This is a genomic window from Enterococcus sp. DIV0755b (assembly GCF_051713765.1).
GTDB lineage: Bacteria > Bacillota > Bacilli > Lactobacillales > Enterococcaceae > Enterococcus_C > Enterococcus_C canintestini.
Genome location: NZ_JBIOQN010000001.1, coordinates 1,025,515 through 1,083,185, shown reverse-complemented (window position 1 = coordinate 1,083,185; position 57,671 = coordinate 1,025,515). Strand labels below are relative to the sequence as shown.

The window sequence follows — 57,671 nt, the reverse complement described above, 5'->3', positions numbered from 1 at the left end:
TAAATATTGACCATAGGCTTGGACTGCTTGTTCTTCTAGTGTTTGCACATGACTAGGCAACATACCAACTAAACCTAATTTTTCTCTTTCATCTTTGGTAAAAGCAGTTCCTTTGTTTAAAAATGGATTGTTTAAAACTTCAATGCCTTTCATACTATCTTCCTCCTATTTTTCATATCCTTTACAACGATTAGAATAGTTCCTGCCACTTGTTATAGTCAAAAAGAAACGTTATGATAAATATTGTTTATATGAAAAGGATACAGGTATTTATTTACATACGTCAAATAGGAGGTCTTAGATGAATATTCGTGATTTAGAATACTTTCAACGTCTTGCCTTAGAAAAAAGCTACTCAAAGGTTGCCGCATTTTATCATGTGAGCCAACCAACTATTACTTATGCAATAAAACGATTAGAAACGGAATTAAATATTCCCTTAGTCAACCGTAGTCAAGCACATAAAAATGTCGCATTGACCAGTGCTGGCCGCCAATTTCTACAGCACGTCAATACAATTTTACGGGAGTTACGGATTGCCAAAGAAGAAATCAGCCATTTAACAATCAAAAAACTACCATTAGGGCTACCTCCTATTATTGGTAATTATTATTTTCCCAAGTTATCCCCTCAATTGCTAAAAACAGATATTTTGCCCCATTTAATCATTCGGCGGGAAGGTTCAGAGAATTTGCTACGCCAAGTCAAACTTGGTAGATTGGATGTTGGTCTCATCGGCTCATTAGATCCGATTCAAGTTGAATCTTTATCCGCTGAAATTTTAACGAAAAAGAAATTCAAAATTGTAGTGGCTAAAAATCATCCCCTGGCACAACAAAAAGAAGTGGCCTTTGGAAAGCTGGCGACAGAGAAATTTTTATTGTTAAGTGAGCAATATGTCCATCACCATGCTTTTTTACGTCTCAGTCAGCAAAATAATTTGGATCCACAAGTCATTTATCAAAGTGATGATTTAGATATTTTAAAAGGCATGATTAAGTCTGGCATGGGAGTCGGCTTCTTAGCGGAATTGGCCATTAATTCAGATGATAATTTAGTTACGTTGGATTTGACCGATAACAATCAACCTCAATTTCTCATTTCCCTTGTCTATCGCAATAGCAGTATTTTACCGCCGATAATGGAAAAGCTACTCGAATTAATTCGTCAAATCGTCACCAAAGATGAAATAAAAAAAGTTCAAAAAGACTAGCCTGGGTGAAACACCTTCCAAAAATTGGCTGAAAAGCTAACTTTTGGAAGAGATTACACTGGTCTTTTTGAACTTTTTATTTTTTATGATTTTCTTTTTCGAAAAGCCACCACATTATCAGGTATTGGCTTTTCGTGATGCAGTTTTTCTTGTTTTGTAGTCGGCGCTTGAAAATTGCCTTTAATCACTCTACCTTGTGACAGTGAGCGAGTAAGCTTCCGCAGATTTTCTTCGGATTCTTTTTTCTCTTCTTCCATTTGCACTTTCATAGCCGCTAAATCTTCTTTTGAAATGGTCAAATGCTGAAATTTTCCCTTAACATGATGGTATGCCATGGCTTCAGCAAAACTTCTAGGGCCACCGCCTCGAACTAAAAAGCGCAAATAAAGTGCATAGTCACCGGTAAATCTTTTTTTCATCTTATTTCCCCCTATCTTTCCTTTTGGCAGGATGGAGCACCTTGTCATGGATGTCATGGACAGGTTGCTGAAGCGTCATAGAGCCTGTTCTCTTAGCTTCTCTTGATAGCTTATTTTTAGTATAGCATAGACTTACTAAATTTTTCTTAAACTAGCTACTACTATTGGCGTATTGGCGAGTTGCCGCAAAATTCAGTAGCTTTATAGGACATGTTCTGGCTACTTAAAATACTTTTTTATTAAACAAAAAAACGGCTCATACTTTGAAATAACTTTCAAAGTATGAGCCGCAACTAGTATTAATTTTTAGCCTGCTAACTCTTCAAATTGAGAATTATAAAGTTGCGCATAGTAGCCACCTTTGGCTAATAATTCTTCATGGGTACCTTGTTCTTTAATATCCCCATCTTGCATATAAAGAATCTTGTCGGCATCTTTAATCGTTGACAAGCGGTGAGCAATAACAAAAGAAGTTCTGCCTGCCATTAAGTTGTTCATAGCATTTTGAATTAAGACTTCCGTCCGTGTATCAACAGAAGATGTCGCTTCATCCAAAATCAAAATCGGTTTATCTGCTAAAATTGCCCGCGCAATTGTTAGTAATTGTTTTTGACCTTGAGAGATGTTGGAAGACTCTTCATTAAGTTCCATATTGTAACCACCAGGTAATGTTTCAATGAAGTGATGCACATGGGCAGCTTTGGCTGCGGCATAAACTTCTTCATCAGTTGCATCTAAATTACCATAGCGTAAGTTGTCCATAATGGTTCCTTTGAACAACCAAGTATCTTGTAAAACCATCCCGATGTTTTGACGTAAATCAGCTCGGTTAAAGTCACGAATATCATGACCGTCAATTTTAATAGCACCAGAATTCACGTCATAAAAACGCATTAACAATTTAACCATTGTCGTTTTACCAGCACCAGTCGGCCCAACGATTGCCACCATCTGACCTGGATCAACATGGCTGCTAAAATCGTTAATGATAATTTTATCTGGTGTATAGCCAAAGTGTACGTGTTCAAAATCCACTTCACCTTTAACTTTTCCGATTTTAACTGGATTTTCAACAGTTTGTGCCTCTTCATCTTCACCTAAGAATTCAAAAACACGTTCAGCAGCTGCTGCCATTGATTGCAACATATTTGAAACTTGCGCTAATTGCGCAATTGGTTGAGTTAAATTGCGGACATATTGAATGAAGGCTTGAATATCCCCAACGGTAATTGTGCCGTTGTAAGCTAAAATCCCACCAATAATCGCCACTGCAACATAACCTAAGTTACCAACAAAGTTCATAATTGGTTGCATCAAACCTGAAAGAAATTGTGATTTCCAAGCAGATTTGAATAAGATATCATTTTGTTCTTTAAATTCTTTCATGGCATTTTCTTCATCGTTAAACAAATGAACAATGTTATAGCCACCGACAGTTTCTTCTACTTGACCGTTAATTTTACCTAAATATTTTTGTTGGGTAGCAAAATATTTTTGTGAATATTTCACGACAAACATAATTAACAACAAGGAAATTGGCACAATCAAAACGGAAATTCCCGTCATTTGAACAGAAATAGATAACATCATGATAATTACACCGACAATAGTAAATGTAGAAGTAATTAACTGGGTAACAGATTGGTTTAATGATTGACCTAAAGTATCCACGTCATTAGTGATACGGGATAAAACTTCACCAGTTGTCCGGCTTTCAAAGTAGTTCATTGGCATCCGATTAATTTTTTCAGTAATTTCTTTACGCATCCGGTAAGTAATCTTTTGAGTAACAGTCGACATGATCCAGCCTTGCATCACACCAAAGAGTGCTGCGACTAAATACAAACCCAACATAAAGAGTAGAATTTGACCGATTTTATCGAAGTTAATGCCACCAGTACCTTGATATTTTTTGATTAAGCCATTGAATAATTCCGTAATGGCTTTTGATAAGATTTTTGGTCCCCAGATATTAAAAACAGTTGACGCTGCTGCGAATATCATGACAAACAAGACTGCAATCTTGTATTCTGCCATATAGGAGACTAATTTTTTTATGGTGCCTTTAAAGTCTTTGGCTTTTTCGCCACCGGCCATGCCGCCACCCATTGGGCCACGACCGCCACGGGGAGTTTGTTGTTTATTTTCTGCCATTTTCTTCGCCTCCTATTCTGCTTCTAAGCCCAATTCAGCGTTACTCAATTGTGAAGAAGCAATTTCTTGATAAACAGCAGATGTTTCCATCAATTCTTCGTGAGTACCTTGTGCAACAATCCGACCTTCATTTAAAACAATAATGTTATCGGCATGTAAAATCGTCGAAATTTTTTGCGCTACGATAATTTGCGTAATACCTTTAACATTTTCGGCTAATGCTCGTCGTAAAGCGACATCTGTCTTATTATCTAACGCAGAAAGTGAATCATCAAAAATTAAGATTTTGGGATCTTTGGCTAACGCACGCGCAATCGCCAAACGTTGTTTTTGCCCACCAGAAACATTGGTCCCGCCTTGAGAAATAGCACGATCATAACCCGCATCATTTGAATTAATGAATTCTTCTGCTTGAGCAATCATGGCCGCTTTTTTCATTTGTTCATCTGAAATACCATCGACGTTCCCAAATTTAATATTTGATTTAATATCACCAGAGAATAAAACCCCTTTTTGTGGTACAAAACCAATTAAATCATGGAGTTTGTGTAAACTCATCTGACGAATATCAACACCGTCAATCGTAATACGACCAGTTGAAACATCAAACAAACGTGGAATTAAGTTTACAACAGTCGATTTACCAGAACCGGTTGAACCAATTAAGGCTGTTGTTTGACCTGGTTTAGCTGTGAAATTCAAGTGATGCAATACATCTTCATCTGCATCAGGATAATGGAAAGTAACTCCTTCAAATTTCACTTCACCGGTAAAGTCGTGATCATCTTGTGGTTGATCGGGATCAGTAATAGTTGGTTTTGTTTCTAAGATTTCATCTACCCGTCCAGCAGAAACGTTAGCACGAGGTAAAATAATTGAAACCATTGAAAGCATCATAAAGGCCATGACAATTTGCATTGTATATGTGATAAATGCCATCATATCCCCAACTTGTAATTGACCAGCATCCATATTGTGACCGCCGACCCAAACGATTAAGACGGAAATCCCATTCATAAGTAACATCATAATTGGCATCATAATGGACATTGAACGGTTAACAAACATTTGTGTTTTCATTAAATCAGTATTGGCACCGTCAAAACGTTTTTCTTCATATTTTTCACGGGAGAAAGCACGAATAACAGGTAAACCAGTGATAATTTCACGAGAAACCAAGTTCACGCGGTCGACTAATTTTTGTAGGCTCTTGAATTTTGGCATAGTAAAACCAAGTAATGTCAAAACTAAAAACAAAACTAATCCAACGGCAACGCCGATGATCCAGCCCATGCCAGTTCCTGTTTTATAAACTTCATAAATCCCACCAAGTCCTAAGATTGGAGCATATAAAACCATACGAATGGTCATAACTAACCCCATTTGGATTTGTTGAATATCATTAGTACTACGGGTGATTAATGAAGCTGGTGAGAATTTTTCCATCTCGGCATTGGAGAATTTTAAAATTTGATTGAATTGTCCAACCCGTAAATTTTTACCAACAGAAGATGAAACTAAAGAAGCAATCAAACCAACTAAAATAGCAGCCGCTGCTGAAATTAAAGTTAAGATAATCATCTGTGTTCCTTTTTTCACCATATAATCTGTTTGAATTTGTTTTGTGTCTTTATTTAATGCTTTATATTCGGCTAATGTTAATTGGACACCGACTGTTTTCATGGAATCTTCACCCATGTCGCCCAGTTCAGCTTTCGTTTCTTTTCTCGCTGCTGCTACTTTTTCAGGCATCGCATCATTGGTCTTTTGCAATTCATCGCCAATTTTTTGCGCTTGTGCACCTTTTTCTTTTGCTTCATCAGCGAGTTGTTGCGCTTGTGCGCCTTTTGTTTGCGCTGTTGCCATGTCGCCAGCTGCCGCTGCTGTTTGGGCCTCTGTTGCTGCAGTTTGGGCTTGTTCACCTAACGATTTAGCTTGTGCACCTAATTCTTGTGCTTTTTTACCATCTGTACCTAGTTTTTGATAAGTATCTAAAATTTCTTTGGCGGCATTGCCGTCTTTTGAATCTTTGGCCTGAGAAGAAGCGAGCATCATCATTGGTAATTCAAAAATTTTCGCTAACTTTTCTTTGGTCATCCCTTTTTGTAAATTGAGGTTATATACTTCAACTTTTTTGCCATCCACTGTTTTAGTGCCGGCTTTATAGTTTTCTTTAATCGTATCTTTTTCAGCATCAGTCATAAAAAGTTCAACTGCTGAAAGCGTAGATTTTCGAATTGTTTCTGGGGTTGGATTTTCCAAACCGCCTTGTTGAATCCCTACGTCGACGATGTCTGACGTAATGCTTGGTAATGTCAAATCACTATTAGCTTGAATTCCTAAGAGTACCAGTGCCGCTAGGATTGCATACCAGTATTTGCCTAGATATTTAAATAATTTCACGTCTGCAACCTTCCTTACATATTAGATTTTTCTTCTTCAGATTTAGTAGCACCGCTTTTTAGCCAGTTAAGCTTTAATGAAAAATCGTATAAAGCTTCTTCCATATCAAAATCATCTTGTCCTACCAGATGACGATAGCCTTCTGCAACCGTAGAAAAAACGACGTGCATCAACATTTTGACTAAAATTTTCAACTCTTTTTGATTTTGAACTTTTAAAGTCGTTAGATCAATCATGTTATAAAACGCCTGCATACTCTTCCGATGTTCTTGTCTGGCATCAGTAGCATGAAGTGGGGGTGCCTGTTGCTTACCTAGGTGTGGCGCAACTTTATGAAAAGAACGATAGTCCATATTCATAAATAAATTTTTGTAAAACGCTGCGTTTTCTCCATGTAACACTTCTTTGACCATTTTAGTAAAGTAAATTTCAAAACCATCAAAAAGTTGCCCTTGTGCTTCTTCCATTGCATTATTGAGTTCTTGCTGGCTATCTCTTCGCATACTTTGAAAATAGTAATAATAAAGATCTTCTTTATCTTCAAAATACTGATAAAAACTGCCACGAGGAATACCGGCATCCTTAATAATTTGAGCAATAGACGCGTCCCCTAAAGGTACTCTGGAAAACTCTTTTTTCGCAGCTTTCATAATCCGTTGCTGCTTTTCTTTAGTCAGATGAAAAAAGGTTTCCTTTGGCATGATCTCTCCTCCTTACTTTAAAAATTTTCACTTTAAATAAATGACGCCATGTCATGTGACAATGTGTCATTATACACCCATTTTTGGTAATTGCAAGCATTTTGCATAATAATTTTCATAGAATTTTTTATAAGAAAAACGTTATTCTAACAGGTAAAAAAACTTATACAGCAGCGTTTATCTTATAATGAAAATTATTTTTTGATTTTTTGGCACCTCCACCTAATTTTCAAACGTAAAAAATTCATCATTTCTTCATAACTTTATTTGAAATAACGTTTTCAATTTAAAGTAAAAGAAAAGAATAATGTTTAATTTTTAAACATTCCAGTAAAACGATACTATCAGATTGTTTTATGAGTTCTTTAGTTGCTAAATTGCAAGCAGCTTTTACAACTTGATTTTCTTTAACCAATTAATGATAGCCTCACTCAGCTCTTTTTGTTGTTGTGAATTAGAAATTGTGGCTTTGCCATCGCCTTTTTGCGCACCATAACTGCCAAAACCAGCATGATTACCACCTTTAATTTCTAAAAAAGTAGTATTATCTGGCAAATAAGCTTTTGATTTTTGATATTGGGTTTTATTTAAAACCTGATCCTGACTTGCAGTAATAGATAAGACGGGAATATTCACTTTTTTAAGCGAACCTTTTTCATCAGGATAACTAGCTAAAAAAATCATACCGGCAATTTCCTTTTGATGATTTTGCCCATATCGACTAGCCATTACCCCACCTAATGAGTGGCCTATCAAAATATTTTTTGCTTTGGCATTTTTCGCTTTGGCATTTTTCCCTAGGACAACATCCGCCTTGTTTGGCGCAAGTACTGCTAAATTTAACGGCAACTTCAATACATAAACCGAATAACCTGCATCTGCTACTGCTTGTGCCCAAATACGATAACTAGCAGGTGCCACTAAAGCGCCGGGATAAAAGATAAGATTGGTTTGCTCTTCATTTTTATTTGGCTGTGAACTGACAAAAAGCTCATAATCTTTTGTCGCTTTTGTAGGTTTAATTACCGTAGCAGCTTTACTTGGCTCATACGTATTCTCTTTTAGATATAAGCTACCACCTGCAGTCACAAACAGAAAAACAACCAAAATTCCCAGCAACATTTTTTGCCACCAACGCCATTTTTTCACATTTATACCTTCTTTATTCCATTTTTTTGCGATAATGAAGTTCTACCATTTCCCCCATCGTTGTGCTATCAACAAAAGTCAAACGCTGTTGGTAATCCCCTTTTGGAAATAATCGTTTGCCACTACCCAATAACACTGGAGCAATTTGAATCCAGTATTCATCTAGTAAGTTAGCTTCCATTAAATGTGTCAAAAGTTTTCCACCACCTACAATCCAAATGTAGCCATGAACTTGCTTTTTTAAATCCCCAATGACTTTAATAGGATCTTGAGCGGTAAAATAGCCTTCCTGAATTTCATCAGTTCGTGTGCGGGAAAAAATAATTTTTTGTTTCTTAGGATATAGGGGTTCTCCTTTTAGTAGTCCGATTACCTCATCATAAGTCACTCGTCCCATTACTACTGCTGCAACTTTTTCCTCAAAATCTTTATAAGTCGATATTCCAGCTAAATCCGTATCAAATAACCACTGCAAATTGTCATTATCATCTGCCAAATAGCCGTCCAAACTTATTGCTCCGTAAAAAACGACTTTTCCCATCAAAAATCTCCTTTTAACGTATTACACTAATTTTCAAAACAAAATAAGTTCTACTTCAGTATACCAACAAGGGGCAATCTTATAAAAAGATTGCCCTTTTTCTTTACAGGAAAGTTTAATGGTGTTGTTTTTGGTCTTAGGCGATAGGCTAGACTATAAGAAAAGCGGAATACCTTTATTCCTTGTGTACCATTTATAATCTGTTTGCAAAAAAACCGCAACACCTTTTTAAGATGTTGCGGTTTATCAAAAAAATTAAATTAAAACTGCTAATTAATACTAGCAATCCCTTATTTTATATTTCGACAAACAAAAACGAAGCGATGTTGCAAATTAAAAATACTTCCTCGTCTTAGCAATTCTTGCTGTAAATCAAGTAATTCAGCAAAATTATTTGCGACAGAAAAATCAGGAAACTCCCATGGAATTGTCCGCAAGTAGTAAATTAGACCATCCATATCATAAAATTCTTGTTTCAAATAGGCTTCATCTTGATACAAAATATCAAAATCGTAATTTTTTAAAGCTTTCGTCACCAATGCAAGATGAAAGTCAAAAGTCACTTTCTTGTAGCCGGGAATAACCCGCGATGCTAGGTTAACACCATTAAAATCACCAACTTGTTGGGAAATAAAGATGCCTCCAGGTTTTAATACGCGTTTCACTTCAGAAATATCAAATGATTCATGGGAATTAATGACAATATCAAAAGTATTTTCAGAAAAATTTAGTTCATCTTGTTCATTAACAAATTGAACATTAACGCCTCTTGGTTGTAATTTTTCTAAAAGTAAATGGTAATTTTTTTCATATCCTTCTGTCACAGCTGTTTTTTCATAAGGATGACCAAATGTTGCTAATAATTCGCCTCCACCTGTTCCCATGTCTAATAACTGCATATCTTTTTTCAAATATTTCAAGACAATTTTTTGATAATCCCAATCAGGAACTTCACAAAAATACTTATTTTTTAAATAAGAAAAATCCCAACCAATAAATTTCTTTTGGTTCACTTCACTTTGTAACCATTGCTTTTTTAACATTGCTATATTCATACTTTCATCTCCTAATAATTATCAGTGAGAGCGATATAGCTTAGATTGACAGGAAATTTTTACTCGATATAGCGCCTATCAAATAAAACTATATCGAGTAGCTACCTCGTTTAAACATCATAATCTCCTCCTTATTATATTTAACATAACACTTTTAAAGTAAGATTGCTAGCGCTTTCTAAAAAATATTTATTTTGAAATAACTTAAAATTTAGAAAGTAATTTAAACTTGACCGAAAAATTGAAGATAGATTTATAAATTTGAATGCTCAATCTCTATTTAAAAAATTCCATTACCCATTGTTTATCTCAGAATAATCTAGAAAAGTATAAAATATTCTATCTAGGTACTTACTGGAATGGTAAATTGAAACAAATATAACGTACAAGGAGGAACAGTGTTTGAGTAAAGATAAAGAATTTTTTTTAATTGTAACAATCACTCAATATATAATTTATGGAATTTCGTTAGTATGGGCATTTTTAGCTAGAGGAATTACACCAAACTGGCCATTTTATCTCTTGTTGGTTGGGATATTAATAGGAAATTTTATCCCACATAAGTATCGTAGTAATTTCTTTTCAACTGAACCTGGTTTCGTTTTTAAAACAAAGACACGAAAATTTGAAAATATTATTTACTTGATAACTACTTGTCTAGTTATTTTGCTAGTTATACTTCTTAATATCTCATGATGTATCAATGCAGAAGATGATGAGAAAATAGAAACTAACTTCACCTATCTCTTTATTTGCATAGCCAATCTAAAAATCACCACAAAAAAAGAGTACCAAAACATTGAATTAATAATGTTTTGGTACTCTTTAAATGTATTACCCCACGCTGCCTTCCATTTCATAACTAATCAAACGATTTAACTCAACCGCATATTCCATTGGAAGTTCTTTGGTGAATGGTTCGACAAAGCCCATGACAATCATTTCAGTCGCTTCTGATTCTGATAAACCACGGCTCATCAGGTAGTAAAGTTGTTCTTCAGAAATTTTGGAAACTTTAGCTTCGTGTTCAAGAGACACTTGGCTATTGTGAATTTCGTTAAAAGGAATCGTATCTGATTTTGATAGTTCATCCATAATAATCGTATCACACTCGATATGAGAAGCCGATCCCGCACTTTTCTTACCAAAAGTTACTTGACCGCGATAGTTTACTTCACCGCCGTCTTTTGAAATAGATTTTGAGACAATAGAGCTTGATGTGTTGGGTGCATTATGAATCATTTTAGCACCTGTATCTTGGATTTGGTTAGCACCAGCAAAAGCGATTGAAAGCATTGTCCCGCGCGCACCTTCACCATCCAAGTATACACTTGGATATTTCATTGTTGTTTTTGCACCCAAGTTTCCGTCAATCCATTCAACAGTTGCACCTTCATAGGCTTTAGCCCGTTTTGTGACTAAATTGTAGACATTATCTGACCAGTTTTGAATCGTAGTATAGCGGCAGTAAGCATCTTTTCTGGTGAAAATTTCAACGATTGCCGCATGCAAACTATTGCTGGAATAAGTTGGTGCAGTACATCCTTCTACGTAATGTACGCTTGCACCTTCATCGACGATAATCAATGTCCGCTCAAATTGGCCGGTATTTTCAGCGTTGATTCGGAAATACGTTTGTAATGGTGTATCAACTCGCACGCCTTTTGGTACATAAATAAAGGTTCCCCCAGACCAAACAGCGGAATTTAATGCCGCTAATTTATTATCTGTTGGTGGTACCAATTGCGCAAAATACTCTTTGAAAAGTTCAGGATACTCTTTTAGAGCAGAATCGGTATCGGTAAAAATAATCCCCAACTTTTCAAATTCTTCTTTCATGTTATGGTAAACCACTTCTGATTCATATTGAGCAGAAGCACCAGCTAAGTAAGCTCGTTCTGCTTCTGGAATCCCAATTTTCTCAAAAGTATCTTTAATTTTATCAGGAACATCATCCCAATCACGAACTGGTTTGTCACTGGCTTTTTGATAATATTTAATTTTATTAAAGTCGATGTCAGAAAGGTCTGGTCCCCATTTTTGCATCGGCATTTTATTAAATGCTGCTAGTGATTTCAAACGAAAATCTAGCATCCATTCTGGTTCGCCTTTTACAGCAGAAATTTCCCGGACCACTTCTTCAGTTAAACCTTCACCAGTACTAAAAACAGGTTTGACATCATCATGGAAACCAAATTTGTATTCTTCTAATTCAGGAACACCCATGGGATCACTACTCCTTACTTTATTTCGTCTTACTTTTATAGCTTCAATTTGATAGGTAAATGTTATTTAATTGTTTTTACCTAAGCTATCTTCTTCATGTGGATGAATAGAACTTGTTTCTGCAATGCCAGTATTAGAATCTAAAACCGCTTTTTCTAACGCTTTCCAAGCTAATGTCGCACATTTGATACGAGTAGGAAATTTAGCCACGCCACTTAACATCGCTGCATCTCCTAGTTTATCCGCTTCAGGTACATCTTTTCCTTGGACTAAGTCAGAAAACATTTGTTCTAAATTTTCAACTTCTGATAATGGTTTTCCAATCACAGCATCTGTCATCATCGAAGCACTCGCTGTACTAATGGAGCAGCCACTACCGTCAAAAGCAATATCTGAGATAATACCATCGTTTACTTCTACTTCCAAATGAATCACATCGCCACAAGTTGGATTGTTCATTTCAATGGTCACATTTGATTTTCCCAACGTTCCGCGATGGTGCGGATGGCTGGAATGATCTAGAATGACTTGGCGATATAAATTGTCTAATTTAGATAGAGCCATGTTGGAAAAACTCCTTTGTTTTGTGAATCGCATCAATTAAACGATCCGCATCTTTTTTAGTGTTATAAAAATAAAAACTTGCTCGTGCTGTTGCTGGTACATTTAAATACTTCAATAACGGCTGCGCACAGTGATGTCCGGCTCTAACCGCAACGCCTTCCATGTCTAAGGCCGTGGCGACATCATGGGGATGTAATCCTTCAATATTAAAGGCGATGACACCAGTGTGATCTTTTGGATTTTGCGGACCATAAACCGTTACCCCTTCAATCGCTTTTAATTTTGGCATCACATAATCAACTAAGCTTTGTTCATAAGCATGAATTTCATCCATGCCAATTTCAGTTAAGTAATCTACTGCAGCACCCAAACCAATTCCACCAGCAATATTAGGTGTACCCGCCTCGAATTTCCACGGTAATTCTTTCCAAGTGCTGTCATACAAATTCACAAAATCAATCATTTCACCGCCAAATTCCACCGGCTCCATTTGTTCCAACCACTTACGTTTACCATATAAGACCCCAATTCCTGTCGGGCCACACATTTTATGCCCACTAAAAGCATAAAAATCAGCATCTAATTGTTGGACGTCTACTTTCATATGAGGAACCGCTTGAGCACCATCAACCACCATAATCGCATCGTTTTCGTGAGCCAACGTAACTAGTTCTTGAATAGGATTAATGCCACCTAAAACGTTTGATACTTGAGCGATGGAGACAATTTTCGTTTTTGCCCCTATCTTACGCTTAGCGTCAGCTAAATCTAGATATCCTTCTGGCGTAATGTTGATATAAATTAATTTTGCGCCTTTTTTTTGGGCCAATTGTTGCCAAGGAATGATATTGGAATGATGTTCCATATAAGAAATCACGATTTCATCGCCGGCTTCAACAAATTGATCTCCAAAACTATTCGCTACCCAGTTTAAACCAGTAGTTGTTCCTCGGGTAAACAACACTTCTGCAGTTTCTTTGGCATTAATAAACGCACGAACTTTCTCACGAGCAGCTTCATAGGATTTGGTTGCTCGTTCCGCTAAAGTATGAACCCCGCGGTGAACATTTGCGTTGTCTTGATGATAATAAGCTGCTACTTTAGCTAAAACTGCTTCTGGTTTTTGGGTAGTCGCAGCGTTATCTAAGTAAACCAATGGTTCATCGTTTACTAATTGATGCAATATCGGGAAATCTTGTCGTAATTTTAGCGCATCAATCATTGATTCAACTTCCCTTCAATCACGTCAATAAATTCTTTTTGAGCTTCTTTAACCGGAATTGCTGTAATCACTGATCCTAAGAAACCACGAATAACCAAACGTTCCGCTTCTGTTTTTGGCAAGCCACGACTCATTAAGTAATACATTTCTTCTGGATCTACTCGCCCAACACTGGCAGCATGGCCAGCAGTTACTTCATTTTCATCAATTAAAAGAATTGGATTAGCATCCCCGCGAGCTTTATCAGAAAGCATTAGAACACGACTTTCTTGTTGGGCATCTGCACCTTTTGCACCTTTTAAAATATGTCCGATGCCGTTAAAAGTTAAAGTTCCTTTTTCACGAATGACACCGTGTTGCAAAATATGACCGATAGAATGAGGCGCTTTATTAGTAACTCGAGTATCAATTCCTTGAATTTGTTTGCCAGCTGAAATAGCTACAACTTTAATTTCAGAATGGGCTCCATCGCCAACTAAATCCGTATCAAAGTCTGCTACTACGTCACCGTCATTCATAACCCCAATGGCCCAATCTACCATTGCATCTCGCATAACATAGCCACGACGATTCAAATAAGTAGTTAAATTAACACCTAATCGGTCAATCGCAGAATATTTTACTTTAGCGCCAGCTTTAGCAATTACTTCCACCACGATATTGGCAGCTTGTTTTTTAGCATCTTCAGCAGTTGAGCTAAAACGTTCTAAATAAGTAAACTCACTATGCTCATCAGCGACAATTAAAATGTGTTTAAAGAAATGTTCTGCACCAGTTTGATTTAAAATTGCTTCAATTGGTTCTTTTATAACAACATTTTTAGGAACATATAAAAACAATCCGCTATTCATAAAAGCGGCATGTGCTGCAGTTAGTTTATCTTCAAAAGGTGTTACAGCTTTGGTCATATAATATTCTTTGACCAATTCAGGATAATCTTTTGCTGCGGTGAAAATGTCCGTGAAAATAACTCCTTGTTTCACTAGCTCTTGTGGTAACTGTTCAAAGACCGTGGTATCGTCTGTTTGGACTAACATCGGATTATCTGCCATCACATCAAAAGCTGCGACCCCTGCTTCTTTTGGTTCAACACTTAGATGTTCACTTGTCACATTTAATAATGGCCAGCGATGGAAACGTACGCGATCAATTTTAGGTAAAGACATTTCATCAACTTTTTCTAATGCCGCTAAACGTAATTCCAACATCCAAGTTGGTTCTTCTTTGTAAGCAGAAAAGGTGGTCACATCAGCCAGTAACTTTTTCAATTCTGTCATCAACTTGACCTCCTCTTAAACTTCTTCCTTGTAATCAATACCTAATTCTTTACTGATTCCAGCGTAACCTTCTGCTTCCAAGCGTTTAGCAAGATCAGCATTACCAGTTAATACCACACGGCCATCCATCATAATGTGCACCACATCTGGTGTAATGTAGTTCAATAAGCGTTGGTAGTGGGTAATAATTAACGCACCAAAATCAGCGCCACGCATTTCATTTACACCTTTTGCAACAACTTTTAGCGCATCAATATCAAGTCCTGAGTCAATTTCATCTAAAATAGCGAAAGTGGGTTCCAACATTAGTAATTGTAAAATTTCATTTCGTTTTTTCTCGCCACCAGAAAACCCTTCGTTTAAATAACGCTCTGCCATTTCTTCTGGCATATTTAGTAATTCCATTTTCTTATCTAATTTTTTCAAAAAGTCCATTACAGAAATTTTGTCATCTTCTTCTCGCTTTGCATTGATTGCAGCCCGCATAAATTCAGCATTGGTAATACCTGGAATTTCACTTGGATATTGCATTGCCAAAAACAAACCTGCTCGTGCTCGTTCATCAACTTCCATTTCCAATAAATTTTCACCGTCAAGTAAAATTTCACCTTGCGTTACTTCATAATTTGGATTGCCCATAATCGCAGCTGATAAAGTTGATTTCCCTGTTCCATTTGGTCCCATAATGGCATGAATCTCGCCTGTATTTAGCGTTAAGTTCACGCCTTTTAAGATTTCTTTATCTTCGATTGCTACATGTAAATTTTTAATTTCTAACGTTGCCATCGTCTCGCCTCCATCATTTTTCATTCTCACTCATTTTACGCTAATTGAGAATGATAAGCAAACTCAGACAAACAAATTTGCTTATTCTTTTACTATTATAGAATTAATTATTTTTAATTTAGAATAATTATAAATTAAAAAAACAAAAAGCAAAAATTTTACGTCTCCAAATTTGTTATTTCTCAGAAAAGCTAAATGAACTTGGTCAACTCTCAAGCAATAAGATGGAATTTTAATAAATTGCTTTTCAAATTTCTCCAAATTTCAGCTTATTGCCGTAGAGAGTTAGTTCATGTGCTAGATCATGGAAAAGCTAAATGAACTCGCTCAGCTCTCAAGCAATAAGACGAAATCTTGTTAAATTGTTTCTCAAATTTCGCAAGATTTCAGCTTATTGCCGTAGAGAGTTAGTCCATATGCTAGATCATGGAAAAGCTAAATGAACTTGCCCAGCTCTTAAGCGATAAGATGGAATTTTAAAATATATCCTTATAAAAAAATTATGTCATTCATTCTATTATAAAAAAAACGAGTAACCGCTATTTGCGGCTACTCGCTTATCACTTTATTAGTTTGCGTCCACGATTTTAACGGAACCTTTCCATTTATCGTCTACAAATTTTTTCACTTCATCACTATGCAAGGCTGCAATCAATTTTTTAATCGCAGGTTTGTCTTCATCGCCTTTACGTACGGCAATAATATTTGCATAAGGAGAGTTATCATCATCTTTTAGTAACGCGTCTTTTTCAGGATTTAAACCAGCTGTTAAAGCAAAGTTGGCATTGATAGCTACTAAAGCATCTTTTTCATTTTCATAAGTTGGGACTAATAAACCAGGATCAATGTCGTGTTTGAATTTTAAGTCTTTTTTATTTTCAGCAATATCATCAAAAGTAGCAGTTGTTTTCTCAACGCCATCTTTCAATTTGATTAACCCAGCATTTTCCAAGATAGTTAAAATTCGGCCCCAGTCAGTATTTGAATTAGATGTAATAACCGTTGTACCGTCTTTAATATCATCTACACTTTTAATATCTTTTGAATAAATACCCATTGGTTCAATGTGAATTGCACCGGCATCCACAAAATCATAACCATTTTCTTTTACTTGATCTTCAAAATATGGTTTGTGTTGGAAGTAGTTGGCATCAATTTCTTTTTCAGCGAGTAATTTGTTCAATAAAGTGTAGTCTGTAAATGATTTAACTTCTAAATCTACGCCCTCTTTTTTCAATAATGGTTTGGCTTCATTTAAAATTTCAGCATGGGGACTAGTGGTAGCTCCTACGACTAGTTTTGTTTGTTCACCTGATGAATTATTTGTTGCATCATCTTTTGAGTCGCCATTGCCACATGCGGCTAGTGTGATTGTTGCTAGTAATACTGTTGCTAGACCAAATAATTTTTTCATTTTCATTTCTCCTTTAAATTTAAATTTTAATTTTTAAACTTCGACACTTTTAGCGCTTATCTAATTTTTGTGTGAAGTAATCTCCTAGACCTTGGACGATAAAAACGATCAGTAACATGATGACTGTGGCAACCAAAGTAACCGTTTGATTCCCCAATTGGAAACCTTCAGACCACGCCAATGATCCCAAACCACCAGCCCCAATCGCGCCAGCCATCGCTGTAAAACCAATCATGGAAACAGAAGTAACGGTAAAACCAGAAACTAACGCTGGCATGCTTTCAGGGATTAAAATTTTATAAATAACTTGCCAATAATTAGCACCCATGGCGTTAGCCGCTTCTAGTACACCAGGAGATACTTCCCGAAAAGCAATTTCAACTAAACGAGCGTAAAAAGGAACCGCTGATAAAATCAAAGCAGGTAAAGCCGCACTGGCTCCAATCATACTTCCCACCAATGTTTTCGTAAAAGGAATAATTAAAACCATCAAAATCATAAACGGAGTTGAACGAAAAATATTACTAATAATCGAGACGATATTGTATAAGATTTGATAACTAGCGCTTTTTTTGCGTCCTAAGCTATACAATAATAAACCTAATAAAATGCCTAAAACAAAAACTACAATCATAGAAACAACCGTCATATACAGTGTATCAATGGTGGATGTCAGCATCTTAGCCCAGTCCACTTTATCGAAATTTAGATACGTTTCAGAAAAGCTTTTATCCACGATGCAACACCTCCACTCCTACTTGTTGGGCAGAAAAGAATGCCATTGTTTTATCAATCGCATCTTCTGCGCCGGTAATTAAGACAGTTAAAGAGCCAAATGAATCTTCTTTTGATTGACGAATATTACCATACACTACGTTAATGTCGACATCAAACTGACGAATTGCTTGTGAAATCACTGGTTCATTGGCATTGTCTGCTTTAAAAACAAGTGTAGCGAGCAAGCCATTAGGATTTTCTGCAATAAATTCTTGTAAGACTTCTTTTGGTTCTTCACTTGGTTGTAAGTCTTGTTGGACAAAGCGTTTTGTTACAGCTTGTTGAGGATTACGAAAGACTTTTGATACTTCTCCTTCTTCAACAATTTTACCTAATTCCATCACCGCCACTTTATTACAAATTTTGCGGATAACATTCATTTCGTGGGTAATTAAAACAATCGTCAAGTTCAACTTTTGGTTGATTGCTAATAATAAATCCAGTACTTCATCAGTTGTTTGAGGATCAAGCGCACTTGTTGCTTCATCACAAAGTAAAATTTTAGGATCATTGGCTAAAGCTCTGGCAATACCTACTCTTTGTTTTTGACCTCCAGATAATTGGGCTGGATAGGCATCACCACGACCTTCTAAATTAACCAAAGCTAAAAGTTCTTGTGCTTTTTGTTGGCGTTTTTCTTTCGGAATACCTGCAAGTTCCATCGGCAATTCGATATTTTCTAAAACAGTCCGGGACCACAATAAATTGAAGTGTTGAAAAATCATCCCGACATTTTTACGAAAATCTCGTAATTCTTTATTTTTTAGAGTACCAATATTTTGTCCATCCACGACTACGCTACCACTAGTTGCTAATTCTAATCCGTTTAACAAACGGACTAAAGTCGATTTACCTGCGCCGGAATAACCGACAATACCATAGATGTCACCTTTATCAACCGTCAAGGAAACACCATCTACTGCATGAATAGTTTGCTTTTTGACGTTAAAACTTTTTTTGACATCTGTCAGTTTTATTAAAGCCATTTTTTCAGCCTCTTTCTTTGTTTACTTCTCAGCAATAAAAAAACAGCTTTCCATCCTTGTAATTCTTTCGATTACAAAAGGACGAAAAGCTGTCGCAATTTCGTGTTACCACCTTAATTTGTTACAGTTTCACAACTATAACCTTACCCAGTACTTACCTAAATCGTGCATACTGTCGTGCTATAACGGGCACTCCCGTAATAAGCTTGCTTAGTCGCTCACTTACTCTGCTCAAAGACCATCTTCCATCTTACCTTCATTACCTGTTTGCAGCATCCCAGGCTCTCTGTGAAATGTCGGTGACATGTACTCTTCTTTTCAAAGCTTTCAAGTTATTGGTGAAATTATAACAAGGTAAAAATCAACTGTCAAATATTTTCAGAAAAATTTTACAGTTCATGGAATTCTGTGGCGTCAACATCTTTAAATGCAACTAGCCAAGCATTCATTTCATCTTCGTCGTTTAAGACATCGCTATTTTCCAACGCTTTTTCATTGACAGAAGAAATCGTACCACTTAATGGTGCTGGAAATTCTTGGACTGCTTTTTCTGCTTCTACTTCAACTAGCGGTGTGCCTTGTTTAAACGTTTGACCGGCTTTTGGCAATGAGGCAAATGTTACTTTACCTAAATCAGATTGCGCAGCTTCCGTTAAACCAACGACATACTCATTTCCATTGTACAATACCCACAAATTATCTTTTGTTTTCAAACATTTTTGTTGCATCTTATTTCGCGATCCCTTCATATTCAGTTTCTTTAAAACCAATCGACAAAAGCTTGTCGTTACGCACTAAAATTGGACGTTTTATTAACATCCCATCACTTGCCAATAATTCACTGGCTTCTTGAAGTGACAAATTGGGCACTTGTTCTTTTAGCCCCATTTCACGATACTTCATCCCACTCGTATTAAAAAAGCGACGAATCGGCAAATCACTTTCTTCCATCCAATGCATTAAAGTTGCAGCAGTTGGCGGATTTTGCACCATATCAATGGTTTGAACAGCGATATCTTGGGAATCTAACCACGCTTTCGCTTTTTTACAAGTACTACATTTTGGATACCAATATAAAGTCAGCATAGCCTTGCTCCTTTACTTTTATTTCCGCATTCACTTTACCACGTTTAAGCAAAAGTAGCATCTTTTTCTTCTTTTTTTGTTTCCGCTTGATAACGCATCGACAAAATCAGTCCAATACCAATCATATTACTCAAAATAGCTGAACCACCTTGACTAATAAAAGGTAGTGGAATACCAGTTAATGGTAAAAGTCCAATATTTGCCCCGATATTTTCAAAAACGTGGAATAAAATCATCATAATAATTCCCGTTGCGATATAAGCATAAAATTCATTATTTGTATCAAAGCATACGCGAATCATATGATAAATTAAGATAAAATACAAGAGGATCACAAAAGCACTACCAATAAAACCAAAATTTTCTCCAATGACAGTAAAAATCATATCTGATTCTCTAACTGGGACATAGACATCACTTACATTAAACCCTTTACCCAGCATGCCTCCAGAACCAATTGCCAACAAGCCATACGCCAATTGATAAGAGTTGCCTTGCATATCGTGGAAAGGATTCAACCAAGAATCAATCCGGGCAAATTGATAAGATTTAAAGCCCACGTGATATAAAAGGTCACGACCAACCTCTGTTGTCACTAGAAAAATAGTTCCTCCTCCTACAATTGCAAAAATTGCGATTAGAGGAATTAAAATCCGCCAAGATATCCCTGACATTAAAAAGACACCGCCAATAATGGCGACAAACACCAACATCGTCCCGAAGTCTTTTTGCAACATAACTAAAATTAAAACCGGTAACGAAACAGCGAGAATTTTTAAAATAAGTAAGCCGTCTGTCGGTAAATTACGGTTGCGATACTTCACATTATGGGTCGTTACAACCAGTGCCAGCATCAAGATTAAAGCTACTTTCATTAATTCAGCCGGTTGGAAATTCACTGGCCCAAAAGTAAACCAGTTTTTTGAACCCGTTACACTTTCTAAATTGCGGTCATAAAATTTCAATAATAAGGTCATAATTATAAGACCCGCACCATAAATGTAAGGTGTTAATTTCCAAATCCACTTGGACTTCATATGCATAATAACAACAATTGCTACTGTGCCAACGCCATACCAAACCGCTTGTTTTGCTACTCCTGCTAGAACATTAGGATTATTGCGGTCATGCGTCAAGGCAACGTACAATGCCGCTAGCCCGATTAAGCACAACAAAAAGACTGGTAAAATTACACCATAATCAATCCGATTATCATTTCTTGATCGTCTGTTTTCCATGATTCCTCTTCTTTCCAAAAAAGCTTTACAAAACGCATTTAAGATCTTAATTATTGCTTTGCTTTTTTAAACTCTAACAAAATAATGAAGTCCTCGCGTTCGTTTAGCCAAACACTGTAAAAAAACTAATTACAGTGTTTCTCCTACGTTTTATAATCTAAATTTTAATCAGTAAAAAAGTGCACTTCCTCATTATAGAGGTTAATGAAGGGAAAGAAAAGAAGGGAATAATACCCTAGGAAAAATTTAAAAATTTCTGCTTTCCGCATTTTTCATTTTTTGTCAAAAATACTTTATCCATAAAAATTTAATCAAAAAAATAGGACTCAAGCTGACTGAGACGTCAACTTAAGTCAAAAAAGACTATTTTAGCTTTTCCAATTGTTTGTAATTAATAATCATGACACCATTACTTTGGGTCATAAGTTGTTGATTATCACCAGTTTCATCGATTTCAACGACAGCAGAATTTTTTAACTGTTTCGTAACGGTACCGGTCTGCGGTTTTCCGTAAATTGAAAATTTCACATGGGTATCGACCTGAAAACCTTTGCCTGCATCCGATGGAATAATTGTTGTTTCAAACTTACCAAAACTTGCCACTATAGAAAACCTCCCTTTAATTAATACTAGTATACCACACTTTGTGAAAATTTTCTAAGTCATTGTTTCATAAAAGGGTTTTGCCTTTACAAATAATTTATTTTTGCTATAATTTCTAACGTAATCGCCAGCTTAGCTCAGTAGGTAGAGCAACGCACTCGTAACGCGTAGGTCACAGGTTCGATCCCTGCAGCTGGCATAGATAGAAGCCTTGTTAATCAAGGCTTCTTTTTTTGTATATTTTATCTAAATTTCATCTTGGGGCAGAGATTTTTAAATGCTCCTAAAGCTGAAGTAAGTGACAATTTATAGTCTGTAAGTATTAATAGGTGCTTTTCTTCTTCTATTACTATGATACAATCTAGATGATAAAAATGAAGGTGGGACCAATATGCGTCACAAAAAAAATAATACAATTAGACCTATATCTGTTGCTTTTCTTTTAGTAATATTAGTAATTTTAATTTTTAATTTATTCATATTTCTATCCAATAAAAATGCAACTGCAAAAATTTATTCTCATCGAGGTGCTTCTGGTGAAGAAATTGAGCATACATTTTCAGCATACGATTTAGCTATTTTATATGGATCAAAATTTATAGAACAAGATTTAGTAACTTCTAAAGATGGTACCTTATATATTTCTCACGATCTCTCGGCTAAAAGAATTACGGGCGTAAATAAGAATTTTTCCGACATGACTGATAGTGAAATAAATAATTTAAAAACTGCTAATGGGGACAGGATTCTTAAACTACAAGATGTATTCAATAAATACAAAGATAAAGTACATTATGTAATTGAATTGAAAGAAAATGATTTACAAACTTCTCTATTTAAAAAAATTACAAAAGACAATAACCTCGAGAACAATATTATTGTACAGGCTTCAAATGTTAAAGCACTCAATAATCTTGAAGTAGTCTTTCCTGATATGAAAAAGCTTTTACTTGTTAATACACAAGATAAATTAGAATCAGGTGTTAAAGAAAAAAATGTTGACATTATTTCTGCTGAGAAAAAACTTATGACCATGGACAATGTTGAACTCGTTCACAAGCACAACAAGGAATTTAACGTTTGGACACTAAATACTACTAAAGAAATTGAAAATGCGATTAAACTTAGAGTGGACACTTACTTTACAAATTATACCGCCAAAGCAATAGCTTTAGAGAAGAAGTTTTTTTATAAATTGTCTATTTAAGCTAGAAACAAAAAAATACTGACACCAAAAGCTAGCTTTTTAGTCTAACTTTTGGCGTCAGTAATTTTTTAGCTATTATTTTGTACCAAACAAGCGGTCACCGGCATCCCCTAAACCAGGAACGATGTAACCATGCTTATTCAAATGGTCATCTAAAGCCGCTGTAAAGATATCAATATCAGGATGTGCTTCTTGTAATGCCCGCACGCCTTCTGGAGCCGCCACTAAACAAACAAATTTGATGTTAGATGCACCACGTTTTTTCAATGAATCAATTGCCATAATAGCAGAGCCACCAGTTGCTAACATGGGATCAACCACAAAGATTTGACGATTGTCGATATCTTCTGGCATTTTGAAGAAATATTCGTGAGCTTGTAGCGTTTCTTCGTCACGGTATAAACCGACATGTCCGACTTTAGCTGCTGGAATTAATTCCAAGATACCATCTACCATGCCTAAACCAGCCCGTAAAATTGGCACAATCGCAACTTTTTTACCTGTTAGTGTTTTTTGCGTTGATTGCGCTACTGGTGTTTCAATATCAATATCTTCTAATGGCATATCACGAGATACTTCATAAGCCATCAACATTGCGATTTCGTTAACAACCTCGCGAAATACTTTTGTACCAGTATTCTTGTCACGAATAATTGTTAATTTGTGTTGGATCAATGGATGATCGATTACTTGAAATTTGCCCATTGTAAAAACTCCTTTAGTTTTTATTTTATTTTAAAGCAAATGCGCTAGTTTAACAACTCATCCCTTCATTTTTTTCTGGCGTGCCAATTCAATTTCGCGCTGCCAAGAAACTTGATCTAATTTTTGCCAGAAATTATGGCGATAGTAATAAACTAGTCCAATACTGATTGTAACTATCACTACGGCCACAATACTGTTAACAAGCGTCGCAGCCATGATATTTAAGAGTAAAATGTAGCCTCCAATCAATAAAGCCCCGATAATCATACTCCCCCACATCATAAAAATTAGCCCCACACGGCCACTTCCCCGTAAGAAAAGTTGACTAAAATTCGTCCAATCCACCAAAAGTAAACGATAATCCCGGACAAAATAAAATTGCGATAAGAGGATTGTTCCTAAAATTGCCCCAACCACAAAGAATAGTAGGAACAATAAAGAAGCTTTTAAAACAAGTCCAGTCGCAAAAGCTAAAATTAGCGAAATTCCACCTTGAATTAATAGACCAGTTTTAAATTTTTCGACTAGATAATCTTTGCGGCTAATTGGCAAAGTTTGCATATAAGAATAGTTTTCACCATCTAAAGAGATTAAGTTCCCCACAAATGAGGTTTGATTAATCGTTATGAACGCTAAAATAATCCCACTTAAAAAAGCGACACCTGCAAATTTTAAAGGTAAATGACTCAAATTAAAATCCCCATTAAAAGCAAAAGTAGCAATAAAGACAACTGGAAAAATCAACGATGATGAGAGAACTTGAGTGATTAACGTTGGATTTTTTACCAGTTCAAAATTATATCGTCGTAACACTTGCGCTAGATTTTGATTTTTCTTATGCACACGGCGGACAACCTGATCGGTACTGGAAATAGTCGTTACTTGTTCATAAAGTTGGGGTAAAATTTGCCATTTCACTAAGAAAGCTAAAATGAGTAAAAAGCCAATCACTCCTGCTAAACTCAATAAGCCACTACTAGAAAAAGGAGCATGAACAATATGAAATAATGGCAACAGTGGCAAAATAATATTACGATCGGCTAAATAGTCATCTGATGAATCACGGTTCATCAGCATAATACCAATAATAACTAAACCCATCGTGACCCATAAAAGCAAGGTCGTCATCAGTTTTTTGTGTTTTTGAAAAACTTTTGTTCGCGTCAGACCAAAAACAATTAAACTGCATACTGCAAATAAAATTAATAGTACGACCACAAACAAGACAATACTCAGAAAAATTGCTAGAAAAACATTTACCCCACTTTTTAAACTCGTTAATAAAAACAAAACAAGAAGTGGAATAATAAACGGAACAACTGACAACGCCACCACAATGTTTTTTGCAATAAAAATTTGACTTTGCTTAAAAGGTAAAGGTAAATAACTACCTAAATCTTTACTCTCAAAGAAAATATTGTAAATAACACTTACCCCTTGGGATAAACCTAATAAAGAAAATAGCGTGGCAAAATACGTAAATGTTCCTGGCATTTTCGCAAAATTAGTCATAAAAAGCATGGAACCATAAATTACTAAAAAGATAAGGCCTGATAATAAATACTGATTTATAATTGCCAGCGATAAATTTTTGCGTCCTTTTTTACGCAAACGATCCGTTACTTGGGGATTGGAATAACGTAAACTGACAGCAATTAAAGCTTTCAACTGCTTACTCATCGCTCTCACCTGCTAGTTCTTTGACAATTTCTTCGCTATTTTTTCTACCCGCCATTTTTAAATAAATTGCCTCTAAAGATTCTTCTGGGTTTTCGGCTAACAAATCAGTGACTGAACCGTTATAAATTAGTTCACCTTGTTTTAAGATAGCTAATTCATCACATAACTGTTGTGCTGTATCTAAAACATGAGTTGAAAAAATAACGGTCTTACCTTTTGCAGCATGTTGTTTCATTAACTCTTTTAAATCAAAAGATGCTTGCGGATCTAAACCTTGCATTGGTTCATCTAAAATCCAAATATCCGGATCTGGCAATAGCGCCCCAATAATAATCGTTTTTTGACGCATCCCATGAGAAAAACTCGCCAATGTTTCATTCACATGATTTTCCATACTGAATAATCCGACTAGTTCTTTTAGTCGATTTTCTTTATTTTCTAACTCATAGGCTGCCGCAATTAAATCCCAGTATTCTCCAGCAGATAATTGCAAGAAAATATCAGGTGTATCCGGAACATAACCGATTCTTTTTTTGATTTCCATGCGATTAGCTGAAAGTTCTTTGCCATCGACTAAAATTTGACCACGAGTTGGTTCAATAATACTAACCAAACTTTTGATGGTAGTTGATTTTCCGGCCCCATTATGTCCCAAAAAGCCAAAAATTTCGCCTTCTTTAATCGTCAAGCTTAAATTTTGTAATGCTGTTTTTGTCCCATAATCTTTTCCTAACTCTTGTAATGTAATCATTTTGTTCACTCCCTGTTAAAACACCTTTAAACTAGTGGTTTTAATTTTTTACGTAAAGTAAATCCCCGTATTCTTAAGTATCATACTACAATCTGACAGGGATAAAAATGTGTATTTTATTTTCACGCGTAAAAATGGATTATTCCTTATAAAAAATTTGGTACGAAGATTATAAATTTTAAGATAGTTACAGTAAGCATAATAAGATAGAAAATTTTCTCAAACTATTGGAAAAATATTATTTTTCATAAAAAAGTTAAATAAAAAAAGAGGCAATGGCAAAAAAATTGCCATCGCCTACTCATAAAATTTATTTTTCTAAATCTTGATAAATTGGAAAACGATCCGTCAATCGCTTAACGCTCGCCTTAATTTTAGCTAATTCCGCTTTATCCTCACGATTTTTTAGTGCACTCACTACCAATTGCGCAACTTGAGTACTTTCTTCTTCTTTAAAGCCACGACTTGTTAAAGCCGGTGTTCCTACTCTAATACCGCTTGTTTCTGTTGGGCTAAGTGATTCAAAAGGAATAGAATTTTTATTTAGCGTAATATTAACTGTTTCTAAAATATTTTCCGCTATTTTACCAGTGATGTCTAGTCCTCTAACATCAACTAACAATAAATGATTATCTGTTGCTCCAGATACCAGCCGTGTTTCTGGTGTTTGATTAAAGACTTTCGCCATCGCCTGCGCGTTGTTGATAACTTGTTGACTGTATTCTTTAAAACTTGGGTCTAGCGCTTCTTTAAATGCAACAGCTTTAGCCGCAATTACGTGTTCTAGTGGCCCGCCTTGGATGCCAGGGAAAACTGCACTATTAATTTTTTTAGCCAAATCGGCGTTATTGGTTAAAATCATTCCACCACGAGGTCCACGTAATGTTTTATGCGTCGTAGTAGTGGTAATATCCGCATAAGGAATTGGCGATGGGTGTAAGCCTGCGGCAACAAGGCCAGCAATATGCGCCATATCGACCATTAATTTGGCACCAACTTCATCGGCAATTTCTCGAAACTTGGCAAAATCAATTGTCCGAGAGTAAGCACTAGCACCGGCAACAATTAATTTTGGTTGATGTTTACGCGCTAAAATACGTACAACGTTATAATCGATAACTTCAGTAGTAGGATCCACACCGTAACTAACAAAGTGATAGGTTTTACCACTGAAGTTTACTTTTGAACCATGAGTTAAGTGCCCGCCAGCTGCAAGATCCATTCCTAAAATTGTATCGCCAGGTTGAACCAAAGCCAAATATGCTGCTGTATTAGCTTGTGAACCAGAATGGGGTTGAACGTTTGCAAATTGGGCCCCAAATAATTCTTTAGCCCGATTAATCGCTAAGTTTTCTGCGATATCAACAAATTCACAACCACCGTAATAGCGTCGGCCCGGATAACCTTCTGCGTATTTATTCGTCAATACACTACCTTGAGCTGCTAAAACACCCGGTGAAACAATATTTTCTGAAGCTATTAACTCCAAGTTATTTTGCTGACGATTAAACTCATTATCCACAGCTTCCCATAATTCTGGGTCAAATTCACGATAATCCATTTTAGCCACTCCTTTAATTAACACTCGTTTTCTTAGAACTTTTAAGCTAAGTCTAAAAGCCACTTAGTATTGAAATTGTATCACAAAAATAAGGCGCAAAAGAAATCTTTCGCCCCTTATTTTTTCGATTAATCTTTAGCTACAAAATATTGTTGATTGGCCGATTTTTTTAGACGATTCATATAGGCTGCCCCAATTCCTGTTTCTGGGTAAACTTCTGCCAAAATCACATCTAAAGCCAGTGCTTTATCATCTAACGCCCGCAAACCAGCAAAAAGTCCCTTAGCCGCCGCACTAGCAGTATCTTGACTGTACATAAAGACGCAAGCGGTATCATAGCGCATTTCTTCTGAAATTTTTGGCCCCGCCAAAACGCCAGCCCGCAAATGATTCACTTTTACCCATTCTTTGGCTTTTTGCCAATCGCCATCTTTTACCAGCAAAACTTTTGTATCAGGAGCATAATGTTTGTATTTCATTCCTGGTGCTTTGGGCGCTTCTGATTCACCGACAAGATGTTTATCCAACGCCACGGCTACACCTAATGTTTGACTTAATTCTACTTGAGTAATTGCACCGGGACGTAAAATTACCGGTGCACTTGTTGGATCACTTAAATCTAAGACTGTTGACTCTAAACCAATTTGAGCCGCACCGTCATCCACAATCCCCGCAATTTTGCCTTGTAGATCATGATAAACGTGCTCACTTGTAGTCGGACTTGGTTTACCAGAAGTATTAGCACTGGGCCCTACTAAAGGAACATTTGCCAAAGTAATTAAATCACGTGTTTTTTTATTGGCTGGCATGCGAAAAGCAGCTGTGGATAAACCACCAGTGACAACTGACGGTAAACTATCTTTTTTAATAGTAAAAATCAAAGTTAATGGTCCTGGCCAATATGTTTTCACAATTTTTTCAGTTAAAGGATGAAAGTTATCCACATAATCTTTTACCATTTCAAAATTGGCGACTGTTACAATTAATGGGTTATCACTAGGGCGCCCTTTCACAGCAAAAACTTTTTTGACAGCATCTGGTAAAAGCGCATTAGCTCCCAATCCGTAGACTGTTTCAGTTGGAAATGCAATCAGTTCGCCTGCTTTTAATTTGTCGGCAGCTTCTTGTAGTTGGTCAGTTTGGTATACCTTTGTTTCCAATTTTTATCCACATCCTTTTTTTACAAAATAAGCGAGTTTTCAACAATTTTATTAAAGTTATCCACTTTTTGTGGATAAACGATTTGTCAAGTGTGCAAAAGTTTGTTAATAACTTTTTTATTGTGAAACCATTCTGCTAGCTATGTTTTTTTTACGTGAAACAATTTTAAAAAAATTTTTTCCACAAGTTTGCGTAATAATTAATGCACATAGACCATTCGTTCATTTCCACTTAAGTCTTTTTTTACTTGAATTTTTTTATCCGGAAAGGCCTGTTGAAAAATTTCACTGACCGCCTCACCTTGTCTAAAGCCAATTTCAAGGAAGATTTGACCATCTTTTGCTAAAACTTGTTGGGCTTGTTGGGCTAATTTACGATAAATTGCTAATCCGTTTTCTGTAGCAAACAATGCGCTTTTCGGCTCAAATTCCCGCACACTTTCATCCATTAGTTCCCACTCGCTGGCACTGATGTAAGGCGGATTACTAATAATTAAATCGTACTCTTCTTTGGCCCACGTTAACGTATCGCCTAAGACAAAATCTAATTTAGCTCCTAACATTTCGGCATTTTCTTTGGCTACAGCTAATGTTTCTGGGACAATATCTACAGCCGTTACTTGCCAATTCGGGCGCTCTAATTTTAGCGAAATAGCAATCGCGCCAGTTCCTGTCCCGACATCCACTACATTTTTGGTTGTATGTTTAGTATTTTCTTTTAAACACCACTCAACTAATTCTTCTGTTTCAGGTCGAGGAATTAAAGTGGCTTCGTTTACTTTAAATTTATGCCCATAAAAATATTCATAGCCTAACAGATATTGTGGGGGAACATTGGCTAATAACGCCTCTAGATCTGCCTTTATTTGCTGTACATCACTGGCTGAAATCGGCTGATTCATATTTAATAACCACTTGGTCTTATCCCAACCTTTACGGGCTAAAAAGACAAACTCAATACTATGTCCTTCTTTTTCGGCTGCTTCTAAAAAAGAAGAAGCTCTTAACAGAGCTTCTCGATAAGTCTTAACCATTTTGCATCTCTTCTAATTTCGATGTTTGATCGTACATGATTAAGGCATCGATAATTTCGTCTAATTTTCCAGCTAAAATTTGATCCAATTTTTGAATCGTTAAGCCAATTCGATGATCGGTTACCCGGTTTTGTGGGAAATTATAAGTACGAATCCGTTCAGAACGATCCCCAGTACCTACAGCTGATTTACGGGTTGCATCGTATTCACTTTGAGCTTCATGAGAAATTTGATCATAAACCCGTGCCCGCAAAACTTTCATCGCTTTTTCGCGGTTTTTCAACTGTGAACGTTCATCTTGCATCGCTACGACAATGCCGGTGGGAATGTGAGTCAAACGTACCGCAGAAGCAGTTTTATTGACGTGCTGACCACCCGCACCTGAAGCGTGATAAATATCAGTTCGAATATCTTTATCTGCAATTTCAATTTCCACTTCTTCTGCTTCTGGCATAACGACCACTGTCGCAGTTGAAGTATGAATTCGTCCTTGGGATTCTGTCGATGGTACACGTTGAACGCGGTGAGCGCCACTTTCATATTTTAGTTTGGAGTAGACGTTATCTCCAGTAATCATCATAATTACTTCTTTGTACCCACCAATACCAGTAATATTGGCATCCATAACTTCGACTTTCCACCCTTGGGCTTCAGCGTATTTTTGATACATATTAAATAAGTCACCAGCAAAAAGTGCCGCTTCATCGCCGCCAGCAGCGCCTCTGATTTCCATAATGATGTTTTTGTCATCATTTGGATCTTTTGGCAATAACAAAATTTTAATACGATCTTCTAATACTTCTTTTTCTTTTTTCAAGTCACTTAATTCTTCTTTGGCCATTTCTGCCATTTCATCATCTAAGTTTTCACCTAATAATTCTTCAGCATCTTTAATGCCATCGACAACTTGTTTATAACGACGATAAACTTCTACAGTTTCTCTGGTATTGGCTTCTTCTTTTGAAAGCTCCATAAAGCGCTGCGTATCACTAATTACGTCTGGATCACTTAATAGCTCGCCTAATTCTTCATAACGATCTTCAATCGCTTGCAGCTGATCATACATATTGTTTTGCTCCTTTATTATGAGATAGATAATTTAGTAGAGGGTATTTTCTACTAAAGATAATTTTTTATATTTCTGGATGAAAATAATGGTTGCGACAAACAGGATAATAGGCTTCGTTGCCGCCGATTTGAACTTGATCGCCTTCATAAACGGGCTTGCCGTCAATATAGTGGAGATTCATAATTGCTTTTTTATGACAAAACCAACAAATTGTTTTCATCTCTTCGATTTTATCTGCATAAAGCAATAAATATTTTGACCCTTCAAATAATTCATTACGAAAATCATTTTTCAAACCAAATGCCATCACAGGAATATTCAATTCATCAACAATTCTAGTAAAGTCTAAAACATGTTGTTTTTGCAAAAATTGTGCCTCGTCAATTAACACACAGTAAGGCTTAAACGTTAAATTATTAATCGTATCAAAGACATTGGTCTCAGCAAAAATTGGAAGTGCTTCTCTTTGTAAGCCAATACGGCTCGAAACTTTTCCAACTCCTGAACGTGTATCTAACCCACTTGTCATAATAACGACAGGCTTGTCTTGTTCTTCATAGTTGTGGGCAACTTTTAAGATTTCAATTGTTTTACCACTATTCATTGCGCCATATTTAAAAAATAATTGTGCCATTACCAATTCCTCCGCTTCACTCTTTGCTATTATAGCGGAAATAGTCAGCTTTTTACAGTAGGAATTTCTTTTTAGAAATAGATGGAAGTTCCCTGAAAAAACAAAAAAGCCACCGTCAAAATCAGACGGTAGCTTTTTTAGGGAGTAAGAAAATGAAAAGAAAAGTTTGTTGGGTTTGGGTTGTTTGTTGGTATGTGTATATAGTAGCCAGAAAATGTGAACAATTTATGACAAGAGTTTGGCAAAACCGTACTTTTTTTCTAACGGCTCCTTTATTTTTTTAAATCTATACTTCTTGACACTTCCTTTATATAGAATTGAAACAGGAATTTGCCACATTTTTTCTGCTTGTCTGCTATACTAAAGAAGAATAAATGAGAGTATAAAGGAGTTTTTTATGCATATTATGCGGGTGCTCCGACAAAAGTCACGTCGTGTACGTTTTTTTATCGCCAGTAATGTTTCTTCTATTCAAGTAATTGTCAGTTACTATTTAATTATGACGGTAGTTTCATTACTGCTTTTTTATTTACCTTTTTTTCGTCAACCAAATGTTCATGTTCCGTTTTTAGATATGGTATTTATGGCGATTAGTACCGTAAGTGTTACGGGTTTAACTACTTTTAATATCAATCACATCTTCAACGAAAATGGCGTCATTTTACTAGAAGTGCTCTTTCAAATTGGCGGATTGGGGATTATGATGATCTCCACCTTCTTTTTTATCATTTCTCGTCGCAAAATTTCTTTAAAACAGCGGCAATTGATTATGACAGATATGAACCAGCCCCGTTTAAGTGGCATTGTCCGTTTAATTCGGATTACGTTTACCATGATTTTAGTCTTTCAAGTTAGTTTTGGTCTATTATTTGCTGGTTACTTTTTATGGCAAGGCTATTATCAAAAAATTGGCGATGCGCTATTTTATGGTTTTTATCAAGCCATCTCAGCTGTCACAAACTCAGGATTTGATGTTACCGGTGATTCCATTATTCCATTTGCCCATGATTACCTTTTTTTATTGGCAATTATGTTTTTAATTTTTATTGGGGGAATTGGGTTTCCGGTCTTAATGGACTTTTATGAATGGTTTTTATACCGGCGTAAAAAAGTCCAACGCCGACTTCCTTTTCGTTTTTCACTCTTTACTAAAATCGCCGTATTAGCGTTTGTCATTTTATTTATCGGTGGTACGCTTTTAATTTACTTACTGGAAAGAGATCACCTCTTTTTAGGCATTGATCCTTTGGGCCGCTGGGTGAACAGTATGTTTTATTCCATGACTACTCGTAATGCCGGTTTACAAATTCATAATTTAGGGGATTTTCAAGTTACAACATTAATCATTTTTTCACTCCTAATGTTTATTGGTTGTAGCCCAAGTTCTGTCGGTGGTGGTATACGAACTACAACAATTGCAATTATTGGGCTTTATATGACCTCATTTTTAAAAAGTGAAGATAACATTAACATTTTTGGGCGCAGAATTAGTGACGCCGATGTTCGTAAGTCTGTGGTCGTCTTTATGTTGTCACTGGCCATGTGTTTTTTTAGCGTCCTATTGCTAAGTGCAACAGAAGATCAATCGCTAATTGCAATTATTGTCGAGGTTACCTCAGCTTTTGGAACAACCGGCTTATCCCTTGGAATCACCGCTGATTTATCTGTAGTTGGTAAAATCGTTATCGCCTTATTAATGTTTATCGGGCGCATTGGCATGTTATATACATTATTACTATTCATTCCAAAAGAAACTCGTGACCAAGGATATGAATATCCAACAGAACAAATTATTATTGGCTAATTTCAATAAGCGTAATACCACGTGCAACACCACTTTTTACAGATAAACGACTTTTTATAAGAAGCTACGCACTCTTTAGTGGTAGCTTCTTTTTCTTAAATTTTACTCGCCCCAAGTAAAATTTAAGAAAAAGCAAAGGTGTTACCGTAATGTCTTCAGACTATGGTATGATAAGTTGGATTTAGGAAACAATGTAACGTTAGTTTAACCAAAAGGAGTAGCAGAATTTATGAGCTTACGTAGTCACTTGGCAATTTTTGCCGGCAAAAGTGCCCAATGGATTTTGAAAACATTTTTTAAAGGTGGTTCCAGTTATCCTGGCCAACTCGCCTTAAAAATTGATCCCAATGTTTTGGATCACTATTCTGACCTTTATGAAGTTGTGGTTGTAACGGGCACCAACGGTAAAACACTTACAACTGCTTTAACTGTCAATATATTACAACAACAATTTGACGAAGTGTTGACCAATCCAACCGGAGCTAATATGGTTCAAGGGATTGTTTCAACTTTTCTATCAGCAAAGCCTAAAAAAAATCAAAAAAACTTTGCAGTCTTAGAAATTGACGAAGCCAGCCTAAGCAAAGTGACCGAATATATCAAACCCGAATTATTTGTCTTTACCAATATTTTTCGTGACCAAATGGACCGTTATGGTGAGATTTATACTACTTATCGTTTAATTGTCGAAGGTGCCGCAAAATCACCTCACGCACCAATTTTATGTAATGGGGATTCACCGATTTTCAATTCCTTGGATACGGTCAATCCACGAAAATATTATGGTTTTGATCACTTACCTGATAAAGAACAAATGGCCCACTATAATACCGACGGCGTTTTATGTCCGCAATGTCATCATATTCTGCACTACAAAATGATTACTTACGCCAATCTTGGCAAATACTATTGTCCTAACTGTGGCTTTCATCGTCCTGAATTAGATTACAAACTGACCAACATGGTAGCCATGGACAATACTTCTGCGGATTTTGTAATAGATGGACACGAATATGGCATTGAAGTAGGTGGCATGTATAATGTCTACAATGCCTTAGCTGCAACGGCTGTGGCGGAGTATTACGATGTGCCGGCAGAAAAAATTAAAGCCGGTCTTGGTTATGACGAAAAAGTTTTTGGTCGACAAGAAATTATCGACATTGACGGGAAGAAATGTACCTTAGTCTTAGTTAAAAATCCGGTAGGTTTAAATCAAGTCATCGACATGATTGGCCTTTCTCCTTATCCTTTTTCACTAGTGGCTTTATTAAATGCCAACTATGCAGACGGAATTGACGTCAGCTGGATTTGGGATGGAAATCACGAAGCTTTTGCGCAAATGAATATTCCAGCAGTCATTGCCGGCGGTGAACGTCATAAAGATATGGCATTGCGTTTAAAAGTTGCTGGCATTGCAGAAGATAAATTAACGGAAACAAAAGATTTAGACGAAGTTATTGTAGATATTAAAAAATTGCCAACTGAAAATGTTTATATTTTGGCAACTTATACTGCTGTGTTACAATTACGAAAAAAATTAGCGGAACAAGGTTACATTAAAGGAGGAATGGATCGTGGCTGATTATGAACTAACATTAGCCCATCTATACGGCAACCTATTAAACACTTATGGGGATAACGGTAACTTATTGGTTTTACAATACTTGGCCAAAAAAATGGGAATTCAATTGGATACTGAGATTGTTAGTATCCATGAAAAATTTGACGCTAAAAAATATGATTTAGTCTTTTTCGGTGGCGGTCAAGATTTTGAACAATTGATTGTTTCAGAAGATATTCAACAAAAAAAAGCAGACTTAACCGATTATATTGAAAACGACGGTATTATGTTAGCTATTTGTGGCGGTTATCAACTGTTAGGCCATTATTATATGGGCGCTAATGGCGAAAAAATTAAAGGTATTGGCGCATTAGATCATTATACTTTAAGCCAGGAAAACAATCGCTTTATTGGCGATATTGTCATTCACAATGAAGAATTTGACGAAACTTATTACGGCTTTGAAAATCACAACGGTCGTACTTTCTTAGGTGAAGGCGAACGTCCTTTAGGTAAAATCGTCGAAGGAAAAGGCAATAACGGGGAAGATCAAACAGAAGGTGTCATTTACCGTAACGTTTATGGTTCTTATTTCCACGGCCCAATTTTAGCCCGTAATGAAAAATTAGCCTATCGCTTGTTAAAAACAGCCCTTGAAAAAAAATACGGTACAGTAAACATCCCCACATTAGCCGAAATTGCTTAAAACAAGAAAAGCGGAATAAACGTGGTCAACTCTCAAGTAATAAGATGGAATTTTAATAAATTGTTTTCCAAATTTCTTCAAATTTCAGCTTATTACCGTAGAGAGTTCGTTTGTGAAGCTAGATCAAAGAAACGCGGAATGAACTTGTCCAGCTTTCAAGCAATACTTTCAAGCAATAAGATAAAATCTTGTTAAATGGTTTCTCAAATTTTTCAGGATTTTGGCTTATTGCCGGAGAAAGCTAGTTCATGAAGCTAGATCACAGAAAAGCTAAAGGCAGCGGTTAGCTCTTTGGAAAAATCTCAGAAATTTGATTTCTGGTGCTCTTTACCAGAAACTAATTTTTGAATTTTTCCCGAAGAGTTGCTGCATGTGCTAGATCACAGAAAAGCGGAATAAACGTGCTCAACTCTCTACAAAATCAAAAAGCGCCTCATAAAGCTAGTCAATTGACTTACTTTATGAGGCGCTTTTTGCCTAGATTAACACAACCGCATGTCTACTTTTTGTAAAAAGCGGCCACTTGTGACTACTTCTGCGTTAATTTCTGTTAGTTGCCCATCTTTTAATTCATAAAGGCTAAAACCTGCATGTTGAATGAAACGCACCATTCCAGCGCCTTCATCTTGACCTAAAAAAGAAAGTCCATCAGCAGTGTAATAGGCAATTCCCGCTACTGTAGTCTGGTAATGACTATGAGTGTGTCCATTTATAACCGCTAAAATATCGTAACGTTTTAAAATTTGCCAAACTTGTTGAGCTTGCGGGAGTTGCGGTGTGGCGTATTGCTTTTCAAGCAAATGATGGTGCGTCATAACCAAAACAGGTTTGTCTTGATGCGTTGACAGCATATCTTCCAACCAATTTAATTGTCCCCGATCGATCTGCCCATCTGCGTGGCCATACACCGAACTATCAAAAGATAATAAATAAAAATCTTCAAAAGTGTGAACAAAATTATAGTAATTGCTTGTTGGAACGTTTTTTAACCAGCCTTGGTAAAAATTCTCTTTAATATCGTGATTACCTAGTGTGACAAAAACCGGCGTATCTGGAAATGCTTTGTCAAAGTAATCTTTTAAAAACGCATAATCCGCTACTTCACCATCTTCAGTCAAATCACCAGTAATCAGCACTAAATCAACCGCTGTTTGAGCTTTGGCTTTTTTTATTGCAAGATCGAGATAATGAAGAGGATTTTCCATTTTCATCAGCATTTCTTGGTATCCATTTTCTGCGGGTAGATACTGGCTGCGATAATGTAAATCAGATAATTGTAAAATCTTCATTAGCGTAACTTCCTACGAATCCAGCCGGTAAATAAGTCTAAAGAAAAGACTGTTACAACGACTCCTAATAAAATAATACTTACACGATCCCAACTTCTAGTTTGAATGGCAAATATCAGTGGTGCACCAATCCCGCCAGCACCAACTAAACCTAAAGTTGCCGCACTACGAACCGCAATTTCAAAATGATTTAAAGATAATGAACTATAAATTGGTAATAAATAAGGTACCCGCACGGAAAAGATAATCTGCCAAAAATTAGCACCAATTGCTGTTGCGTCTTCTACTAACGCTTCGTTCATGCCTTCTGCTTCTTCTGTGAATAGTTTGCCTAACATCCCAATTTGATGAACTCCAATTGCCATCACGCCGGCAAATGGTCCTGGTCCAACAACTTTGACAAAAATAATCGCATATACTAATTCCGGAAATGCTCGTAAAACGTTACAAATAAATTTGCCAATTTTAGCAATCCAAGGATGATTTTGCCACAAGTTACTGGCGCTAATTAAAGTTAGCGGTAACGCTAAAATAGTCGCAATAAAAGTACCCAAAAAAGCAATCCCTAGCGTTAAAAGTAAAAGGCTAATTAAATCTTCTCCGCTGCCGTCATAAAGGTAGTGCCAATCCGGATGAGCCAACCCTTGTAAAACTTCTTTTCCCATCGCTAGAGAAAAAGTTTCTAAACTACTATAATCAATCCCCACTGCAGAATAAATGACCAGTACCATAAGTAACAGCAGGAAAAAATATGTTTTTTTACTAATTTGGCTTATTATCATCCCAATCTCCTCCTAACTGCTTCACTCAAACCATCCACAATCGCCACTACTACAAATATCGTCAAAATAATAATTGCCACCCGGTCGTAGCGCATGAGTGCCAAAGAGGAATTTAAAATCACACCAATCCCCCCTGCTCCGACATAACCTAAAACCGTCGAAGCCCGCACGTTTACTTCAAAAGCATAAAAAGTATAACTAATAATTTGATTAATCACTTGTGGTGCAACAGACCAAATAGCAACTTGCATTTTATTAGCTCCTACTGCTTCATTGGCTTCAATCGGGCCAAAGTCAATCGTCTCAATGGCTTGAAAAACTAATTGTGATACCATGCCAAATGTAAATACAGCGATAGTTAAAACCCCTGTTGCCTCGCCAATCCCAAAGACCGCAACAAATAAAGCTGCCAATAATAAATTAGGAATTGTCCGAATGACACCTAAGAAAAAACGAATAATATACGATAATACGCGTTGTTTGGTTACAACTTGAGTCGCTAAAAAGCTAACTGGTACCGCAAATAAAACACCTAAAAAAGTCCCAAACACAGACATTTGTAATGTCTTTAAAAGCGGGGTTAAAAGATTTGGCAAATAGCCAAAATCCGGTTTTAGAAAACGTGCTAAAAAGATCCCCATCTGATCGGAATTTTGAAAGACTGCTTGGAAATCTGCGCCAGTTAAAAGAATACTTCCTTGTAGACAAGCAAGTAAAATAACGACAATAAATAAGTGTTTATACCAATTAAAATGCACCGTATCTTTAATTTGCATCAGGTGCCACATCCTTTTCATAGGCCTCACCATATATTTCCTTCAAGCGTTGCGCCGTTAAGGTTTCTGCTGCACCATCAAACACAATTTCACCACTTTTTAGCGCAATAATTCGTGTTGCGTAAGCTTTTGCCAGTGGGACAGAATGAATGTTGACGATAATTGTTTTGTTTAAGCTTTGGTTGATTTCTTTTAAATCCCCCATTACTTTTTCAGCCGTCACAGGATCTAAAGAGGCTACTGGTTCGTCGGCTAAAATAATTTCTGCTTGTTGAACTAATGCTCTAGCGATTAAAACCCGTTGCTGTTGGCCTCCACTTAATTCGTCACTGCGCGTATGCAATTTATCTGATAACCCAACCTGCGCTAAGGCAGTTGTGGTTTTTTCATAGTCTTCTTTAGTAAACAGACCAAAAATACTTTTCCAAGTAGTGTAATAGCCTAGTCGACCAGACAAAACATTTTTTTGAACGGTACTGCGTTTAACCAGATTAAAACTTTGGGAAATCAACCCGATATTGCGGCGAATTTGGCGTAGTTTTTTCTTATTGGCTTTAGTAATGGAGTCACCATTAATCATAATTTCGCCCTCAGTTGTAGTAACCAAGCGATTAATAGAGCGTAATAATGTGCTTTTCCCCGCTCCACTCAACCCGATGATTGCAACAAATTCACCATCTGGAATCGTTAAATTAATATTTTGCAGTCCTTTGACACCATTAGGATATACTTTGGCGACATTTTTAAATTCAATCATGTATTTTGCTCCTATATTTTAGTAAAGATTAAGTTATAAAAAGCCAGCTCATACGAACTGGCACATTTGTTACTCGGAAGCTTTTTTAGTATATTCGCGAATTGTGTCATAAGCGCTGTCTGCAGCCTCTTGATACCCTTTATGCCCCCATAACGCCATCGCTTCTTGACCGGCTTCATCTTTTGGCATTGCTAGAAAGACATCTTTAATTTCGTCTTTCAGCTTAGCATCCATTTTAGGTTGCACCGCAATTGCGTCATTGGGAATATCCCCTTTGGTTAAAGATAAAACGCGTAATTCTTTCATAATATCTTGGTCACTAAATTTTGAAGCAAAGACATTTCGCGCGCCCTCAAAAACAAAGGCCGCATCCATTTGGCCATTTAAAACAGCAGTCATTTCACTTGGAATATCATTAACAGTTGTCAGTGTGGCATCTTTTGTAGGATCAATGCCGGCATCTTTTAATTCTGCTACTGGATAAATATAGCCACTAGCTGAGTTTGGTGATAGTGTGGCAATCTTTTTCCCTTTTAAATCGGACAAGTTTTTCAAATCACTATCGGCTTTAACTAAAATTTCACCTTTAAAAGTGTTAGTTAATTCGTCGGTTGGTAGACCAGTTTTTCGGTCATACGCACCCAATTGAGAGGTTAACAATGCTTCTGCGGCATCCATATCTTTGGCTTGCACATAAGCCGCCGGTGGCATAATCCCCACATCGACTTGGCCAGAAGCCATCGCTTCAACAATAGTAGAATAGTCTGTTGCTAATGTTACCGTTACATCCTTATCTAGTTTTTCAGATAAATACTCTGCAAATGGTTTTGTTTTAGCTTCCATGGAACCGTCATTATTAGTAGGAACAAATTGAACTACCAATTTTTCTTTTGAGTCCCCTTGTGCTTTTTGTTCACTGCCACATCCTGCAAGACCAACTAAAATTCCTAGCGTTAAAAGACCTGTTGCCAACATTTTGAAACGCATGTTTTCTCCCCCTATTGGAAATTGATTTATATTGCTCCCACATAATAGCAAGAATTTTCCCAAACAAAAATGACCTGTGTCACTTTGAGGGTAATTTTTTTGTAAAGTTTAGGTAAAATCCGAACATTATCTTAATAAAGTAGTAAGAAGGGATGCTTTTTTGCGCGATTGCCGTTATAATCAATAACAAACTTGCAGATGAGAAAGGAAGCTTTTATGAAACAATTATTTGATAAAAGCCAGTTAAAAGAAGCTATTACCAGTCATAACCTCCAAGACTATTTAGATACCGATTTATTTTCAATCGCGACACTATGTACTTTTGAAAAAGATGAAGATCTCATTCAAGCCGGCACACCTTCTAAGTACCTCTATTTTTTAGTCGAAGGGACTGCCATGGTATATTCTTATACTTATGACACCCAAAATATTTGTATCAATTATTGCTACGAGGCAACGATTATCGGCGAAGCCTCATCTTTGTGGCAAACAACACCTAGCAGTAGCGTTAAAGCCATGACACCTTGTACTTGTGTTTGTGTGAATTTAAAACAATACCGCGCCCTTTTACAAAATGACTTACGTTTTTTAAAACACACCTGTCAACTCCTTAGCTATCGATTAAATACAGGTATTAATTTAGCTAATTCATTAAGTGAGCCGGTGGAAACACGGCTGGCTCGGTTTATTTTAGAACATGAAAAAGAAGGGCTTTTCTCTTTTCAACTAAATAACTGCGCTGCTATTTTAAATGTGAGTTATCGTCATCTTTTACGAACGATGACAAACTTTAAGGAACAAGGTATTTTACAAAAAAGCCGTGGTGGCTATCTTATTTTAAATAAAAAAGAATTAACCGCACTCACTGCCTAAAAAAATTGCACTGCGATAGATACCATATTTTGTCGTAGTGCTTTTTATTGTGCGTAATTTTTTAGTTTGATAAATATGAAAACGTCCTCTCATTGCCATCTTTTTTGCGTATAATGAACTTAACAAGAAATAAAAGAAGTTTGGATAGTTACTAACTAAAAAACAAAAGGAAGATAGAAAATGAAGGAAACACTCGCTGATGATTTAAACCTTTTAAGCGCTTTTTGCGGCGTACGGGATCTTACCGATTTATCACAAAATGCTCTTTATCAAAAATACCAGCTAAAAAAGGCGGATGCTTTCGTTTTATTTGGTGGGAGCATTTTATCAGGAATAGATGTCTTGATAACAGCGATGAATAACCAAGTGGCGACAAATTACTTAATCGTAGGTGGTCAAGGCCATACTACTAATGCACTGCGTTTAAAAATAAATCAGTTTTATCCCCAGATTCCTACAAAAAATGCTAGTGAAGCCCAGATGTTTAATGCTATTTTGCAATTAAAAACCGGCAAAACAGCTGACTACTTAGAAGTAAAGTCGACCAATAGTGGCAACAATATCACAAATCTTTTACAATTACTTGAAACGCACGAATTAAAAAAAGCCAGCCTTATTTTGTGCCAAGATGCGACGATGCAGCGACGGATGGCTGCGACATGCAGTAAATTTGCCCCTAATACGACAATCATAAATTATGCCAGCTATAAAGTGAAAGTCATGGAAAAAGATAATCAGTTGCACTTTGACCGTAAACTTTTAGGAATGTGGGAGATGGATCAATACATAACATTGCTACTGGGTGAAATTAGCCGACTACAAAATACGCCCAGTGGTTATGGTCCTGCTGGTAAAAATTTTATTGCTCCTGTGTTTATCCCCCAAGACATACTAGCTGCTTTTTATCGTGTTGCAACATTATTTCCAAATAAAGTTCGTACGGCTAATCCAGCTTATGCTAAAAGTTTAGAAAACTAGTATTTTCATCAAAATATTTTTTCACTAATTTTATCACTATTTTTAAATCTGAGGAGGTTGACGTTTAATATGAAAGGAATTTTATTTGATTTCAATGGTACGCTGATTAACGATACAAAAAAACACGAAGATGCTTGGCAAACTTTTATTACCAAAAGCACCGGCTCGCCAGTTTCCGATGCTGATTTTGCCAAATATTTTCATGGTAAAAATGCCAAACATACTTTGGAACACGTTTTTAAACGTTCCTTAACGCAAAAAGAAATTGAGGATTACGCCGAAGAAAAAGAAGCAATTTATCGCCAAATTTGTTTAGAAGATCCCCACTATGGTTTATTAAAAGGCGTACCCGAATTTCTAACTCAATTACAAAAACAACAAATTCCTTTTACTATCGCTACGGCTTCAGGGAAAACTAATTTAGATTTTTATTTTGAAACACTGGGATTAGAACAGTGGTTTGATTTAAATCAGGTTGTCTATGACGATGGAACGATGATTAGTAAACCAGACCCCGATCCTTATTTAAAAGGTGCGGCCCGCTTAAATCTTCCTACCAAAGAATGTGTCATTTTTGAAGATGTCCCCGCCGGTCTTGCGAGTGCATATAACGCTAATCCAGCTAAAATAGTTGCCGTGGCGACTTCTGCCAAAAAAGCTACTTTAGCTTCATTACCTGGGGTTTCACTTGTAATTGAAGATTTTACCGATTCAGCGCTAACTGAATTACTCACCCATTTTAGTTAAAAAAAGGCCATCTTGAAAAAAAGATGAAGTGACCTACAAAAGTTAGACTAAAAAATTTAACTTTTAGGGCCACTTCACTTTTTCTTAGATGGCTGTTTCTTTATGCTCTTATTGCCACTGCGCTGTAACACTCACACCAAAATGATCACTTACAATCGGGGTTTTGCCCCCATCAAAAATAACTTCATGGGTGACTACTTTAAATTCAGGAGTCATAAAAATGTAATCAATCCGTTCACCATTACTTTCTTCCCAACCAGCAATTTTAGCTAGCGTAGTATAGTTACCAACGCTTTTTTTGGCTGCATAAAAACTATCTTGCAATTGCCAATCACTTGCTAAGATTAATTCATAGCCTGGCGTATGGGCTGGGTTATTGAAATCTCCCATTAAAACAAGCGGATACGAATTAGTCGCTAAAAAAGCTTCTGTTTTTTCCCACTCAGCAGAAAATCCTTTTGTCCACCAAGAAAAATGACCGCTTACGACTTGAAGAAGCTGACCGTCTACTTCTGTTAATGCCGTTAAGATTCTTCTGGTGTGATAATCTGCTACATCAGTAGTTTTTGAAACTAGGTGGTCTTTTGCAATAAAAGGAGTTTTGGCTAAAATTGCTACACCTTCATGGAAACGATCATAACCAATGTGGTTGTAACACCAACTCCAGTAATAATCCTTTTCTACACATTGCAATTGTTCTTGCAAACGCAGCGCAAAATTATCTTCGTGAATTACCACATCAGTACTACTGGGAATAAACCAATCATCTAAAACCGCCACTTCACTTTTTACAAGCTGATTAACTTCTTGTAAACAAATCACATCATAATCATTTGCCGCAATATTTTTTACTAGTTGGTCTAATTTTTCTGTTTGATTTTCTTCCAACCAACTATGGCAATTTAAGGTTAAAAATTTCATCTTCTTACTCCTATCTCTTTACATCGTTTAAGAATAGCACACTTTATTGACCAAGAAAAAGGACTGTACCCTTAAGACACAATGTCTTTAGCACAGCCCTTTTATATTTACAGTGCCACTTTGGCTACTTCTGTTTTACCAGCAAGTTCACCTGTCTTGGTTAACGTCACAGTCTGAATTTCTTCTGCATTGGTAAAGGCAACAATAATTGTTGTCTGTTTACTAGCGGCTTTGATTGCATTTAAATCCATTTGGGCAATCACATCTCCTGCTGAAACTTTATCGCCATCTTTAACCTTCACTGTAAATGGCGCACCTTTTAAATCAACCGTATCAATGCCCATGTGCACTAAAACTTCTAGTCCATTGTCTGTCAGTAATCCCAATGCATGTTTAGTTGGAAAGACACTTGTGACCGTGCCAGAAACAGGGGCATAAACAGTCCCATTTTGAGGTTCTACCCCAAAACCATCTCCCATCATTTTTTGAGAGAAAACCGGATCGTTCACCGCCGAAATCGGCTTAACATTGCCGTCTGCTACATTTAAAATTGTTTCATTGATTCCTTTAAATTCTTTAGGTGCTTTTTCTTCACCGATTTCAGCAATTACTTCTGTTTGGGGAATTTCCATGCCAGAATCAATAGCATCTTGAATATCAGATTTTAAAATATCCGCTTTTGGTCCATAGACTGCTTGAACCCCTTTATCTTTTACCAATAATCCCATTGCGCCAGCATTTTTCCAATCTACTTCGCCACCAACTTTTGCAGGATCTTTGACAGAAACACGTAAACGCGTCATGCATGCATCGACATCCATGATATTTTCTTTCCCGCCTAAAAGATTAATTACCTTTACGATTTGAGAGTTTGGATCTAATTTCCCATCTGCTGTAACAGTTGTTGTATCGGCATCCTTATTATCGTTTTCATAATTCCCGTTACGTCCTGGTGTGGCAAAATTGAATTTTTTAATTAAGAAATTAGCTACAAAAAACATCACGACACCAAAGACTAACGTGACCCAAATAAAGTTAAATAAATCACCGCCAAGACCTGCTTTAATGGCCATTGGTGTTCTTGTTAATAATTCAATATTACCAAATGAGTGAACGCGTAAATGTACAATGTCTGCCATTGCAAAAGCTGCACCTTGGACTACTGCATAGACAACATATAATGGCACAGCTGCAAACATAAACATAAATTCTAGTGGTTCTGTTACCCCAGTTAAAAAGACAGCCAATGCTGCTGAAAGATACATCGATTTATAAGCATTGCGTTTGTCTTTATCCACATTACGGTACATTGCAAAAGCTAGACCCATTAAAATACCAGAAGCTCCGATCATTTGCCCTACTTTAAAACGAGCCGGAGTAAAGTGATTTAAGACATACTCATATTGTGACATATCTCCTTGGCCTTTTAAGTTTACTAAATCAGTCGCCCACGCTAACCACAATGGATCTTGACCAAATACTTGTTGTCCTGCTTGTGCGCCGGACATAATAGTATACGCTCCACCTAATTCCGTATAGTTAATTGGAATGGTCAACATGTGATGCAAACCAAATGGTAGAAGTAAACGTTCCAATGTCCCATATAAAAACGGTGCCAAAACTGGTGCTGTTTCTTGCGATTGGGCGATCCACAAACCAAAGTTATTGATTCCCGATTGAATTACCGGCCAGACGATGGCTAAAACTAAAGAAACTAAGATTGAACGAAAAATAACTACAAAAGGAACAAAACGTTTTCCGTTGAAAAATGCTAAAGCATCCGGTAATTTACGGAAGTTATAATATTTGTTATAAGCTGTCGCACCTACAAACCCGGCGATAATCCCCACAAAAACGCCCATATTTAAAGCTGGGGCTTCTAAAACACTAGTGAAAAAACCATTTACCATAATTTTAGTGCCAAACAATGTTTCAGTAAGCGCCTCTGGATCCGCTAACATTTCACTGGTTACGCCAAAAATAGCACCAGTAATTCGATTGATTAAAATAAATGACAATCCAGCCGCAAAGGCACCACCGGCTCTTTCTTTAGCCCAACTTCCCCCAATTGCTAAAGCGAATAAAAGATGAAGGTTTCCAATAATAGCCCAACCAATGTTTTCAATTACACCACCTGTTGTCACTAAAGCTGCTAGATCAGGATTCATCATTGGAATTGTTTTTCCAATACTAATCATTAAACCGGCAGCTGGCATAACTGCAATGACCACCATTAAGGCTTTCCCAAATTTTTGCCAAAACTCAAAACTAATTAATTTTTTCAGATTTTCTTTCACAAACCTTCACTCCTTTAATAATTTCCCATTGTTCTATTAAATAATTCCAATTTACCAATTCCGAAAATAACGCAATCGGTTTCGTTGCAAATTATTATAGCGGAGTTCGATTTTACTGTAAAGGTAAAATTATATTTTTATTTTTCACCATATTTCGAGGATGAATTACAAACCAAATAAAAATAAGGCTGCGTAAGCGTGAGTGTGTCCTTATTTCAAGCTAAAATAAGTCCCTCGCAATCTTTTTGCAAATTAACGCTTGACTAACGCAATCGATTGCGTTTATTATTTAGTTAACGAAGACAACACAAGGAGGATTATAAAATGAATCAGATTCAGCGCCTATTTGACATTGACCCTTGGAAAATTACGACCAAAACCTTAGACAAGCAAAATCGTCGCTTACAAGAATCATTAACAAGCACAGGTAATGGTTATATGGGGATGCGGGGAAATTTTGAAGAACAATATTCTGGTGATCATCATTTAGGAACATATTTAGCTGGGGTTTGGTATCCGGATAAAACCCGCGTTGGTTGGTGGAAAAATGGTTACCCTGATTACTTTGGCAAAGTTATTAACGCAATCAACTTTCTAAAATTAAATATTACCGTCAATGGGACAACGATTGATTTAGCTACAATTCCCCATGAAGATTTTCATTTAGAACTAGATATGCAAACCGGAATTTTAACACGTCGCTTTACAATTAAATTAACAGATGCGACTGTCCGTTTTAATTTTGAACGCTTCTTATCAATTGTCAAAAAAGAACTAGCAGTTTTAAAAGTGACTGCAGAAGTAATTACAGGGGCAGCTGAAATTACCATTGATTCTTCTTTAGATAGTAATGTTCGCAATGAAGATAGCAATTACGATGAATTATTTTGGGAAGAAAAAGATAGTGGCACACAAGATAATGGCACTTACTTAACCGTTCAAACCATCCCAAACAATTTTGGCATCGAACGTTTTAGCGTGACAGCACTAATGCAGCATAATCAGCAAGCTCTTGAAACTACACCGGCACCATTAGCAATTTCAGAATCTTTTAGTTATGAAGCAAAAGCCGGTGAAACAATCGATTTTGAAAAAAGAATTATCGTTTTAACTAGCCGTGATGTACCAGAAGAAACACAAGTCAAAAAAGCTAGTGAATTAATGTCTACTTATAGTGAAAGTTTTGACGTTTTAAAAGATGAGCAAGTTGCAGCGTGGAAAAAACGATGGGAATTAGCCGATGTAGCGATTAATGGTGACCCAGCCGCGCAACAAGGGATTCGGTTTAATTTGTTCCAATTATTCTCCACTTATTACGGTGACGATGAACGTCTAAATATTGGACCAAAAGGCTTTACCGGCGAAAAATATGGCGGTGCTACTTATTGGGATACTGAGGCTTACGCTGTTCCACTTTACCTTGCGTTAGCAGAACCAAAAGTTACCAAAAACCTTTTAAAATATCGTCACAATCAATTACCAGAGGCTCACATTAACGCTCAAAAACAAGGATTAGCAGGAGCTTTATACCCAATGGTGACCTTTACAGGAATTGAATGTCATAACGAATGGGAAATTACCTTTGAAGAAATCCATCGTAATGGTTCTATTGCCTACGCAATTTATAACTACACGAATTACACCGGAGACGAAACTTATTTACAAAAAGAAGGTTTGGAAGTTTTAACTGAAATTGCGCGTTTTTGGGCAGATCGCGTTCACTTTTCAAAACGGCAGCAAAAATATATGATTCATGGGGTAACAGGTCCTAATGAATACGAAAATAATATTAATAATAACTGGTATACCAATATGCTAGCCGCCTGGGTATTAAAATATACCTTAGAAAATTATCGTCGTTTTGAAGATGTAGCAACTGTTTCAATTCCTCAAAGTGAACAAGAGCAGTGGGAAGAAATCTACCGTAATATGTATTTACCAGTTGATGAAGAATTGGGTATTTTTGTGCAACACGATACTTTCTTAGACAAAGATCTTATGCCCGTTACAGACTTAAATCCAGCCGATTTACCATTGAACCAACATTGGTCATGGGATAAAATTTTGCGCTCTTGCTTTATTAAACAAGCTGATGTCTTGCAAGGAATTTATTATTTTTCTGATGAGTTTACTTTGGAAGAAAAACAAAAAAACTTCAATTTCTACGAACCAATGACTGTCCATGAATCTTCACTTTCTGCTAGTATTCATGCTATTTTAGCAGCGGAACTAGGGATGGAGGAAAAAGCTTTAGAAATGTATGAACGTACCGCTCGCCTTGATTTGGATAATTACAACAATGATACCGAAGACGGCTTGCATATCACTTCTATGACAGGTAGCTGGTTAGCGATTGTCCAAGGTTTTGCCCAAATGAAAACGGCTCATGAGACACTATCATTTGCGCCGTTTTTACCAAGCAAATGGGATAGTTATGCATTTCATATCAACTATCGTGGCCGCTTGTTAGCTGTAACCGTCGAAAAAGAAACAGTTACTTTAAAACTTGTTGCCGGCGATACCATCAATGTAACATTATATGATGAAAACTATGACTTAGCAGACGAAATCACAGTCGCTATGAAAGACTAGTTCTTGCGCCCGCAGTCTGCGGGCGTTTTCTGGTATATGTATATAAAGTATGACGTAAGAAAGACTGCATCCCTTCAGCTTTTCTAATTTTCTAGCTAAAAGACTTACTTTACAAGCCAAGCAGTAGTTGGTCAAACAAAATAAAAAATTAACCGTTATTAATCCATTAATTTGGCTAGTTTTCTGGCGCTAAAATTGCTATGATAGCAAAAGAATCCATTTCAATTAAATTTGGAGGCAAAGCTATGAGTATCACTGTAAAAGATGTCGCTAAAAAAGCCGGTGTCGCAACTTCAACGGTTTCACGCGTCATCAACGATCACCCAAGTATCTCAGAAGAAACCAAGAAAAAAGTGCGAAAAGTTATGAAAGATTTAGGCTACGTACCAAACGTTACTGCGCGGAATCTGGGCAAACAAATCGCTAGTGCGATTGGCATCATCTTACCTCCTTTAGATTCAAAAGAACGCTTGGGCAACCCTTTTTATTTAGAGACGATTGAAGCTGTTAATGAAGAAGCCAGCACATACCACATGTCTGTGGCTGTCGCTTCTGCTAATAATTTTGAAACCTTATTGGAAAATGTCAAACGCATGCATTTGCAAAAGCAAGTGGACGGTTTTATTTTAACGTATTCGGATAATCATGATCCGGTCATTGCTTATTTGGCGGATAACAAAATTCCTTTTACACTGATCGGTCAGCCTTATCAAAAAGAAAGTGAAATTATTTTTGTCGATAACGACAACCAATTATTAGGTAAACAAGCTACTGAATACTTAATTACCCGCGGTCATAAAAATATTTTATTTGTCACCAATACAACTCGCGAAAACCTCTATTTTGAGCGCTACTTTGGCTACCAAAAAGCGCTAATGATTGCGAATTTAACCACACATGCGGCAGTAAAATTTGAAGCGCCGGAAGATTATATTTTGTTTGAAAATATTTTGGAAGAAACAAAGGCCACCGCGCTTGTCGTAATTGATGATTTATTTGCGATGCGGATTATGCAGTTGGTCCAAATGTATGGCAAAAAAATTCCTGATGATATCTCTTTAATTAGCTTTAATAATTCCATTTTTTCTACTTTGGTTCATCCTTACATCACAAGTCTAGATGTCGACGTTTCACGCTTAGGGAAAATGGCTACACAAAAATTAATGGAACAAATTAACCAACAACTCACCGATGGTATTAAAGTAATCGTACCACATAAACTTATTCAAAGAGAAACAGTTTTAGATTTAACAAAGTGAATTAATTAATCAAAAGCAGCTTGCAAAAAAGAGCAGTGGCACCTCTTTTTTGCAAGCTGCTTTTACCTTTACTAGCGTAATAAATAGACACCTAGTAAACAAAATAAAACACCGGCTGCTTCTTTTAAGGAAAACGGTTCTTTAAAGATAAAAATACCGATTGGAATTAGAAGTAACGTTAACAAACTTGTCACCAAAATAGCCGCCATACTCATCGGCCAGCCTACCCGATATAACCACAGATAGCCAACTTCGACAAAAACGATTGCAATCCCTAATAAAACAGTGCCACCATTTAAGTAATGCACTTCTTGACTAAGAGGGGTTTTGTCACTTCGAAATAAAAATGAAAATAAACAAATGACCCAAGCAATTCCATACACAACAAAGAGTGAAAAAAATAAATTACTCTTTTCGTTTACACTTTTTGAAGCAAAATGATACAACAGATTTGCAATTACAGTTAGAAGTAATGGTGCATAAAACAAAAGCCTCTCCTCCTTTATCTGCTAAAAAAAGAGAAAAAATCCGTTAACCTGAATTTTTTCTCTGTTTAAGATTATTCTTTTTTACCAGGTTCTGAAGCGATAATGCTACATTTGCCTTCAATGGTCCAATTGGAAATACCGTTTGGCATAATGCAACTGGTGCCCATTGGCATTTCATAAGATTTACCATTTACTTTTAATTCACCAAAGCCATCAATAACCGTCATTAATGTATAAGGCGCATGAGCTTGTAGCTCAAGTTTTCCATTTACCTGCCATTCATACACATTAAAGAAGTCCGTTTTTAAATAAGTGATGATACTGGACTCGCCTTTTTTCACTTCTGTTACGTTTAATTCTGGTTTACGGGCAGGAACTGTTGTGACATCAATAGATTGTTGAATGTGTAATTCACGCGTCTTACCTTGATCATCTTTGCGATCGTAGTCATATACGCGATAAGTAGTATCAGAGCTTTGTTGGGTTTCTAAAATCATGATACCTTTACCAATCGCGTGAATCGTACCACTTGGAACATAGTAAAAATCACCTTTTTGAACTGGTACCCGCGTCAATAAATCATCCCAACGTTCATCGTGAATCATTTCGGCTAATTCTTCTCGTGTTTTAGCATGATGTCCGTAAATAATTTCAGCACCAGGATTGGCATCGATAATATACCAACACTCCGTTTTACCTAGTTCCCCTTCATGTTTCATACCGTACGCATCATCAGGATGCACTTGGACAGATAGTTCATCTTCAGCATCCAAAATTTTAATTAATAAAGGAAAAACCGGTTCGGTCGGATTGCCAAATAATTCTTTATGGTTTTGCCATAACTCATCTAATTTTTGTCCGGCAAATTCGCCATTGGTTACAACACTTACACCATGGGGATGAGCACTGATTGCCCAATCTTCACCAATTTTATCACTGGGTAAATCAAAGCCAAAAACAGTATGAAGGCGATTGCCTCCCCAGATTTTCTCTTGAAAAACAGGTTTCATAAATAATGGTTCCACGTTTAATTTCCTCCTAGTTATGAATTCATCTCGTGTTAAAAATCAAACTTAACTTTCTAACAACTTGTCTTGCAATATTATACCACTTTTCTAAATTTGTGAGCCTTTTCTTTTAAATATAAAGCCAGTATTTCATCTCTTTTGGCTAAATAAAGACTGCGATTGTCATGCGGATGAACACGATTACTTAAAAAGATAAACCCACTGTTTTCATTAGGATCTAGCAAAAGAAAAGTCCCTGTATAGCCAGTATGAAATAACAAAGGTCGTTTCTGTTCATCTTGTGTATACTTTAAATCCCAACCTAAAGATCTCTTTCCGTCGTGTTGGGGTGTTTGATCGGTTAAAAGTAGCGCAATCGTTTCTTTTTTTAGATAGTCTTTACCATCAGCCAAATACATCTGAGCAAAAATTTCCAAATCGGCTAAATTGGTAAATAAACCAGCATTGCCAGCTTCTTCTTTTAAAATCCGCGCTTTAGGATCATGAGTTATCCCTTGTAAGACTGTCCCATCAGCTAAGACTTCGGTTGGTACAATTTTGCTTTTTACTTTTTCTGCGGGCAAAAATAGACTATTTTTCATCCCTAAAGGAGCTAAAACTTCAGTATAAAAAATTTCTACCGCCGTTTTTTGGTAGATTTCTTCTAGCATAAAGCCTAACAAAATCGTCCCAGCATCCGTATATTGCACTACTTTACCTAAATTTTTTCCCGATTGTAGTTTTAAATAAGCTTTTTTCAATTCCTCTTTACGCAGTTGATTGCGATTTTCAATCCAAGTCTGAATATCTGAAGTATGGGTTAACAAATGTCGCAATGTAATCTGTTGATTTTCAAAAGCGGGTAAGTATTTTTTTAAAGGTGCATCTAAATCAAGACGTCCTTGTTCGACTAACCGTAAAATGACACTCGTCGTACACACAACTTTTGTCAAAGATGCAACGTCAAAAAGACTATTCTTTTGCAATTCTTCTGGCTGAGGAACCAGCATCTTTTTTCCCAAAACGATTTCTTCTATTTTTTATTTTTCAATAAAGGCAAAGGCAACTCCGGGAAAAACGCCTTCATTTAGCTGTTTTTTAATCAACGCCTTGGTTTTAGAATACATTTTTTCACCCTTTATCTTTTTGTTTGATTGTATCATTATTTTCTATAACATTTAAACCTTCCATAAAATCCTAAAAATAGCAGGGATACCATAAGAATAAAAAAATCTGGACATCTGTCCAGATTTAAAAATTGATTAATGTCTTTTCTTTTCTTCGCTCACAAACCACCATTCAATACCAGTAGGATCATAAACGGTAATAATTTGCTTTTTGTGATCAATAAAGAATTCAACGCTCAGCTTTTCTAAATGGTCTGCTAAAGCGAAGATATCTGCTTGTGGAACGCGAAATTGCAAGAAGTCTAAACCCAACACATCATCTGTGGCAAGATCTAATGTACCGCCTTGCCCTGTTGATAATCCAACGTGGAAATTACCGCCATTAAGCGCTAAAATACCACTGGTTTCATCTTGAACCTTCAAACCAATGACATTTTTCAAAAAGTCTTGTTGTTCGTTTAGTCGACTAGTATTTAAATGAATTTTGTCAAAGTGAACGCCATCTGATAAACGAGGAAATTCCCCAGTCGCCTTTTGCGCCAATGCAACGAGATCTAACGCCACTGGATTTTGATGCGCATTTTTAGAGCCAAAATAAATTTCTAACTGATTACCTTCTGGATCTTCCACTAATATCCCGGATGCTTCGTTTGCAGTTAAAGCATCTTTAATAGGATAGTTGGCTTGTAAGAGCCGTTGTGCTAAATCTGCCATCTCTTTTTCAGAAGGAATCACCAAACACAAACGTTTAAGTTTTTTTATTTCACCAGTGTGGTCTTGTGCATATGGACTTTCTTCCAACCATAACAAATCATTCTTATCTTTAGCTGTGCCAAAGATTGCCAACTCATTTTCTTCTCTTTTCAAATTAAAACCAATAATATCTCGGTAAAATTCAATCATTAGGTTCCGATTTTTCACGCGTAACGCCACGGTTTCAAGCCCCGCCGCCGATAGTGCAAATTCAGCCATTTTATTTACTCCCCTTCCGACAAGCCTATTGTACTTAGAAATTAGTCTGGTCGCAAATGATATCCCTTTTTGCTTTCAAATAACAAACGTCTTAATTAAACCAATTATCGTAAAACAAACTATCAAAATGCATTTTATCACTTTTTCGGTAAAAAAAAACAAAATTATCGCTTAAAATGACATTTTTTGTTAGTTAGCTGGAAATTAACCACAAAAAAGCAGTGATTCTTGAGTGAGTGCGTTTATAGAAAAATAAAATAGACTTGGCAAACACAAAAAAATTTGGCTACCAAGTCTACATTAATTATTCTTCTGTGGCTAGTTGAGCAGCTTCATAAGCAGCAACTTTTTCCGGATGGTGCTTTTGTAAAAAGCGTTTTTTGAAGATTAGAAATTCTTCTAAATCCATTAAAATATGATACAGACGCGCTTTACGTAAAAACTCTTCTTTCGTTTGAGGTAAAGGGGTCTCTTCAATTTTTTGCACCAACTGATCCACCATCTGCAACTGATGGATCGGCTGACTCATTTCGCCAAAATGCAGCGCAATTTCATTCAAAAATGCGACAATCACTGCCGAATCACTTTTAATTAAACGCAATTTTTTTATTTCATAATGGAGATTATGCAATACATTACATTGTTGCGTCCGCATTTCAAAATAATCCAAATAAAAATCATCACTTACCGGCAAGCGATTTTGCTGATAAGCAAAGGCCGCTTGGGTGTAGTTATGAAGCTCTTTTTCTAAGCTGATGATATCATCCCAGACATGGTTTTGTAACTGGCTATCAGCTAAGTAAGCAGCCAATTTTTCAAAAACGAGTTTGAATTTTTTTTCACTCGTCTGGCGACAATAGTTTAAATACTTTTTTTGACTTTCATAATGCTGGAAGTGATTAACGACAATGGCAATTAACAACCCAATTACTAATAGCCAAAGTTCATTGGTGATAGCATTGATGGTCAGTGTGCTTTTGGCCATTAAATGGGTCAAAACCACAGCATTAACAGACAGTGTCGGTAATAAGTTCCGCGCACTTAAACCAAATGTCAGCAAAACTAAAATAATACCATAACTAATCCATTCTAAATGTTGGATCGGTTGAATTAAAAATGCTAAAAAAACAGTGATTAAAAAAGTCCCTAAGCGTTGCAAACATAAGCGCCATGTTTGGACTTTCGTGGTAGAGATTGTCAACAGTGTAATAATTCCCGCAGAAGCGGCAAAATTTAAACCCAATAGTTCTGCCAATAAAATCGCCAGTGCGCTACCAATTCCAATTTTTGCAGCATAACCTAAATGTTGTTGCCAAGTATTTTTCGTTAATAGATTCATTTACCGTCTCCTTTTTATAATTTTTCTTTTATTATACTGGAAAAACAGTTGTAATGAATCCCTCCCTTGTTCTTTCAGAGTTCTTTTCTATTTTTAGCCAACATTATTTATCTCACCTCTTTTTAAATCAACTATACCAATAACTAGATTTTATGTTACATCACCAATGTAAAAAGACTTTTACACCTATACACAAATGAAATGATTTGCTATATTATTATAATGACGGAGGTGTTAATTTGGAAGAAAAGTACTACCAACTACTAAAAGAAAAATTTCCCCAAAAAGAACAAGTTTTAACAGAGCTCATCAATTTAGAAGCAATTGTACAACTACCAAAAGGAACAGAACATTTTGTTAGTGATCTTCATGGTGAATTTGATGCCTTTGATCATGTCTTACGCAATGGTTCAGGTAGTGTAAAAGAAAAAGTCAAAGAGTGTTTTCAAGCTGACCCGAATGTTCCCATTCGCGATTTATGTACACTCATTTACTATCCCGAAGAAAAACTGGCTTTACAAAAAGCCACCTTAACAAACACAGAGTTAATTGCTTATTATGAAGAAAATATTCCTTATCTTTTACAAGTTACCAATTACGCTGGGCGTAAATACACCCGTTCTAAAGTGAGAAAAGCCCTCCCGCCTCAATTTGCTTATATCATTGAAGAATTGTTAACTGAGGTTGATACCAAAAAAGATAAAGTCGATTATTTTGCGACGATTATTCAGCGTATTATTACTTTAAATCAAGCTCCTGCACTGATTACTGCCCTAGCTAAAACTATTCAGCGACTAGTAGTGGACCATCTGCATGTCGTAGGTGATATTTACGATCGTGGCCCAAAACCTGATTTTATTATGGAACGACTGTGTACTTTACCTTCTGTCGATATTCAGTGGGGCAATCATGATATTGTTTGGCTAGCGGCTGTGGCGGGTTCTCCTGTGGCGGTGATGAATTTGCTCCGTATTTCTTCTCGCTATGGCAATTTAGATATTTTAGAGGAACGTTATGGCATCAATTTACGACCATTAGCAAACTATGCCCAAAAATATTATCAGCCCAAAACTGCGTTTAATGTTAAAGCTGAAAATATTCACGAATTTTCAAAAAGCGAGCAAATTTTATTAAATCAGATGCAACAAGCAACAGCAATTTTACAATTTAAACTAGAAGGGCAATTAATTGAGCGGCGACCAGAATTTCTATTAGATCAGCGTAATATGCTAACCTTTATTGACTATACTAGCCAAACAATTACATTGCAGGGACAAAAATACCCACTAACTGATTTTCAAGCGCCAACAATTGACCCGCTTAATCCGCTAGCTTTAACACTAGAAGAAGAAAACTTAGTTACACGGCTTTTGACTTCAATCCAAGCATCTGAAAAATTAAAACGCCACATGGACTTTTTAATAGAAGCGGGTGCGATGTATTTGTGTTACAACGGCAATTTATTATTTCACGGCTGTATTCCCTTACATGAAAATGGTGATTTAAAATCACTCCGCATTAATGGTCAGAACTACGCCGGCAAGAGTCTACTAGATTTTTATGAAGAACAAGTACGAAAAAGTTATCAAAATCCTCATTGTCATTTTGATTTGGCAACAGATATGTTGTGGTATTTATGGACTGGCGAGCGTTCTTCTTTATTTGGTAAAGAAGCTATGACGACATTTGAACGTTACTATATCGCCGACAAAAAAACACATCGCGAAAAGAAAAATGCCTATTACACTTTGCGTAATGACGAAACCATTTGTCAGGAGTTATTAGCAGAATTTGACTTACCTGATTACGGTCATATTATTAACGGTCACACCCCAGTCAAAGAAAAAAAGGGCGAGGATCCAATTAAAGCCAATAGTAAACTAATTGTCATTGATGGCGGATACGCCAAAAGTTATCAAAAAACTACCGGCATTGCTGGCTATACTTTATTGTCAAATAGCTATGGGATGCAATTAGCCGCCCATCAACCATTCACATCTGTCACGGATGCGGTAATAAATGGTACTGATATTATTTCAGTCAAACGTTTAGTGGCAGAAGTACCCAATCGAACCAAAGTCAAAGCAACTAATATTGGTACTAAAATTTGTCATGAGATGGCGGACCTGCAATATCTCTATCAAAACTTTGATAAAATTTAAGTAAAAAATCACAGTTTACGCCCAAAACGAAGAGAAACCTTGTCCTTATGCTTTTTATGATCGGTTTAGTTGCCAACACATCCCATCACAGAGCTTAAAAACAAGCGTGGCAACGCTTGTTTTTTTATTTTATGCATTTTTTTATTCATATATAACCTTTTAACACCAGAATGAAAATCGCTTACATTCATTTTCTTTTCATTATTTTATCAGATAAAAAGAAAAACGTTGAATTTTTTGGTGAAATAAAATAAGATACTAACATCTTACAAAAAGAAAGAAGGATGAAAGATGACTTCAATTTCCGTACAAGATTTTAACTTGCTACGTCAAAACGAAGTGCTGAACATCTTAGATATTCGCGACTCGCAGGATTTTGAAATGAGCCATTTACCCCATGCCATTTCTTTACCCGCAACAAGCTTACCTAATGAATTAAAACAATTAGATAAAAATGCGACCTATTACGTAATCAGCTACTCCGGACGTCGTTCAGAAATTATCGCGAGTTTCTTAGAAAATCACGGTTACAAGGCAGTTCATGTAATTGGTGGTATGCGTGATATTAAACAATTAGCAGCCTAAAAACGAAAGTGTGACAAACGTCGCTTCTGACACACTATTTTTCTGTA

Annotated in this window: 52 protein-coding genes, 1 tRNA gene, 1 pseudogene, 1 riboswitch and 1 other annotated feature (1 of these 56 running past the window's edge); of the genes and pseudogenes, 14 read left to right on the top strand and 40 right to left on the bottom strand. The window is 36.4% G+C overall.

From position 1 onward, the window contains the following. Window positions 1-153, bottom strand: the start of a protein-coding gene (locus tag IGI65_RS05130) for a malolactic enzyme (RefSeq protein WP_412256280.1). The gene continues 1,470 nt to the left of window position 1, outside the view; 153 of the gene's 1,623 nt are visible here — the first part of the coding sequence; the start codon lies at window positions 151-153; its stop codon lies off the left edge, out of view. A gap of 148 nt (window positions 154-301) precedes the next feature. On the opposite strand from IGI65_RS05130, the gene IGI65_RS05125 reads away from it, so the two are divergent. Continuing rightward, window positions 302-1,213, top strand: coding sequence for a LysR family transcriptional regulator (locus IGI65_RS05125; RefSeq protein WP_438773443.1), 912 nt, complete (start codon window positions 302-304; stop codon window positions 1,211-1,213). Window positions 1,214-1,296: 83 nt separating this feature from the next. Here IGI65_RS05125 and IGI65_RS05120 read toward each other — a convergent pair whose 3' ends face one another. The 7 genes from IGI65_RS05120 to IGI65_RS05090 all read right to left on the bottom strand — a co-directional run bounded on the left by IGI65_RS05120 (window position 1,297) and on the right by IGI65_RS05090 (window position 9,635). After that, the gene (locus tag IGI65_RS05120; RefSeq protein WP_438773442.1) at window positions 1,297-1,632 is read right to left on the bottom strand and encodes a hypothetical protein; all 336 of its coding nucleotides are present in this window, start codon (window positions 1,630-1,632) and stop codon (window positions 1,297-1,299) included. An 8-nt stretch (window positions 1,633-1,640) separates the two neighbouring features. Continuing rightward, window positions 1,641-1,744, bottom strand: a riboswitch (SAM riboswitch). 194 nt (window positions 1,745-1,938) lie between these two features. After that, window positions 1,939-3,786 (bottom strand): ABC transporter ATP-binding protein, encoded by a 1,848-nt coding sequence (locus tag IGI65_RS05115; RefSeq protein ID WP_071864839.1) that lies wholly within the window; start codon window positions 3,784-3,786, stop codon window positions 1,939-1,941. Between the two features lie 12 nt (window positions 3,787-3,798). After that, window positions 3,799-6,189 (bottom strand): ABC transporter ATP-binding protein, encoded by a 2,391-nt coding sequence (locus tag IGI65_RS05110; protein WP_438773441.1) that lies wholly within the window; start codon window positions 6,187-6,189, stop codon window positions 3,799-3,801. 14 nt (window positions 6,190-6,203) lie between these two features. Beyond that, window positions 6,204-6,890: a TetR/AcrR family transcriptional regulator gene (locus IGI65_RS05105; RefSeq protein WP_071864837.1), complete on the bottom strand. Its 687-nt coding sequence runs from the start codon at window positions 6,888-6,890 to the stop codon at window positions 6,204-6,206. Between the two features lie 390 nt (window positions 6,891-7,280). Continuing rightward, window positions 7,281-8,012: an alpha/beta fold hydrolase gene (locus tag IGI65_RS05100; RefSeq protein ID WP_438774412.1), complete on the bottom strand. Its 732-nt coding sequence runs from the start codon at window positions 8,010-8,012 to the stop codon at window positions 7,281-7,283. Window positions 8,013-8,052: 40 nt separating this feature from the next. After that, window positions 8,053-8,580 (bottom strand): dihydrofolate reductase family protein, encoded by a 528-nt coding sequence (locus IGI65_RS05095; protein ID WP_438773440.1) that lies wholly within the window; start codon window positions 8,578-8,580, stop codon window positions 8,053-8,055. A 290-nt stretch (window positions 8,581-8,870) separates the two neighbouring features. Beyond that, a complete protein-coding gene (locus tag IGI65_RS05090) occupies window positions 8,871-9,635 on the bottom strand; it encodes a class I SAM-dependent methyltransferase (protein ID WP_438773439.1) in 765 nt (254 codons plus the stop codon). A gap of 402 nt (window positions 9,636-10,037) precedes the next feature. On the opposite strand from IGI65_RS05090, the gene IGI65_RS05085 reads away from it, so the two are divergent. Beyond that, window positions 10,038-10,331, top strand: a complete 294-nt coding sequence (locus tag IGI65_RS05085) for a hypothetical protein (RefSeq protein ID WP_438773438.1) — start codon at window positions 10,038-10,040, stop codon at window positions 10,329-10,331. Window positions 10,332-10,469: 138 nt separating this feature from the next. On the opposite strand, the gene sufB is transcribed toward IGI65_RS05085, so the two are convergent. From sufB to IGI65_RS05025, 12 genes are all read right to left on the bottom strand, one after another. Next, window positions 10,470-11,861: a Fe-S cluster assembly protein SufB gene (sufB, locus tag IGI65_RS05080; protein WP_438773437.1), complete on the bottom strand. Its 1,392-nt coding sequence runs from the start codon at window positions 11,859-11,861 to the stop codon at window positions 10,470-10,472. Window positions 11,862-11,927: 66 nt separating this feature from the next. Then, window positions 11,928-12,425, bottom strand: coding sequence for a Fe-S cluster assembly sulfur transfer protein SufU (gene sufU, locus IGI65_RS05075; RefSeq protein ID WP_095005939.1), 498 nt, complete (start codon window positions 12,423-12,425; stop codon window positions 11,928-11,930). Further along, window positions 12,412-13,647 (bottom strand): cysteine desulfurase, encoded by a 1,236-nt coding sequence (locus IGI65_RS05070; protein ID WP_438773436.1) that lies wholly within the window; start codon window positions 13,645-13,647, stop codon window positions 12,412-12,414. The genes sufU and IGI65_RS05070 overlap by 14 nt, the downstream gene beginning before the upstream one ends. Continuing rightward, the gene (gene sufD / locus IGI65_RS05065; protein ID WP_438773435.1) at window positions 13,644-14,924 is read right to left on the bottom strand and encodes a Fe-S cluster assembly protein SufD; all 1,281 of its coding nucleotides are present in this window, start codon (window positions 14,922-14,924) and stop codon (window positions 13,644-13,646) included. The genes IGI65_RS05070 and sufD overlap by 4 nt, the downstream gene beginning before the upstream one ends. Window positions 14,925-14,939: 15 nt before the next feature. Then, the gene (gene sufC / locus IGI65_RS05060) at window positions 14,940-15,710 is read right to left on the bottom strand and encodes a Fe-S cluster assembly ATPase SufC (RefSeq protein WP_071864828.1); all 771 of its coding nucleotides are present in this window, start codon (window positions 15,708-15,710) and stop codon (window positions 14,940-14,942) included. A gap of 568 nt (window positions 15,711-16,278) precedes the next feature. Next, a complete protein-coding gene (locus tag IGI65_RS05055; protein ID WP_084035474.1) occupies window positions 16,279-17,124 on the bottom strand; it encodes a MetQ/NlpA family ABC transporter substrate-binding protein in 846 nt (281 codons plus the stop codon). Between the two features lie 49 nt (window positions 17,125-17,173). Further along, entirely contained in the window at window positions 17,174-17,860 is a 687-nt protein-coding gene (locus IGI65_RS05050; protein ID WP_438773434.1) for a methionine ABC transporter permease, read from the bottom strand. Then, on the bottom strand, window positions 17,853-18,887 hold the full coding sequence (locus IGI65_RS05045; RefSeq protein ID WP_071864825.1) for a methionine ABC transporter ATP-binding protein: 1,035 nt from the start codon (window positions 18,885-18,887) through the stop codon (window positions 17,853-17,855). The genes IGI65_RS05050 and IGI65_RS05045 overlap by 8 nt, the downstream gene beginning before the upstream one ends. Window positions 18,888-18,961: 74 nt before the next feature. Further along, window positions 18,962-19,218 (bottom strand) — a binding site (T-box leader). Between the two features lie 58 nt (window positions 19,219-19,276). Further along, entirely contained in the window at window positions 19,277-19,615 is a 339-nt protein-coding gene (locus IGI65_RS05040) for a glycine cleavage system protein H (RefSeq protein ID WP_071864824.1), read from the bottom strand. Between the two features lies 1 nt (window position 19,616). Further along, window positions 19,617-19,973, bottom strand: a complete 357-nt coding sequence (locus tag IGI65_RS05035; protein ID WP_071864823.1) for an arsenate reductase family protein — start codon at window positions 19,971-19,973, stop codon at window positions 19,617-19,619. A gap of 44 nt (window positions 19,974-20,017) precedes the next feature. After that, window positions 20,018-21,211 carry an FtsW/RodA/SpoVE family cell cycle protein gene (locus IGI65_RS05030; RefSeq protein WP_071864822.1) on the bottom strand — a complete coding sequence of 398 codons (1,194 nt, stop codon included), beginning with the start codon at window positions 21,209-21,211 and terminating at the stop codon, window positions 20,018-20,020. A 363-nt stretch (window positions 21,212-21,574) separates the two neighbouring features. Then, window positions 21,575-21,814, bottom strand: a complete 240-nt coding sequence (locus tag IGI65_RS05025; protein WP_071864821.1) for a hypothetical protein — start codon at window positions 21,812-21,814, stop codon at window positions 21,575-21,577. Window positions 21,815-21,940: 126 nt separating this feature from the next. On the opposite strand from IGI65_RS05025, the gene IGI65_RS05020 reads away from it, so the two are divergent. Together IGI65_RS05020 and IGI65_RS05015 are read left to right on the top strand one after the other, a co-directional pair. Further along, a tRNA-Thr gene (locus IGI65_RS05020) sits at window positions 21,941-22,013 on the top strand. A 192-nt stretch (window positions 22,014-22,205) separates the two neighbouring features. Further along, a complete protein-coding gene (locus IGI65_RS05015) occupies window positions 22,206-23,021 on the top strand; it encodes a glycerophosphodiester phosphodiesterase (RefSeq protein WP_438773433.1) in 816 nt (271 codons plus the stop codon). A 75-nt stretch (window positions 23,022-23,096) separates the two neighbouring features. Here the strand turns inward: IGI65_RS05015 and upp are convergent, their stop codons facing one another. The 8 genes from upp to IGI65_RS04975 form a co-directional block, all read right to left on the bottom strand. After that, window positions 23,097-23,726 carry a uracil phosphoribosyltransferase gene (upp, locus tag IGI65_RS05010; RefSeq protein WP_016172861.1) on the bottom strand — a complete coding sequence of 210 codons (630 nt, stop codon included), beginning with the start codon at window positions 23,724-23,726 and terminating at the stop codon, window positions 23,097-23,099. Between the two features lie 57 nt (window positions 23,727-23,783). Then, entirely contained in the window at window positions 23,784-25,406 is a 1,623-nt protein-coding gene (locus IGI65_RS05005) for an ABC transporter (RefSeq protein WP_438773432.1), read from the bottom strand. After that, window positions 25,399-26,157, bottom strand: a complete 759-nt coding sequence (locus IGI65_RS05000; protein ID WP_438773430.1) for an ABC transporter ATP-binding protein — start codon at window positions 26,155-26,157, stop codon at window positions 25,399-25,401. The genes IGI65_RS05005 and IGI65_RS05000 overlap by 8 nt, the downstream gene beginning before the upstream one ends. Before the next feature lie 310 nt (window positions 26,158-26,467). After that, window positions 26,468-27,718 carry a serine hydroxymethyltransferase gene (gene glyA, locus IGI65_RS04995; protein ID WP_095005934.1) on the bottom strand — a complete coding sequence of 417 codons (1,251 nt, stop codon included), beginning with the start codon at window positions 27,716-27,718 and terminating at the stop codon, window positions 26,468-26,470. A gap of 128 nt (window positions 27,719-27,846) precedes the next feature. Further along, on the bottom strand, window positions 27,847-28,878 hold the full coding sequence (locus tag IGI65_RS04990) for an L-threonylcarbamoyladenylate synthase (RefSeq protein ID WP_438773429.1): 1,032 nt from the start codon (window positions 28,876-28,878) through the stop codon (window positions 27,847-27,849). A gap of 200 nt (window positions 28,879-29,078) precedes the next feature. Next, window positions 29,079-29,912, bottom strand: a complete 834-nt coding sequence (prmC, locus tag IGI65_RS04985; RefSeq protein ID WP_438773428.1) for a peptide chain release factor N(5)-glutamine methyltransferase — start codon at window positions 29,910-29,912, stop codon at window positions 29,079-29,081. Further along, window positions 29,905-30,978, bottom strand: a complete 1,074-nt coding sequence (gene prfA, locus IGI65_RS04980) for a peptide chain release factor 1 (protein ID WP_071864813.1) — start codon at window positions 30,976-30,978, stop codon at window positions 29,905-29,907. The genes prmC and prfA overlap by 8 nt, the downstream gene beginning before the upstream one ends. Before the next feature lie 67 nt (window positions 30,979-31,045). After that, entirely contained in the window at window positions 31,046-31,615 is a 570-nt protein-coding gene (locus IGI65_RS04975; protein WP_095005931.1) for a thymidine kinase, read from the bottom strand. Window positions 31,616-32,012: 397 nt separating this feature from the next. Between IGI65_RS04975 and IGI65_RS04970 the strand changes: the two genes are divergently transcribed. The 3 genes from IGI65_RS04970 (at window position 32,013) to IGI65_RS04960 (ending at window position 35,686) form a co-directional block, all read left to right on the top strand. Further along, window positions 32,013-33,419, top strand: coding sequence for a TrkH family potassium uptake protein (locus IGI65_RS04970; protein ID WP_438773427.1), 1,407 nt, complete (start codon window positions 32,013-32,015; stop codon window positions 33,417-33,419). A gap of 229 nt (window positions 33,420-33,648) precedes the next feature. Continuing rightward, a complete protein-coding gene (locus tag IGI65_RS04965) occupies window positions 33,649-35,001 on the top strand; it encodes a MurT ligase domain-containing protein (RefSeq protein WP_438773426.1) in 1,353 nt (450 codons plus the stop codon). Then, entirely contained in the window at window positions 34,994-35,686 is a 693-nt protein-coding gene (locus tag IGI65_RS04960) for a type 1 glutamine amidotransferase (protein ID WP_071864809.1), read from the top strand. The genes IGI65_RS04965 and IGI65_RS04960 overlap by 8 nt, the downstream gene beginning before the upstream one ends. A 482-nt stretch (window positions 35,687-36,168) precedes the next feature. Here IGI65_RS04960 and IGI65_RS04955 read toward each other — a convergent pair whose 3' ends face one another. The 5 genes from IGI65_RS04955 to IGI65_RS04935 all read right to left on the bottom strand — a co-directional run bounded on the left by IGI65_RS04955 (window position 36,169) and on the right by IGI65_RS04935 (window position 40,277). Continuing rightward, window positions 36,169-36,975 (bottom strand): metallophosphoesterase family protein, encoded by an 807-nt coding sequence (locus tag IGI65_RS04955; protein WP_438773425.1) that lies wholly within the window; start codon window positions 36,973-36,975, stop codon window positions 36,169-36,171. Then, window positions 36,975-37,757, bottom strand: a complete 783-nt coding sequence (phnE, locus tag IGI65_RS04950; RefSeq protein WP_438773424.1) for a phosphonate ABC transporter, permease protein PhnE — start codon at window positions 37,755-37,757, stop codon at window positions 36,975-36,977. The genes IGI65_RS04955 and phnE (IGI65_RS04950) overlap by 1 nt, the downstream gene beginning before the upstream one ends. After that, entirely contained in the window at window positions 37,754-38,533 is a 780-nt protein-coding gene (phnE, locus tag IGI65_RS04945; protein WP_071864806.1) for a phosphonate ABC transporter, permease protein PhnE, read from the bottom strand. The genes phnE (IGI65_RS04950) and phnE (IGI65_RS04945) overlap by 4 nt, the downstream gene beginning before the upstream one ends. After that, window positions 38,523-39,290, bottom strand: coding sequence for a phosphonate ABC transporter ATP-binding protein (phnC, locus tag IGI65_RS04940; RefSeq protein WP_438773423.1), 768 nt, complete (start codon window positions 39,288-39,290; stop codon window positions 38,523-38,525). Before phnC ends, phnE (IGI65_RS04945) begins: the two co-directional genes overlap by 11 nt. A 69-nt stretch (window positions 39,291-39,359) precedes the next feature. After that, window positions 39,360-40,277 carry a phosphate/phosphite/phosphonate ABC transporter substrate-binding protein gene (locus IGI65_RS04935; protein WP_438773422.1) on the bottom strand — a complete coding sequence of 306 codons (918 nt, stop codon included), beginning with the start codon at window positions 40,275-40,277 and terminating at the stop codon, window positions 39,360-39,362. A gap of 216 nt (window positions 40,278-40,493) precedes the next feature. On the opposite strand from IGI65_RS04935, the gene IGI65_RS04930 reads away from it, so the two are divergent. The 3 genes from IGI65_RS04930 (at window position 40,494) to IGI65_RS04920 (ending at window position 42,875) form a co-directional block, all read left to right on the top strand. Further along, window positions 40,494-41,150, top strand: coding sequence for a cyclic nucleotide-binding domain-containing protein (locus IGI65_RS04930; RefSeq protein ID WP_438773421.1), 657 nt, complete (start codon window positions 40,494-40,496; stop codon window positions 41,148-41,150). A 180-nt stretch (window positions 41,151-41,330) separates the two neighbouring features. Beyond that, window positions 41,331-42,128, top strand: coding sequence for a hypothetical protein (locus IGI65_RS04925; RefSeq protein ID WP_438773419.1), 798 nt, complete (start codon window positions 41,331-41,333; stop codon window positions 42,126-42,128). Window positions 42,129-42,197: 69 nt separating this feature from the next. After that, complete coding sequence (locus IGI65_RS04920) at window positions 42,198-42,875, top strand: HAD family hydrolase (RefSeq protein WP_438773418.1); 678 nt, start codon at window positions 42,198-42,200, stop codon at window positions 42,873-42,875. A 108-nt stretch (window positions 42,876-42,983) separates the two neighbouring features. On the opposite strand, the gene IGI65_RS04915 is transcribed toward IGI65_RS04920, so the two are convergent. Continuing rightward, entirely contained in the window at window positions 42,984-43,796 is an 813-nt protein-coding gene (locus IGI65_RS04915) for an endonuclease/exonuclease/phosphatase family protein (protein ID WP_438773417.1), read from the bottom strand. A 107-nt stretch (window positions 43,797-43,903) separates the two neighbouring features. Further along, entirely contained in the window at window positions 43,904-46,081 is a 2,178-nt protein-coding gene (locus IGI65_RS04910; RefSeq protein ID WP_438774411.1) for a PTS transporter subunit IIBC, read from the bottom strand. A gap of 336 nt (window positions 46,082-46,417) precedes the next feature. Here IGI65_RS04910 and IGI65_RS04905 point away from each other — a divergent pair, with 336 nt between their 5' ends. Then, on the top strand, window positions 46,418-48,685 hold the full coding sequence (locus tag IGI65_RS04905; protein WP_438773416.1) for a glycoside hydrolase family 65 protein: 2,268 nt from the start codon (window positions 46,418-46,420) through the stop codon (window positions 48,683-48,685). Window positions 48,686-48,930: 245 nt separating this feature from the next. Beyond that, on the top strand, window positions 48,931-49,944 hold the full coding sequence (locus tag IGI65_RS04900) for a LacI family DNA-binding transcriptional regulator (RefSeq protein ID WP_071864798.1): 1,014 nt from the start codon (window positions 48,931-48,933) through the stop codon (window positions 49,942-49,944). A 71-nt stretch (window positions 49,945-50,015) separates the two neighbouring features. Here IGI65_RS04900 and IGI65_RS04895 read toward each other — a convergent pair whose 3' ends face one another. The 5 genes and pseudogenes from IGI65_RS04895 to IGI65_RS04875 all read right to left on the bottom strand — a co-directional run bounded on the left by IGI65_RS04895 (window position 50,016) and on the right by IGI65_RS04875 (window position 54,877). Next, a complete protein-coding gene (locus tag IGI65_RS04895) occupies window positions 50,016-50,432 on the bottom strand; it encodes an EamA family transporter (protein ID WP_438773415.1) in 417 nt (138 codons plus the stop codon). Between the two features lie 71 nt (window positions 50,433-50,503). After that, window positions 50,504-51,442 carry a mannose-6-phosphate isomerase, class I gene (manA, locus tag IGI65_RS04890; RefSeq protein ID WP_211269901.1) on the bottom strand — a complete coding sequence of 313 codons (939 nt, stop codon included), beginning with the start codon at window positions 51,440-51,442 and terminating at the stop codon, window positions 50,504-50,506. A gap of 92 nt (window positions 51,443-51,534) precedes the next feature. Continuing rightward, window positions 51,535-52,566 (bottom strand): annotated as a pseudogene (locus tag IGI65_RS04885) (serine hydrolase domain-containing protein). A gap of 135 nt (window positions 52,567-52,701) precedes the next feature. After that, entirely contained in the window at window positions 52,702-53,538 is an 837-nt protein-coding gene (locus tag IGI65_RS04880) for a VOC family protein (protein WP_438773414.1), read from the bottom strand. A 304-nt stretch (window positions 53,539-53,842) separates the two neighbouring features. After that, window positions 53,843-54,877, bottom strand: a complete 1,035-nt coding sequence (locus IGI65_RS04875; RefSeq protein WP_095005918.1) for an aromatic acid exporter family protein — start codon at window positions 54,875-54,877, stop codon at window positions 53,843-53,845. 239 nt (window positions 54,878-55,116) lie between these two features. On the opposite strand from IGI65_RS04875, the gene IGI65_RS04870 reads away from it, so the two are divergent. Continuing rightward, on the top strand, window positions 55,117-57,039 hold the full coding sequence (locus IGI65_RS04870; RefSeq protein WP_438773413.1) for a fructose-1,6-bisphosphatase: 1,923 nt from the start codon (window positions 55,117-55,119) through the stop codon (window positions 57,037-57,039). A 291-nt stretch (window positions 57,040-57,330) separates the two neighbouring features. Further along, complete coding sequence (locus IGI65_RS04865; protein WP_438773411.1) at window positions 57,331-57,624, top strand: rhodanese-like domain-containing protein; 294 nt, start codon at window positions 57,331-57,333, stop codon at window positions 57,622-57,624. Window positions 57,625-57,671 lie beyond the last annotated feature (47 nt).

Coding starts and splice junctions, on each gene's coding strand:
- IGI65_RS05125 (WP_438773443.1), top strand. CDS start 302: ATGAATATTCGTGATTTAGAATACTTTCAACGTCTTGCCTTAGAAAAA.
- IGI65_RS05120 (WP_438773442.1), bottom strand. CDS start 1,632: ATGAAAAAAAGATTTACCGGTGACTATGCACTTTATTTGCGCTTTTTA.
- IGI65_RS05115 (WP_071864839.1), bottom strand. CDS start 3,786: ATGGCAGAAAATAAACAACAAACTCCCCGTGGCGGTCGTGGCCCAATG.
- IGI65_RS05105 (WP_071864837.1), bottom strand. CDS start 6,890: ATGCCAAAGGAAACCTTTTTTCATCTGACTAAAGAAAAGCAGCAACGG.
- IGI65_RS05100 (WP_438774412.1), bottom strand. CDS start 8,012: ATGTTGCTGGGAATTTTGGTTGTTTTTCTGTTTGTGACTGCAGGTGGT.
- IGI65_RS05095 (WP_438773440.1), bottom strand. CDS start 8,580: ATGGGAAAAGTCGTTTTTTACGGAGCAATAAGTTTGGACGGCTATTTG.
- IGI65_RS05090 (WP_438773439.1), bottom strand. CDS start 9,635: ATGAATATAGCAATGTTAAAAAAGCAATGGTTACAAAGTGAAGTGAAC.
- sufB (WP_438773437.1), bottom strand. CDS start 11,861: ATGGGTGTTCCTGAATTAGAAGAATACAAATTTGGTTTCCATGATGAT.
- sufU (WP_095005939.1), bottom strand. CDS start 12,425: ATGGCTCTATCTAAATTAGACAATTTATATCGCCAAGTCATTCTAGAT.
- IGI65_RS05070 (WP_438773436.1), bottom strand. CDS start 13,647: ATGATTGATGCGCTAAAATTACGACAAGATTTCCCGATATTGCATCAA.
- sufD (WP_438773435.1), bottom strand. CDS start 14,924: ATGACAGAATTGAAAAAGTTACTGGCTGATGTGACCACCTTTTCTGCT.
- sufC (WP_071864828.1), bottom strand. CDS start 15,710: ATGGCAACGTTAGAAATTAAAAATTTACATGTAGCAATCGAAGATAAA.
- IGI65_RS05055 (WP_084035474.1), bottom strand. CDS start 17,124: ATGAAAAAATTATTTGGTCTAGCAACAGTATTACTAGCAACAATCACA.
- IGI65_RS05045 (WP_071864825.1), bottom strand. CDS start 18,887: ATGGCTTTAATAAAACTGACAGATGTCAAAAAAAGTTTTAACGTCAAA.
- IGI65_RS05040 (WP_071864824.1), bottom strand. CDS start 19,615: ATGCAACAAAAATGTTTGAAAACAAAAGATAATTTGTGGGTATTGTAC.
- IGI65_RS05035 (WP_071864823.1), bottom strand. CDS start 19,973: ATGCTGACTTTATATTGGTATCCAAAATGTAGTACTTGTAAAAAAGCG.
- IGI65_RS05030 (WP_071864822.1), bottom strand. CDS start 21,211: ATGGAAAACAGACGATCAAGAAATGATAATCGGATTGATTATGGTGTA.
- IGI65_RS05015 (WP_438773433.1), top strand. CDS start 22,206: ATGCGTCACAAAAAAAATAATACAATTAGACCTATATCTGTTGCTTTT.
- upp (WP_016172861.1), bottom strand. CDS start 23,726: ATGGGCAAATTTCAAGTAATCGATCATCCATTGATCCAACACAAATTA.
- IGI65_RS05005 (WP_438773432.1), bottom strand. CDS start 25,406: ATGAGTAAGCAGTTGAAAGCTTTAATTGCTGTCAGTTTACGTTATTCC.
- IGI65_RS05000 (WP_438773430.1), bottom strand. CDS start 26,157: ATGATTACATTACAAGAGTTAGGAAAAGATTATGGGACAAAAACAGCA.
- glyA (WP_095005934.1), bottom strand. CDS start 27,718: ATGGATTATCGTGAATTTGACCCAGAATTATGGGAAGCTGTGGATAAT.
- prmC (WP_438773428.1), bottom strand. CDS start 29,912: ATGGTTAAGACTTATCGAGAAGCTCTGTTAAGAGCTTCTTCTTTTTTA.
- prfA (WP_071864813.1), bottom strand. CDS start 30,978: ATGTATGATCAGCTGCAAGCGATTGAAGATCGTTATGAAGAATTAGGC.
- IGI65_RS04975 (WP_095005931.1), bottom strand. CDS start 31,615: ATGGCACAATTATTTTTTAAATATGGCGCAATGAATAGTGGTAAAACA.
- IGI65_RS04970 (WP_438773427.1), top strand. CDS start 32,013: ATGCATATTATGCGGGTGCTCCGACAAAAGTCACGTCGTGTACGTTTT.
- IGI65_RS04965 (WP_438773426.1), top strand. CDS start 33,649: ATGAGCTTACGTAGTCACTTGGCAATTTTTGCCGGCAAAAGTGCCCAA.
- IGI65_RS04955 (WP_438773425.1), bottom strand. CDS start 36,975: ATGAAGATTTTACAATTATCTGATTTACATTATCGCAGCCAGTATCTA.
- phnE (WP_438773424.1), bottom strand. CDS start 37,757: ATGATAATAAGCCAAATTAGTAAAAAAACATATTTTTTCCTGCTGTTA.
- phnE (WP_071864806.1), bottom strand. CDS start 38,533: ATGCAAATTAAAGATACGGTGCATTTTAATTGGTATAAACACTTATTT.
- phnC (WP_438773423.1), bottom strand. CDS start 39,290: ATGATTGAATTTAAAAATGTCGCCAAAGTATATCCTAATGGTGTCAAA.
- IGI65_RS04935 (WP_438773422.1), bottom strand. CDS start 40,277: ATGCGTTTCAAAATGTTGGCAACAGGTCTTTTAACGCTAGGAATTTTA.
- IGI65_RS04930 (WP_438773421.1), top strand. CDS start 40,494: ATGAAACAATTATTTGATAAAAGCCAGTTAAAAGAAGCTATTACCAGT.
- IGI65_RS04925 (WP_438773419.1), top strand. CDS start 41,331: ATGAAGGAAACACTCGCTGATGATTTAAACCTTTTAAGCGCTTTTTGC.
- IGI65_RS04920 (WP_438773418.1), top strand. CDS start 42,198: ATGAAAGGAATTTTATTTGATTTCAATGGTACGCTGATTAACGATACA.
- IGI65_RS04915 (WP_438773417.1), bottom strand. CDS start 43,796: ATGAAATTTTTAACCTTAAATTGCCATAGTTGGTTGGAAGAAAATCAA.
- IGI65_RS04905 (WP_438773416.1), top strand. CDS start 46,418: ATGAATCAGATTCAGCGCCTATTTGACATTGACCCTTGGAAAATTACG.
- IGI65_RS04900 (WP_071864798.1), top strand. CDS start 48,931: ATGAGTATCACTGTAAAAGATGTCGCTAAAAAAGCCGGTGTCGCAACT.
- manA (WP_211269901.1), bottom strand. CDS start 51,442: ATGAAACCTGTTTTTCAAGAGAAAATCTGGGGAGGCAATCGCCTTCAT.
- IGI65_RS04880 (WP_438773414.1), bottom strand. CDS start 53,538: ATGGCTGAATTTGCACTATCGGCGGCGGGGCTTGAAACCGTGGCGTTA.
- IGI65_RS04875 (WP_095005918.1), bottom strand. CDS start 54,877: ATGAATCTATTAACGAAAAATACTTGGCAACAACATTTAGGTTATGCT.
- IGI65_RS04865 (WP_438773411.1), top strand. CDS start 57,331: ATGACTTCAATTTCCGTACAAGATTTTAACTTGCTACGTCAAAACGAA.